Source organism: Chitinimonas lacunae, assembly GCF_042650885.1.
GTDB classification, from domain to species: domain Bacteria; phylum Pseudomonadota; class Gammaproteobacteria; order Burkholderiales; family Chitinimonadaceae; genus Chitinimonas_A; species Chitinimonas_A lacunae.
In genome coordinates this window covers 230,685-288,355 of record NZ_JBHSBU010000002.1, presented here as the reverse complement: position 1 = coordinate 288,355, position 57,671 = coordinate 230,685, and the positions used below count along the sequence as shown (strand labels likewise).

29 protein-coding genes and 1 pseudogene (2 of these 30 cut by a window edge) are annotated in these 57,671 nt (G+C 59.4%); 9 read left to right on the top strand and 21 right to left on the bottom strand.

Annotated elements, in window-relative coordinates:
• Positions 1-286, top strand: the end of a protein-coding gene (locus tag ACFOW7_RS21390; RefSeq protein ID WP_378168533.1) for a GlxA family transcriptional regulator. 716 nt of this gene lie to the left of the window's left edge; 286 of the gene's 1,002 nt are visible here — the last part of the coding sequence; the start codon falls outside the window, past its left edge; it ends in the stop codon at positions 284-286.
• 34 nt (positions 287-320) lie between these two features.
• On the opposite strand, the gene ACFOW7_RS21385 is transcribed toward ACFOW7_RS21390, so the two are convergent.
• The 5 genes from ACFOW7_RS21385 to ACFOW7_RS21365 all read right to left on the bottom strand — a co-directional run bounded on the left by ACFOW7_RS21385 (position 321) and on the right by ACFOW7_RS21365 (position 5,120).
• A complete protein-coding gene (locus ACFOW7_RS21385) occupies positions 321-1,430 on the bottom strand; it encodes an aKG-HExxH-type peptide beta-hydroxylase (RefSeq protein WP_378168531.1) in 1,110 nt (369 codons plus the stop codon).
• On the bottom strand, positions 1,427-1,930 hold the full coding sequence (locus ACFOW7_RS21380) for a GNAT family N-acetyltransferase (RefSeq protein WP_378168529.1): 504 nt from the start codon (positions 1,928-1,930) through the stop codon (positions 1,427-1,429). The genes ACFOW7_RS21385 and ACFOW7_RS21380 overlap by 4 nt, the downstream gene beginning before the upstream one ends.
• Before the next feature lie 311 nt (positions 1,931-2,241).
• Positions 2,242-3,144 (bottom strand): cupin domain-containing protein, encoded by a 903-nt coding sequence (locus ACFOW7_RS21375; protein ID WP_378168527.1) that lies wholly within the window; start codon positions 3,142-3,144, stop codon positions 2,242-2,244.
• Positions 3,145-3,146: 2 nt separating this feature from the next.
• Positions 3,147-4,490 carry a radical SAM protein gene (locus ACFOW7_RS21370; protein WP_378168525.1) on the bottom strand — a complete coding sequence of 448 codons (1,344 nt, stop codon included), beginning with the start codon at positions 4,488-4,490 and terminating at the stop codon, positions 3,147-3,149.
• 366 nt (positions 4,491-4,856) lie between these two features.
• Positions 4,857-5,120, bottom strand: coding sequence for a hypothetical protein (locus ACFOW7_RS21365; protein WP_378168522.1), 264 nt, complete (start codon positions 5,118-5,120; stop codon positions 4,857-4,859).
• Positions 5,121-5,438: 318 nt separating this feature from the next.
• Here ACFOW7_RS21365 and ACFOW7_RS21360 point away from each other — a divergent pair, with 318 nt between their 5' ends.
• Positions 5,439-5,636, top strand: coding sequence for a hypothetical protein (locus tag ACFOW7_RS21360; protein ID WP_378168520.1), 198 nt, complete (start codon positions 5,439-5,441; stop codon positions 5,634-5,636).
• Positions 5,637-5,911: 275 nt separating this feature from the next.
• Here ACFOW7_RS21360 and ACFOW7_RS21355 read toward each other — a convergent pair whose 3' ends face one another.
• A complete protein-coding gene (locus ACFOW7_RS21355) occupies positions 5,912-6,730 on the bottom strand; it encodes an AraC family transcriptional regulator (protein WP_378168518.1) in 819 nt (272 codons plus the stop codon).
• 135 nt (positions 6,731-6,865) lie between these two features.
• On the opposite strand from ACFOW7_RS21355, the gene ACFOW7_RS21350 reads away from it, so the two are divergent.
• Entirely contained in the window at positions 6,866-7,138 is a 273-nt protein-coding gene (locus ACFOW7_RS21350; RefSeq protein WP_378168516.1) for a hypothetical protein, read from the top strand.
• Here ACFOW7_RS21350 and ACFOW7_RS21345 read toward each other — a convergent pair.
• Positions 7,135-8,181: a hypothetical protein gene (locus tag ACFOW7_RS21345; RefSeq protein WP_378168514.1), complete on the bottom strand. Its 1,047-nt coding sequence runs from the start codon at positions 8,179-8,181 to the stop codon at positions 7,135-7,137. The genes ACFOW7_RS21350 and ACFOW7_RS21345 overlap by 4 nt on opposite strands.
• Positions 8,182-8,807: 626 nt before the next feature.
• On the opposite strand from ACFOW7_RS21345, the gene ACFOW7_RS21340 reads away from it, so the two are divergent.
• The gene (locus ACFOW7_RS21340; RefSeq protein WP_378168512.1) at positions 8,808-9,743 is read left to right on the top strand and encodes a DNA-binding protein; all 936 of its coding nucleotides are present in this window, start codon (positions 8,808-8,810) and stop codon (positions 9,741-9,743) included.
• Here ACFOW7_RS21340 and ACFOW7_RS21335 read toward each other — a convergent pair.
• Positions 9,740-11,329, bottom strand: a complete 1,590-nt coding sequence (locus tag ACFOW7_RS21335; RefSeq protein WP_378168510.1) for an RCC1 domain-containing protein — start codon at positions 11,327-11,329, stop codon at positions 9,740-9,742. The two genes, ACFOW7_RS21340 and ACFOW7_RS21335, sit on opposite strands and share 4 nt — an antisense overlap.
• Positions 11,330-11,485: 156 nt before the next feature.
• On the opposite strand from ACFOW7_RS21335, the gene ACFOW7_RS21330 reads away from it, so the two are divergent.
• On the top strand, positions 11,486-12,097 hold the full coding sequence (locus tag ACFOW7_RS21330; protein ID WP_378168508.1) for a hypothetical protein: 612 nt from the start codon (positions 11,486-11,488) through the stop codon (positions 12,095-12,097).
• Between the two features lie 141 nt (positions 12,098-12,238).
• On the opposite strand, the gene ACFOW7_RS21325 is transcribed toward ACFOW7_RS21330, so the two are convergent.
• Entirely contained in the window at positions 12,239-13,345 is a 1,107-nt protein-coding gene (locus tag ACFOW7_RS21325; protein WP_378168506.1) for a tyrosine-type recombinase/integrase, read from the bottom strand.
• A 272-nt stretch (positions 13,346-13,617) separates the two neighbouring features.
• On the opposite strand from ACFOW7_RS21325, the gene ACFOW7_RS21320 reads away from it, so the two are divergent.
• Positions 13,618-14,673, top strand: a complete 1,056-nt coding sequence (locus tag ACFOW7_RS21320; RefSeq protein ID WP_378168504.1) for an ankyrin repeat domain-containing protein — start codon at positions 13,618-13,620, stop codon at positions 14,671-14,673.
• Positions 14,674-14,884: 211 nt separating this feature from the next.
• On the top strand, positions 14,885-17,317 hold the full coding sequence (locus ACFOW7_RS21315) for a heavy metal translocating P-type ATPase (RefSeq protein WP_449252246.1): 2,433 nt from the start codon (positions 14,885-14,887) through the stop codon (positions 17,315-17,317).
• 328 nt (positions 17,318-17,645) lie between these two features.
• Here the strand turns inward: ACFOW7_RS21315 and ACFOW7_RS21310 are convergent, their stop codons facing one another.
• The 6 genes from ACFOW7_RS21310 to ACFOW7_RS21285 form a co-directional block, all read right to left on the bottom strand.
• Complete coding sequence (locus ACFOW7_RS21310; protein ID WP_378168555.1) at positions 17,646-18,896, bottom strand: IS256 family transposase; 1,251 nt, start codon at positions 18,894-18,896, stop codon at positions 17,646-17,648.
• Between the two features lie 11 nt (positions 18,897-18,907).
• Positions 18,908-19,915, bottom strand: a complete 1,008-nt coding sequence (locus tag ACFOW7_RS21305; RefSeq protein ID WP_378168501.1) for an IS30 family transposase — start codon at positions 19,913-19,915, stop codon at positions 18,908-18,910.
• 209 nt (positions 19,916-20,124) lie between these two features.
• Complete coding sequence (locus tag ACFOW7_RS21300) at positions 20,125-20,613, bottom strand: hypothetical protein (protein WP_378168499.1); 489 nt, start codon at positions 20,611-20,613, stop codon at positions 20,125-20,127.
• 3 nt (positions 20,614-20,616) lie between these two features.
• Positions 20,617-22,809: a hypothetical protein gene (locus ACFOW7_RS21295; RefSeq protein ID WP_449252245.1), complete on the bottom strand. Its 2,193-nt coding sequence runs from the start codon at positions 22,807-22,809 to the stop codon at positions 20,617-20,619.
• Complete coding sequence (locus ACFOW7_RS21290) at positions 22,776-25,349, bottom strand: LysM peptidoglycan-binding domain-containing protein (protein ID WP_378168495.1); 2,574 nt, start codon at positions 25,347-25,349, stop codon at positions 22,776-22,778. Before ACFOW7_RS21290 ends, ACFOW7_RS21295 begins: the two co-directional genes overlap by 34 nt.
• The gene (locus tag ACFOW7_RS21285; protein ID WP_449252244.1) at positions 25,247-26,074 is read right to left on the bottom strand and encodes a hypothetical protein; all 828 of its coding nucleotides are present in this window, start codon (positions 26,072-26,074) and stop codon (positions 25,247-25,249) included. Before ACFOW7_RS21285 ends, ACFOW7_RS21290 begins: the two co-directional genes overlap by 103 nt.
• A gap of 89 nt (positions 26,075-26,163) precedes the next feature.
• Between ACFOW7_RS21285 and ACFOW7_RS21280 the strand changes: the two are divergent.
• Positions 26,164-27,270: pseudogene (locus ACFOW7_RS21280) on the top strand (IS256 family transposase).
• A 296-nt stretch (positions 27,271-27,566) separates the two neighbouring features.
• On the opposite strand, the gene ACFOW7_RS21275 reads toward ACFOW7_RS21280, so the two are convergent.
• Genes ACFOW7_RS21275 through ACFOW7_RS21265 form a run of 3 tightly spaced genes read right to left on the bottom strand, consistent with a single transcriptional unit; the run spans position 27,567 to position 54,998 of the window.
• Complete coding sequence (locus ACFOW7_RS21275) at positions 27,567-27,848, bottom strand: hypothetical protein (protein WP_378168492.1); 282 nt, start codon at positions 27,846-27,848, stop codon at positions 27,567-27,569.
• 13 nt (positions 27,849-27,861) lie between these two features.
• Positions 27,862-29,829 carry a hypothetical protein gene (locus ACFOW7_RS21270; RefSeq protein WP_378168490.1) on the bottom strand — a complete coding sequence of 656 codons (1,968 nt, stop codon included), beginning with the start codon at positions 29,827-29,829 and terminating at the stop codon, positions 27,862-27,864.
• A complete protein-coding gene (locus ACFOW7_RS21265; protein WP_378168488.1) occupies positions 29,829-54,998 on the bottom strand; it encodes a hypothetical protein in 25,170 nt (8,389 codons plus the stop codon). The genes ACFOW7_RS21270 and ACFOW7_RS21265 overlap by 1 nt, the downstream gene beginning before the upstream one ends.
• Before the next feature lie 324 nt (positions 54,999-55,322).
• Here ACFOW7_RS21265 and ACFOW7_RS21260 point away from each other — a divergent pair, with 324 nt between their 5' ends.
• On the top strand, positions 55,323-55,679 hold the full coding sequence (locus ACFOW7_RS21260; protein ID WP_378168486.1) for a hypothetical protein: 357 nt from the start codon (positions 55,323-55,325) through the stop codon (positions 55,677-55,679).
• Between the two features lie 103 nt (positions 55,680-55,782).
• Here the strand turns inward: ACFOW7_RS21260 and ACFOW7_RS21255 are convergent, their stop codons facing one another.
• The 3 genes from ACFOW7_RS21255 to ACFOW7_RS21245 form a co-directional block, all read right to left on the bottom strand.
• A complete protein-coding gene (locus ACFOW7_RS21255) occupies positions 55,783-56,535 on the bottom strand; it encodes a sigma-70 family RNA polymerase sigma factor (RefSeq protein ID WP_378168484.1) in 753 nt (250 codons plus the stop codon).
• Between the two features lie 58 nt (positions 56,536-56,593).
• A complete protein-coding gene (locus ACFOW7_RS21250) occupies positions 56,594-57,142 on the bottom strand; it encodes a tetratricopeptide repeat protein (RefSeq protein ID WP_378168482.1) in 549 nt (182 codons plus the stop codon).
• A 215-nt stretch (positions 57,143-57,357) separates the two neighbouring features.
• Positions 57,358-57,671, bottom strand: partial view of a tetratricopeptide repeat protein gene (locus tag ACFOW7_RS21245; RefSeq protein ID WP_378168480.1) — the 3' end only. The gene runs 832 nt beyond the window's last position; only the last 314 of its 1,146 coding nucleotides appear in the window; its start codon lies off the right edge, out of view — the gene reads right to left on this strand; its stop codon occupies positions 57,358-57,360.

The following is a 57,671-nucleotide window of genomic DNA, read 5'->3' as shown; positions in this document are numbered from 1 at the left end:
GCTCGACCGGATGGCCGAGCGGCTGGCGATGAGCCCGCGCAATTTCAGTCGCCGCTTTGCTGCGGCGATGAAGACGACACCGGCGCGCTATGTCCAGCAGCTGCGGGTGGATGCGGCACGGCGGCTGTTGACCGATAGCGATCTGCCTGTCGCCCGCGTGGCGGCCCGCTGTGGCTTTGCATCGGCCGAAGCGATGCGACTGGCTTTTCAGCGCCATCTGCGCATCGCCCCGCAGGACTTCCGGGCGCGTTTTCAAAGTGCTGGGCGGACCGGGGCTGACGACTAGAAACCGCCCGGCCTCGCTGGCCGACTCCAGTGGCTTAGACCGTCGCCTTCTCTTCCAGCAATCCTTCGCGGGTCCGCGCCATGATGGCTGGTGCCGTCCGGCTCAGAAAGCGGCCGGCGTGGTCGGCGCTGACCATAAAGGCCGATGCGGCAAAGCCGCGCTCGATAAAGCGTTGCCGTTCGCGCGAACCGGGACTTTCCACAAAGCGGGCGTGGTACTCGCGCCAATAGCGGTGCAGCACCGCCCATACCACACAGGCATGGATAAAGGCGTGCGGAGTGAGCGGATTGCCGGTCCAGGGCGAGGGGCGGGTGTCGTTGACGGCCGGATCGGCAAAGCGCTCCCAATCGAGCAGCGGATGGACCAACTCGGCACAGTCGAGCGCGCAATGGACCGCCTCATGCAGCAGTGCTTCGGCCAGCATGGCCGGGCTGGTTGCCGCGCTGGTATTGACCATCACCACCCGTCCGATCACCACCCCGGAAGTCGCCCCCCAGCATTCGTGCGGCCGGCTCGCTTCCTGGCGCAGAACCAGATTGCCGACCAGGCCGTGATAGAGGTCGAAACCGAGCGGAACGGTCTGACACAACAGATTGAGCGCCTCGTCGATGGCAGCCCGGTCGGCATCGAGGCGGCGCCGGTCGGGCAGGGACGCTTGACGCAGTCCGGCCGAGGGATGGACCAGCCGTGGCGGCAGTGACAGATCGATCGGCACCCCGCACGCCAGACGCGGTCCAGCCCAGCGGCGGCCGATCCGGGTGAGGCCGGGCGTATCGGCCGGTGGCGCTTCGCCAAGCCACAGATGGCCGAGCGGCGACCAGTCGTCGAGATGCTCATCGCCGGCGGCGATATGGGCGGCTTCGATCAGTGTCGCCAGCTGCTGACCGTCGTCTCCGCCCTGCCGCAGTGCCTGACAGAGCCGCGGCGCCCGCAGCAGCTCGCTGGCCGCTTGTTCGGGCAGCTCATCGAGCAGGGCATAACAGTGCTCGCGCCGCGTGGCATCGCTCAGTTTGGCCAGCCGATAGTGCAGCAAGCGGGCCAGCCGCTCGTCGCGGACCTGCCGCAGCGTGACCACGCAGTTGTGCGGCTCGATGGGGCGCTCCAGCAGGATAGCGATAAGGGCGGGAAGCAGATCGGCGGTCATGGGGCGCTCCGGGTCGAAGGGTCAGGGAAGGTAGCCTCGGTCAGCGGTTTGGCCATATGAATGTCGGTGACGCGATAACCGAGGTGCTGATACAGCGCCACCGCCGCGTCGTTATGGCCGAACACATGCAAAGCCAGGGTGGATGCGCCCAGTTGCCGGGCGGTGGTTTCGAGCAGCTGCATGGCGGCACGGCCGAAACCGCGGCGCCGCCAGGTAGGGGCGATAAACAGGTCGTAGACGAAGGCGACCGTGGTGCCAGGCCGCATGGCCAGCCAGATGGCGCCGACCGGACCATCGCCGGCATGGTCGATGGTGTAGAGATGGTGGCCTGGCGTAGCGAGCCCTTGATCGAGCAGCCGGCCGAATTCCATTTCGGCCCGTTGCTCGGCGTCAGCCGCTGGCCAATCGCCCACCGCTACCTTGTCGGCGGCGTAGTCGGGGACGACGCGGGCGACCAGTTGCTGGAATTCCGCATCATTCATAGGGCGCAGACTGAGCATGGCCGTTCTCCGCGAAAAGAGGCACGGATCGCCTTACGCCACTTAAGCGACCCGGCCGAAATGCCGGACTGCCAATACGCGACCCCGGCCGCGTGGCACCCGCCATTCGGCAATGACGGGTGCCAGAATTGCATGACGGCATCAAAAAAAAGAAAATTTTAGGCAAATGTGCTGCAAGATATAGTGCGGATAAATAAATATAAATAAAAAATCATATTTTTTATTGTGGCGCTCCAGGGGGCGCTTTCCTCGGTTGGCGCTCGCCGCTGAGCGGCTGTTTGCGCCGGTTTCTCCTCGTGTCGTACCGGGTCTTATTGGCGGGCGGCAAAATCGGCCAGCCGGCCCGACAGGTCAGTGGCATGGGTGGAAGCCAGGCTCTGATGCAGCAGATCGAGTGCCTGTGCCATCAGCGCCGGAGTAATCGGTTGCAGCAGTTCTGCGGGCATGGCGTCGAGTTCAGTGCCCGGCGTCAGCGGAATCGAGCGGCGCAGCGGACTGCCTTCCTGTTCGGCGAGCAGTCGCAGCGCCAGCTGGCAGACGTCGTACCAGCGCAGCGGATGGATGCCGATCGATAGATGGATCGAATAGGTATCGGCCACCGGCTCATGGATTACCCCGCGCGGCAGATACAGCGTATCGCCCGCTTCAAGCACCACTTCCTCGTAATCGGGGCTGACATAATCGACGCCGATACGAAAGCGCTCCTCGCCCAGCGGCAGGCTGCGCCGGCCCTCGAATAGCCGCCAGCGTTTACGGCCGGCGATCTGTAGCACCACCAGATCGTGGGTATCCCAGTGCGGCGGTGTGCTTTTCTCCGAAGGTGGGGTGAGATAGGCGTTGATCTGCGATTCAAAGCCGAAGAACTGTTCGGCCATGATGCGCAGCCGGTTGAGCGGCGGCGACCATTGCTCGATCGAGCGCAGGATGATGGTGGCGCCGTCCTCGTGCTGCGCCAGCATCCTGGCCTTGTCGACAAAGCCGCCGCCACTGCAATAGAGCGACTGCGGCAGCGGGTCGTTATCGCGCGCCAGATTGAAATTGGTGGCCGGAATCCGTACTGCCGTCACCAGCCGGTCGATTTCGCCCATGCCGATCAGTTGATCGAAGAAATGCGGATCGTGGCGTTTGATCAAGAGCCGGTTGCGGTCGAGGTATTCATTGAGGAAAGTGCTGGCGCTGATCGGGGCAAGAAAGAAGGGGAAGGGGCGATCCATGGTTATGCCTCCACCGCCAGAGCGGCTGCAAACAGCAGATTGAGCCGGTCTGGCATATTGCGCTTGGCCGACGGACAGGGCGCGTGGCCCTCGTGCCACGATTTCGGGCAGTGGCCACCGCACACGGGCAACATGCGGCAGGCAGCGCACTGCTGATGTTCGCCGGCCAGCAACTGCTGGTTGAAATCGCGCAGCTTGAGCGCCGGGGCTTCGCTGGGGCGACGCTGGAAATGGATGGTGTGGACCGGTACCGCCATCTGGTACTGGTTGGGCGTGCCATAAGCGGGCACATAGGGGACTTCGGTGCAATTGAAGGTGCTGCCGTAGGCGTCGGTGACTTCTCCCTGACGTTGCACCGACAGGCAGACGATGGGTCGGCGCGGCGGCACCAGACCCACTTCAAAGCCAAGCCGGAGCTGGAGTGCCAGCCATTCAAGCTCGAGCTGGGCGAATTCTTCGGGGCCAAGCGCCGTCTGGTCGGCATCATTGCCCCAGGCGTAGACCGGCGAAGTATAGAAGCGCACCCGGCCAGCGAGGCCGGCGCCGGCGATCGCTTCGATCAGCGCTTCGACCTGGGCGGCGTTATGGCGGTCGACATTGCAGCGCACCACGATGCCCAGCTCGGTGGCGGCACAGACCGCCTGTAGGTTGGCAAAGATCTTGGCAAAGCTGCCCTGGCCGGTCTTGGTAAAGCGCAGCCGGTCGTGCTGATCGGCAAGCCCGTCGAGGGTGACTTCCGCTTCGCGCACCTGATGCCGCTCGCTCAGCTCACGCGCGACCTCGGGCGTCAGTGCCATGCCATTGGTGACGATGCGGGCGCTGTAATCGCAGCCGAACTCACGGGCCAGCAACTGGGCACGTTCGCCCAGGCTGCGCATCACCGATAGTCCGGCCAGCGGCTCGGCGCCGAACCAGCCGATCTTGAGTTGGCGGTAGCGGCCGCTCGCGAGCCGTTCGCGTATCCGGTCGAGCAGGTCGCGCTGATGGGTTTCGCTGAGCTTCTTGCGGCTGTGTTCCTGGCCGCAGTAACTGCAATCGAGCTGGCACCAGGCGCTTGGTTGCACCACTTGATAGAGCACATCGTGGCCGGCCACGGCCGCTATGTTTTCCTGCACCACGCTGCTGAATTCGTCTTCGTCCTCGGCCACCAGCACCCGGGCATCCTGTAGGCGCTGGCACAGCGTCGGGTCGAGCGCCTGCCACTGGCCGGCTTGCAGCATCTGCCAGACGGTCTCGGGCATGGTGGTCAGCCTGCCTGTGCGGGTCGGGAAGATCACCCGGCCTTCAAAGCCGGTTCGGGCCACCGACAATAGATCGCTTGCTACCAGATATCGAGATAATTTCAAATTATTCGGCATGATTTACCCCGTCGCCGCGGGCGAGAGACCGGATATAAAACCTCCGATTTGCAGGGCGGCGCTATGTCGATTTAAATCGACCGGTTTCCATGCGGATAAAGAAAGCCCTGCTCGGCCCGGACGGACTGATTCAGGCGAAAACGGTCGATATATGGAATATAAAAAAACGGCTGGAGCGATTAATCGCTTATTGGAAAGTTCCTCCTCCTACAGCCTGTCCAATTTATTGGGTTTGTTGATCGTCGATCCGACCAGGTGGTCGGATCGACGCTGCTTAGGGCAGGCGGGTCACGACAGTGACCCGGGTGCAGCCGATCGAATCAGGCTGCGAAGGTCGTGCATAAAGCGTGGGAACTAGTTGCGACGGGACTTGAGAACGTTGTTGAGCGCGGCTTCCAGGCCACCGGCACCACAAGAACCGTTCTTGTCGAAGAAGGCCTTGAGGTCACCGACACCGGGTGCACCACAGGAACCGTTCTTGTCGAAGAACGCGACCGGCGCCATGTCGATCACTTCCTGAAGTTCGCTTTCGCTCATCCGATCCACCCGCTTGAGCGCGTTATTGATTTCCACGCCAGCACGGGCAAGTAGGGCTTTGGCTTCATTGCGATCTGCCATGATTTGTCTCCTTTGAATGTTAATCCGTATCAGACGGAATATCTGAAGTCATTTTTAAGCACGCTTTTGTTTTCAGCGCATCGCTAGGCTATTACAAGCCGGGATTTGAAACAAGGCGCCATTTACTTCAAAACGACGAACGGCAATTCAAAAAGATTGCTGCCGAATCAATATTAAAATTCAATTATTTTTCCACACACAAAGTCTCCGTTTATCTCTGCTGACGGCAATTTGGCTGGAATGCCTCAGACATGGTGTCGTCAAACCTCTTATCTAGATCAGTGAGAATGAACGGGATATTCATGGATAAACGACAAAGTGAAACTCAGCCGTTTGTTTTTTGATACGGCATGGGGTGGAATTTTTACCGAATTGCAGAGTAATCGACCTGGAAATGCCCAGGTTTTTAGATGGCAGGAAGATAGAGGGAAAACGAAGGTGGAATTAAGGAAAATTGCCGGCGCACTTGATGGGTATGGTCTTCAATGGAAATTAAAATGCCTTTTCTGTGCCTGAGCTGATTTTGTGTTTCTCGGAAAATAAACAATTATTGTCTTGTAAGTTTTTCAGTGGAAAATCAAGAGAAAATTTTTCGAATTCAATCGTGCAAATGCAGGGTAACGGCGCTCAATGCTTGTCCGACTCGGCTCCAGCTATCCGTGCAGGTTGGATATAACAATGTTTTTTATTTCCCTAAATTTTTCTGTCCGATGCCTCGAGACAGATCAGCAGGCAACTCTCCGACAGCAAAAATATTGACGGGAATCCATCGGCAAGCGCAAAGCCGGGTCTTAGCGACCGGCCTGATTTCCTTGTTCGTCATGCCAGCCGGTCGGTTTATCACTAGCGAATGCGGTGCCCGCTCCACCTGGTCCCGTGATGCGCTGCCAATGCCCAGGCGTGATGCCCAGATGGCGGCGGAAGGTATCGATAAAGGCGCTTACGCTGCGATAGCCCAAGCTCAGCGCCACCGTGGTGACAGGAGTGCCGGCGCCCAAATGCTCCAGCGCCAGAAAGAGCCGCATCTGTTGACGCCATTGACCTAGGCTGCAACCGGTCTGCTCAAGGAAACGGCGCGTGAGGGTGCGCCGGCTTAGACCAGCCCGCCTGGCCCAGCCATCGAGGTCGCTATCGTCGTCGGGGTGATGCAGCAAGTGCGTGGTGAGTTCGAGCAGGCGCGGATGGCTAGGCATCGGCAGATGACACGGCTGAGCCGGCTGGCGTACCAGGGCGTCGGCAAAGGTGGCGAGATAGGGAGCAAGGCGGCCAGCGGACCAGTCCGCTGCACGGCTTAGCTCGTCGAGCAGCGCTGTCAGCAAGGGAGTGGGACGGACGACCTTGAGCGTGGCGGGTAGATGCCGCTGACTCCAGGATGGATCGAAATACAGCGCGACACCGCACATCTGGCCGTGGATCGCCGCGCCGTGCGGCAGACGCGGCGGTAGCCAGCCCAGACAGCCAGGCGGCATCAGCCAACGGCCGTTGCCGGTCGTGATGCTGACCACACCGCTTTGTAAGGCCAGTAGCTGCCCTTGCTGATGGCTATGCGGCTCGGGTTCGGAGCGGGGAGGATGGGTGAAGCGGCGGACTTCCAGTAAATCCATCACCATGGCCCGTTGGCGTTATCGATTGACCCGATGACGTTAGCAGGCCAGGCCAAGACCCGCCAGACTGAGGACTTTTCTCAGACAAGGAGCCGGGCATGGAAATCCGTGGAAAGGGTCAACAAGCGCGAGGGCAGTCTTATGAAGCCGCATGAGCTGCTGCCCGACCAGCACGATACCGTTGTGGTGAACGGCAGCACGGTGCGCAAAGGCAGCGTCGGGGCTTTTCTGGTGAGTTGGCGGCTGGCATCCGACCCGGCGCAAGCGGCATCGACCCGCGAGGAGGCCAAGGTCGACCTGCTGGCGCTCGTGCCGGCCTTGGCTGCGCTGGGCTTATTTGAGGTGCTGACGCCACGCGATCCGCAATTGGCGCAGTGGGTGCAGACGGCCTTGGCTGACCGTGCCGTGAGCTAGCAGGTGGAAGCAGACAGCGCGTCAGGGCAAGGGCTCTCGCTGTCTTGCTGAGATTGCAGAATCTCGCGCCGCACCAAGGTAAAACCGGTCGAGTTGAGAATCACCTCGACGCCGGCCGGAACATGCAGGCTATGCAAGGGATCGGCATTAAAGCGCAGCACGATGGGCGGATGCTCCGAGCGCAGCAGCAGCTCGACCGTGGCCTGGCCAAAGAAAGTCAGCAGGCAATCGCGGTGGTCGTTGTGCCAGCGTGTCAGAACCGGGGTGGCCTGTTGGGCCGGCGCAATAAAATCGACTTCCTCGACCAGCGGGCTCAACGCCAGGTGGTAACTGTCAGGGCCAGCGGCGGCAAACAACGATGGGGTCCAGAAAACGCCGCTGGCTCGGCTTGGGATCGTGCAAGGCCGCGGATGGCCCGGGGGCATCGACCAGGCAAGCGGCTCCAGCACCGCATGCTGACTGGTTTCGGTCGAAGGCTGTCTGGCGTAGGCCGGCCGGACCCCGCGCGGCGCAGACGCCGAGGCAGTCGGGTCCGAGGATTGTTTAGAGGGAGGGGCGGCGCGGGGGATGGCCAGGACGGGCAACTCAGCATCCAAGGCCGCCAGGGGAAAAGTCATGGCCGTGCGGGTAGCGCGCTGACGACCTTCCGGCCTGATCGGCTCATTGCGGACGACGATATTCCCCATATTGCTGAACAGATAAGCAATCCCGCGCTCGATCACCAGTTTGCGTTGGGTCGAGGGCTCAAATACGAGCGATATTCTTTGATGTCGGGTCGGTGAATCGCGCCGACAATCGATAAAATCGCCACGAATCAATTGTCCAGCCGGACCGAAAAAAGTCAGCCGCTCGATTTGCCCGGCATGCAGCGAATAACCTTGGCAGGTGAAATGGCGCTGATGGGTCGCAATATCACAGACAGGTGGCCGTTCGCTTGATGAAACCAGAACTGTCGAGTCGAAAGTGTCGGCCTGATTGGCTTCCCAATGCAGGCCATCAATAGCCGTACCTTCAGAGGTGTCGGCTGGATGATATGCAGTCATATCGCCCCCCAATGGATGAGACTTATATAAAAATAAATTGGTAAATAATGCCAAAATTTTTTATGCGTATCAGTGAGCTTATTAATCGCAAGAAAGCGGTTTTCTGTAAACCGTACAAATGAACCAGTCGGCGAGCTGCCGACGAACGGTAAATGGCTCATCAATATCGCGGGAATTTGACTGAACAATAAAAGCATCGAGGGCGGGAATATTCATCAGTAGAAAAAGAAAACCCGTTGCGCCTCGGAAGAGATGTCTGTTAATTACGACAAGCTTTGTTGCATAAAAGCTGGGCAAAGGCCGCGCCGCGGGCTTGGCGCCTCCAGCGGAACGGTTCGCCGCGCCAGAGACAGCGCAGGAGTGTCCGAGGAGGCCCTAACCGGGGTGGCAGGCATGTCGAAGCGGCTTACAGGCAGCTCGTGAAACATCAGCAGCTGAAAGATGGCAGGGCTGGGAGCAGCTTGAAGGCTGGGTTTGGGGCTTATTTCACCTTATGTTTCACGAATTATCCTGCTTGCTCTGACAGAAAAAACGCCATAATGCCGATTATGAGGAATGGGACGTTATTACTTACTAAATATTCAAGTTCAAAGTAGTATATCGAAACTAATAATCAGGAGATGTCGATGCCCCGTCCAGCCACCATTGCCACCCGAGAAGCGGTGTTCGCTGCCTGTGAAGCCCTGCTGGCCGATGGTCGTGATGTCAATCTGCATGCGGTGCGCGAGCGTCTCGGGGGAGGGGGGCCCAATACCATCCAGCAGCACCTGGTAGCTTGGCGTCAGCAGTTGGGGGAGAAGGCCCGGCGCATTATCGAAGCGCCGACCTTATCGCCTGAACTGGTGAAGATGCTTGAGGAGGTGGTATGGCATATCCGCGCCGAGCTGGGCCTGGAACTGGAGACAGAAAAACAGGCCGTGGCCGAAGCCGCCCGTGCCGCCCAGGATGCCGTTGCCCGCGCCGATGCCGAACTCACTGCCGCCCGGCTCGAGAACCAAGGGCTGCGCGGTGAACTCGACACCCTCAATATCCGTCTCCAGGCCGAACAGACCCAGCAGCAATGGCTACAGGAACAATTGGCGGAACTGCGCCGCCAGCACGAAGCCGCCGTGCAGGAGCGCGCTGCCCTGCGCGAAGAGGCGACCCGACAGATCGAGGCCACGATTGCCGAGTGGCGCGACCGTTATGCCGGCCTGGAAGCCAATCTGGCCGATGAACGCCGCTTTTTTGCCGAAGAGACCGACCGGCAGCGCCAGGCCGCCCGGCAACAGGTCGAGGAGGCACGCAGCCGGCTGGCCACGGCCGAAGCCACGCTGGAGCAGGAACGCACTCGAATGCAGACCCAGTTGTCGCGCCAGACCGAGCAGCTGCGAACACTGGAACGGGAACGTGGCGAATTGGGCGGCACGCTGGCTGCGCTCAGCAGCGAACTCGAGCGGCTGGGGAAGGCCCATGCCCAGCTTCAGACCGAACAAAGCCGCCAGCTGCGCGAACTGGAGCGCTGGAAGCGCCGCGCCCGCGCCGCCGAGAAACTGCCGGCAGCACGCGACGGGCAGGGTTAGTTGTCGCAGAACAATTTGGGCAGGCGGCGACCTTCAGGGATATTGCCGTTCTCGTCGGTAACGACATAGATCACCCGCAGCCGGCAGCTCTGCAGCATCTCGGCGTCGCTGCTGCCGTAGCCGATGTAGATCAGGGCGCCGAGAAACTTCTCCAGATCGAGATCGGACAGCACGTCGACAGTAAGCCGGGCTTGGGCGTCGTCTTGCAGGATATTTTCCAGCATCGGCTTCAGGGCGCCGCCCGTATACGGCACCCAGCCATGGGAGCCGCTGCGCTGATAGATCTGCTCGCGCAGTTCGGGCGACAGCAGCTGGATATTGTCGCCATTGGGCAGCCGGGCACCGACATAGAGGTGATAACCGCCCGGGTTCGGTCGCGACGGCAGCTTGAGTTCCACGCTCAGCGAACGCTGCTGGCGCCGGCCGCTAGCGTGGACATTGAGCAGAAAAGGCGGCCGCTGTTCAGGTGCCAGCGCATGATTGGCCAGCGTCGGGTCAAGGTCGAGAAAACCTTGCAGCGAAGATTGGGCAACCAGGGTCGGACGATGACGCGTCACCTGGGTGCCATCACCGAGCTGCCCGGTCAGATTGCTGCCCAGGGTCTGCACCAGGCCGTCGCTGCGCAACAGCATCGTATGCTGCTCGCCGGCCGCGACCATGGTGGTGAAGTCGGCTTCGGGCAGCCATACGGGATAGGGCGCCAACAGTGGCGCTTCGGCACCGAGCTGGCCATGCTCATTGCGGCCCCAGCCCCAAACCGTCCCGTCGCGCCGCAGCGCCAGGGTATGCTGGTTGCCTGCGGCGATGGCAATGATCGCTTCGAGCTCCGGCAGCGCGACCGGTTGATGACGTGGTTCCAGATCACCCAGGCCAAGCTGGCCATAGCGATTGTCGCCCCAGACATAGACCCGGCCATCACGCCCCAGCGCCACGCTATGACGCTCACCACCGGCCAGGGCAACGACAGGGCCAAGTCCCGGCAGCGGCTGCGGTGTAGCGCCGGTGTTGGGGTCGGCCAGGCCAAGCTGGCCATCACGACTGTTGCCCCAGCTGAACACCACGCCGTCGCTGCGCAGCGCGAGCCAGTGTTCCTGGCCGGCGGCAAGGGCGACGATATCGGTGAGGCCCGCCACCGGCAGTGGACGCGGTGCCAATCCTGTGCCGGTATGACCCCAGTGCCAGACGCTACCGTCGCGCCGCAGGGCCAGACTGGTGCGGGCACTGGCGGCTACGGCGCTGACCTGGTCGAGGCCCTCGACCCGAAGCGGATTTGCCCGATCGATCAGGCTGCCGTCGCCGAGCTGACCATGGGCATTGCCGCCCCAGGTCCAGACCTGACCACCCTGGTCGAGCGCCACTGCGTGAAGCGGCCCAGCCGCCAAGGCGGCGATTCCGCGCAGGCCCAGCGGCTGTGGCACGGTAGCCGAGGCGATGCCGCCCAACTGACCGTTGCTGCCGTCGCCCCAGGCAAAGACCTGACCGTCGCGATCGAGCGCCAGACTGTAGCGGCCGCCGGCAGAAACGGCCGGTGGTACGGCAGCTAGTGACAATAAAGGCAGACAAAGCAGCGTCAGGTAGCGGAGCATAGGGAGGTTTGTTGTATATAGAAGCAAACCCGGCACTGTAGTCGAAGCGGTAGCGTCTGAGCGTGGTGCTATTGCCAGAATGCGGCTTTGCGACAAGTCGTGTGCTAAAACAGGGCGGTTGCTGGCAGTACCGCCCAGTGATGGAGAATCAGGCTTATGAGCAGAACCACCGTACTGTCCACCTTACTGATTGCCCTGTTGGTACTGCCGGCTCAGGCGGCCTACAGCATGAAGGTGGTGGCCTCGATGCCCAAGGGTAGCGCCGGCGAAAAGCTGACGGCCAAATACCCCACCAATACCAAGATGTCGCCCTGCGACGGAGCCGCCTTCGACGCCGTCGGCTTTACCGTCACCTACGAAGCCACCAATGCGACCAGCAAGAAGGTCGACCGCGATATCTACTTCATCATGTCCAACCCCGAAGGCCGCATGGCGCCGCGTTTTCTGGTGCTCAAGAAACAAGGCATCGGTTCGAGCCTGATCAGCGCCTTCCGCGCCGATGTATCGCAGTTGTCGGCCGTCGAAGATGTCTATATCCCGCGCGCGGAAAACCTGAGCAGCAGCGGCCCCTTTACCGATGTGATCATCAGCAATGCCATCTCGCTCCAGGGCGCCGGTGCCGGCATCTGGACCCTGACCGGCATCGTGGCCGATGGCACCTCGCCCAATTTCAGCTTCGACGACCCGTCGAGCTGGGATGCCTGGGACACCGCCACCATCATGCTGCGCAAACCTTGGGCTGGAAATCAGAAGCAGATTTGCGAGTGAGCCGCTGCATCGGTGAAGTTTTAACCATATCTGCTCACCGATGCCCGGACTGTCCTGGCGGGGCTGGTTCAACCATTGGAAACTAATCTGCAAAAGCTCTGCAAGACAGAGCGCGCCAAAGTGAGAATATTTAAAATATTTTCACTCTTTGATTTTATCCTGCCCCTGGCTGGGCAAGCTGAAACCCGCAAGCGTTGCCGCATGTCTGGCCCGGTCTTCCACATGACGGTAGAGGCCGGTGGTCGCGATGCTGGCGTGGCCCAGATTGTCCTGCAAGACCTTGAGATCGACCGTTTCCGCCAGGTGGGACGCCCCGGTATGGCGCAACCAGTGGGTGGACGCCTGGCGCAGCCGCTGGGCGCTTTCAAGTTCGCCACGCTGCTGGGCGTGGGCGGCGGCGCCCAGGCACAGCGTACGGACGATCAGATAGACATGCTTGGCCGCCACCGGCGCCATCGAGGCGATCCGCATCAGGAGCGGCGTCTCGTCACCGCCGCGAGGCCAGGGCGACAGACCCTTATGGCGCCGGTAATCGGCCAGCGCTTCCAATAACGGCGGCGGCAGCGGCACATCGCGTGGCTTGCCGCCTTTGCCGATCACGCTGAGCCAATGGGCGTCATCCTGACGCCGCAACTGGCCGGCATGGCCGATGGTCTCGCTGCGGCGGATCATCGTGCCGTAGAGCAGCAGCAACAACCAGCGCGCCCGCAGATAGTGCTCGGTCTGACGCGGTGTATCGCGCGGCAGGTTGTCGAGATAGTCGAGCAGAATCGCCATATCGGCCCGGCTCAGATAGCGCACCACCCGGCGCGGCGTGCTGCTGCGGCCGGTACGCAGCCGTGCCCGGGCAGCCAGCGGATTGCGGGTCAGATGACCTTCGGCTTCGAGATAGACAAACAGACTCTTCAGCGAACGCAGCGCGAGTTCGATACTGCGCGGCGCCAGCGGACCACTGAACGGCCGCCACTGCGGGTGGCCAAGCGGCCGGGCCGGGCCGCACCAGTCGGCGGGAGGCGTGGCCAGAAAGGCTTCGTATTCCTGTAGATGCTGGCGCCGCAACTGCGCCAGCGCCAGGCCCTGATGATGCAGCCATAACAGCAGCCGGCGCGCCTCTTTCTGATACACCGCATGGGTATTGGGCGAGTTGCGGTATTCATTGAGCCATTCGCCGATCCAGCGCTGGTCGCGATCGACAATATTGGCCGGCAGAACGGCCACGGCGGTCGGAGGAACAGAGGTCGGATGCATGCGGGCAAAGGAAAAATATCGGCAGAAGGCGCAGCCTGGTGCGGTATTGCCGATCGACAAAGGTTGGAAAATTACCGTGCCACCGAGGCAGCCCGCTAATGATAGCGCCTTGCTGGCCGAATCTGGCCGCATGAGCTGATGACTCAACTGTATCGTTCCTGTCGGACTGATATATAAATTGCATGGCAACAGCTAGACTGATGCTTTAAACGCGCAATTGCCGCCCGCTATCCGGGTCGGCGCACCGATCAGTCGGGTAATAGGGGATAGGGATGAGCAAGGAAACGGCCAAGAAGATCTATCAAGCCATCGAAGAAGGCGACGCCGCCACGGTGGGCGAAACCCTGCGGCGGCAGCCGCAGTTGCTGACCACCCATATCAACGGCGAGAGCTGGTTACATATCGCTGCCCGCAAGAACCAGGTATCGATTATCGAGTGGCTGGTCACGGCTGGCCTGCCGATCGATATCGAAAACCAAAGCTCAGGCGAGACCCCGCTCGACAGCGCCGCCGGCCACGGCAGCCTCGAAGCGGCCCGCTGGCTGATCAGCCGCGGCGCCGACGTCAACCGGGGCGCTGGTGTGCGCGCCACCCCGCTGATCAATGCCATCTACGGCGGCTCGCTCGATATCGTGCAGCTGCTGGTCAGCAAAGGCGCCCGGCTCGATGTCGGTTTCGGCTCCCCTTCACGTTCCCCCGCTTCCTTTGCCCGCGATCAGGGCCAGGATGAAATCGCCGATTGGCTGCTCGCCAACGGCAGCGCCGCCGGCGATTACGCCAAGACCCTGCATCAGCATCTCAAGGCAGCCTATCCCGACATCCATCGGCTCGAACAAAGCCGACTGCCGCTGTGGCTGGCGACCGTGGGCGACCGCCGCGCCATCATGAGTGTAGGGCTGGCCGGCCGCGTGGCCGCCAACCGCGACGAGATGGCCCATCTGGTCGAATTGCTGATGTATCTGCCGGGCCACTGGCTGCCCGATCCGACCGGCGCCTGGGCACTGGCGCTGTTTGACTGGCTGGCGGCTGTCCTGCCGCTTGGCCCGTTGCAACCCGATGAAGGCTGTCTGGTCCTGTCCAGCGAAGACCCCAAGCTGCCCCGTCTGCCCGATACGCCATTCCAGGGCGTCCTGCTCGTTCGCGACAATTCCGATGCCGGCTGGTGCGATATCAGCGACGAGATCAGCGCTGCCTACTATCTGATCTTCCCGCTGTTTGCCGAAGAAGTGCGGATGGCCAAGGATCGGGGTGTCGACGAACTGCTCGATGCGCTCAACGCCCGGGGCATCGAACCCGTGGCAAGGCTTGATCGGGCTTCTGCTGTCTGAAAGCAGAAAACCATATAAATCTACTAAAAGGCTCGTCATGCATTGCGAGCCTTTGTCTTTTAATTTTCTATTTCTTTCTCCCTCTTCTTCCGACATGCAACAACCACCGTTCAAGTCGGCCTGAACCCTAAATTTTCTTCCCTGTGCGCTTGACCCTGTATTGACTACAGGGTGTGAAATCTGTCCAGACTTTCGACACGAGGATGGCGCCATGCGCGACTGCTGCGATCACGATCACTGCACCGAAACACCCATTGCAGCGCGTTACCGTCCCTTGTCCGGTGTGAAGCCAACGCTGGCGCCAAGCCGTCCCGTTCCGCCCGCTGCGCCCAGCCGGATCGCCCGATTCCAGATTGCGGCAATGGACTGTCCCACCGAAGAAGCGCTGATCCGCAAGCGCCTGGCCGATCTCGACGGCGTGATCAGCCTCGACTTCGACCTGATGCAGCGCCGTCTTGCCGTTCACCACAATTTGCCTTCCACTGACCCCATCGTCGCGGCCATCGCCGAACTCGGCATGAGCGCCGAACCGGTACGCCACCCAGGGCGCAGTGTCATCCGCGTGATGCAGATGGATTGCCCGGTGGAAGAGCGTCTGATCCACGACCAGCTAAGCCGGCTCGACGGAGTCGGGGCAGTGGAATTCAACCTGATATCGCGTACGCTGACAGTCGAGCATGGTGCGGCAGCGCTGGAGCCGATTCTGGCTGCAATCCGTGAATTGGGTTTTTCGCCGGAACTGCTGGACGAGCAGCGCGGCAACACGAGCGAGCTGCCGGCCGACCCGCCCAAGCCCTGGTGGCCGCTGGCGCTCGCCGGCGTAGCGGCGCTGGGTTCGGAAATCGCTCATTGGGCCGGGCTGGCCGAGCCGTGGTTGCCGTCATTGCTGGCGCTGGCGGCGGTGCTGGGAAGTGGATTGACCACTTACAAGAAAGGCTGGATTTCCCTCAAGCACCGCAATCTCAATATCAATGCCCTGATGACGATTGCCGTCACCGGCGCTTTCCTGATCGGTCAGTGGCCGGAAGCCGCGATGGTGATGGTGCTTTTCGCGCTGGCCGAGCGGATTGAAGCCGCGTCGCTCGACCGCGCCCGCAATGCGATCCGCAGCTTGATGGCCTTGGCGCCTGAGCAGGCACTGGTGCGGCAGGCCGATGGGGCGTGGAAGCTGGTCGATGCCAAGGAAGTCGCCATCGGTGCGCGGGTCCGCCTCAAGCCGGGCGAGCGGGTGGCACTCGACGGAAGAGTGGTACGTGGCAATTCCAGCGTGAACCAGGCGCCAGTAACAGGCGAGAGCGTGCCGGTGGACAAGGCCGTGGGCGACAGCCTGTTCGCCGGCACCATCAACCAGGATGGCGAACTCGATTACGAGGTGATGGCGCGAGCGGATGATTCGACGCTGTCCCGCATCATCCACGCCGTCGAGGCGGCCCAGGGCAGCCGAGCGCCGACTCAGCGCTTTGTCGATCGCTTCGCTGAAATCTATACGCCGACAGTGTTCGTACTGGCGCTGCTCGTGGCGCTGATTCCGCCGCTGTGGCTGGGCGGCGGCTGGCTCGACTGGATTTACAAGGCACTGGTCCTGCTGGTCATTGCCTGCCCATGCGCGCTGGTGATTTCAACGCCCGTCACCTTGGTCAGCGGTCTTGCCAACGCGGCACGGCAAGGGCTGCTGGTGAAAGGCGGAGTCTACCTTGAGCAAGGCAAACGACTGCGCTGGCTCGCCCTCGACAAGACCGGAACCTTGACGCACGGCAAGCCGGTCCTGACAGAAACCGTGGCGCTCGCTGGGCTTGATCAGGAGGCCGTGCTGAAGCTGGCCGTGGCGCTGGCAGCACGGTCCGACCATCCGATCTCCAAAGCCATCGCGGCAAACGTGCAGGAAGCACAAGCGGTCGAGGCATTTACCGCATTGCCGGGGCGAGGCGTGAGCGGACGGGTCGAGGGAAAGCGCCACCATCTGGGCAACGTGCGCTTGATGCGGGAGCTGGGCCACGACGTGGAAACCATCGCCTCTCGTCTCGAAACGCTGGAGCGCCAAGGCAAGACGGTGGTGTTGCTCGCGGATGAGTCACGCATCCTGGCCATGTTTGGGGTTGCCGATACGATCAAGGACAACAGCCGGCAAGCGATTGCTGAGCTGCACAGACTTGGTGTGAAGACGCTGATGCTGTCGGGCGACAACCGACATACGGCTGCGGCGATCGCGGATCAACTGGGCATCGATGAAGTGCGGGCGGAACTGCTGCCGGAGGATAAGGACAAGGCCATCGCGGAGTTGGTCGGCCAAGGTGGCAGCGTCGGCATGGTCGGCGACGGCATCAACGACGCCCCGGCCCTGGCGCGTGCCGATATCGGCTTCGCGATGGGTGCAGCCGGGACCGATACCGCCATCGAAGCCGCTGATGTGGCATTGATGGATGATGATTTGCGCAAGATTCCGGCGTTTATTCGGCTGTCGAGGAAGACATCAGCGGTGCTGATGCAGAATATCGCGCTGGCGTTGGGAATTAAGCTGGTTTTTCTGGCGCTGACCGTCGCGGGGATGGGGACGATGTGGATGGCAGTGTTTGCGGATGTGGGGGCGAGTTTGTTGGTGGTGGGGAATGGGTTGAAGCTCCTAAGTCATAAAAATGGCTATTAAAATGATCTAGAGTCTATGGAAGATTTCGGGAGTGTCAGTAATTTCGTGTTTAAGGCATATCCTTCTTTCCAGGAGACCCGGTGAATTCAATTTCGAAGTGCAATTCCAATTAAATGATGGACTTGCGTCATTCCCGTCAGTTTTTCGAATTGTTGCAGGGGCGCCACATAGCCAAACCGCTTTTGTGGGCGAGTATTTAAGCGCTGCATAGCAAAGTGAACATCGGCCTCTCGCAATTTATCCAAGGGTGATCCTTTGGGGAAATATTGGCGCAATAGGCCATTGGCGGGGTCTGTCAGCAATTCCGTGTTGAAGGCGGGACAGAGATTCAGAGAGCAGGTCGACTGAATCGATCGGCATAGAGGATAGCGAACTGATTCATGGCCGTCTTCCAATCGTGAGCGGCACGCCCCCAGTCTGCCGTGATATTGCGTAGTGCGAGCCAGATCAGTTTGGTCGCGGCCTCGTCTGTCGGGAAGTGGCCTCGAGTCTTGATGATCTTGCGTAGCTGCGCGTTGATATTTTCGATGGCGTTGGTGGTATAGATCACTTTGCGTATACCGGGTGGGAAGGCAAAGAACGGAATCACGCGCTCCCACGCATGACGCCAAGCGGTGCTGCCTGGCGGAAACTTCTGGTCCCACGGTCCTTGGGCGAATGCCTCCAGTTCGGCTTGGGCGGTTTCTGCGTTCGGGGCGGTATAGATCGGGCGAATCGCGGCCGCCAGTGACTGGCGATCTTTCCAGCTCGCATAGTCGAGGCTGTTTCGAATCAGGTGAACAATGCAGGTTTGCAGGGTCGTCGCAGGAAACACGGCGGCCAGTGCTTCGGGCATGCCCTTGAGTCCGTCCGTCACGGCGATCAGCATGTCGGCCACACCGCGGGTCTTCAGATCGTTGAACACTTTCATCCAGAACTTGGCGCCTTCGGTGCTTTCGATCCACAGGCCCAGGATGTCACGCGTGCCGTCAGGCAGAATGCCTAGTGCCAGATAGACGGCCTTGTTGCGCACCACAGCGTCTTCGCGAATCTTCACGCGTAGCGCGTCGAAGAACACGACCGGATACATCGGTTCGAGGGGCCGGGCTTGCCAGGCGGTGACTTCGGCCATCACCTCGTCGGTCACGGAACTGATGAAGTCGGGGGAGACCTCGGTGCCGTACTGCTCCAGCAGGAAGCCTTGAATCTCACGCACGGTCATGCCTCGGGCGTACATCGCGATGAGCTTGTCGTCGAAGCCCGTGAAGCGTCGTGCATGTTTGGGGACCAGAACCGGTTCGAAGCTGCCTTCGCGATCACGCGGCACTTCGATACGGATCGGCCCGTCTTCGGTCAGAACGGTCTTGGCACCCCGGCCATTGCGCTGCTTCGTCACGCTGGCAGGCTTAGCGCTGCCCGGGGCGTAGCCGAGATGGTGATTCATCTCCCCGCCCAGCGCTCGCTCAATGAGCGCTTTTTTGAACGCGAGCGTGGCGGCATGAATAGCTTCGGCCGTCATCGGGCCGCTGCCAAATTGGTCCAGCAGTTCAGCCGGAATAGCGGATAGATCTATCGGTTGGGACTTCGGTTTGCAGGGTATAGGGGGCGAATTCAAGTTTGAAGTGCAACACCGGCCTTCAAGCGATTGATATGTTCCTGAAATACTTCTTCAGGGGTACGAAAACCCAGACATTTGCGAGGCCTGGTGTTGAGGCTTCGCGCAATGTCGTTGAGGTAGGTTTGAGAGAAAACAGATAGGTCGATACCTTTGGGCAGGTACTCGCGGATGAAGCCATTCATGTTTTCGTTGCTCGGTCGCTGCCAAGGGCTATGAGGGTCAGCGAAATACACCTGAATCTTGAGCCGTCGAGCCAGTTCGGCATGATGAGCCATCTCTTTGCCCTGATCGTAGGTCAGCGTCTTACGGACGCTGACGGGAACATGGCGAAGTCGTCGTGTAAAGGCTTCCAGCGCCGCGTCAGCGGTCGCGTCGGTCATCTTCGCCAACAGGACATACCGGCTGGTTCGCTCAACCAGGGTGCCGACAGCGCTCCGATTGTAGGCGCCCTTGATGAGATCACCTTCCCAGTGACCCGGGATGGCGCGCGACAGCACCTCTTCTGGCCGATCGTGAATGGAGATCATGTCGATCAAGCTGCGCCGGTCGGTGCCTCGCGTACGGGGGAGCCGCGATTTATGTGACTTCCGCAGTAATAAAATCAATTCCTTGCGTAGCTCGCCGCGAGGAATCGCATACAGCGTCCGGTAAATGGTTTCGTGGCACACACGCATCGTCAAATCAGTCGGGTACATCGAAGGTAGCCTGCCCGCAATTTGCTCCGGCGACCAGCCCTGACGCAATTTGTCGATCACCTTGTTCATCAGCGAGGACGCCTGTTTCAGCTTTACCGCACCACGGCGCCGACGCCGATGAGCTAACTGTCCAGCACGCACCGCGTCGTACTCAGCAGCCGGCGCATTACGCTTCAATTCTCGGGACAGCGTCGAGACTGAGCGATTCATCCGACGGGCGATCGTACGCAAACTCTCCCCCGTCAATAATGATTTCTGGAGCTGATTACGCTCTGCCGCTACCAAGTGACTGTAATGATTTGTCATGCCGACACTCTGCCATGTCATCCGGCTGAGTGTTGCACTTCATTTTAGAGCGCGCCCTCTGAAGCACTGTGCTACTGAAACCGATTGTGAGGTCGCCTCTCGCTTGCAGGCTTCGGTTGTATTCGGACCAATTCGTCGTGCGGGAGCGGGGTTTGGGCGGCTTCATTATTAGCCCAAAAAATCTCAGGCTGCGGGTCTGAAATTCTCAATCAATCCCTAAAGTCTCGCCCACCAACTCTATTTCCCTCCTTGTCAAACTCTATAGCCTCGACCAACTCATCACCGTCATATACATATCCATACTCAACAACGACCTCGAAATTATCATCCATTTCCACTTCCTTTATAATTCTCTCTTTGGCGTCGAGAATGCAATCGCGCAGCAATATTTGCTCACCGCACTCATTAAATACATGGCTCCTGTATTCATATCCAGCTTCACAATAAGGTTTTCGTTCTTCCCAAACCTCCAAAGTGACACCAGGATAATTCTTAAAATGCTCAGCCTTCAATCCATCAAAAGGCTTTTCTCGCTCAGGGTAAACCACTTTATAGAGACACCCGTTATGGAACATTTTTATTCGATCCGGTTTTTCATTTTTGAATATGTACATCGAATATGTCCCATCCTCCAAGGCTTCCTTCTGACTAACAACCCTGCAGCCAATCATAAATTTTTCGGATTGAATATCTTTCATTTTCTACACCCCAAGATAAGGTTTTACGTCAAAATTTTTTCCGTACAGGATTAGAGAGAGGTCTGTCCCTCCACTATTGATCATGTGCTTATCAAGCTCTCTCATTTTTTGGTTAAATGTCGGGTCGTTTTTTAGTTTTCTATCAAAGTAGTAGGAGTTAATCCGACCATCAGCAGCCTGACGCTCAAGATCACGTACAATTTTCTCAGCTGCGACAGGCCCAGCTCGATCCCTAATGCCTTGGATCATTCTCTTGGCGAGGATATCGAATTGCTGCTCAGTGGTAAACACTGCAATATCTATATCCTTTGCATGAGGTGTTCTCAAAGACGAACCTTGTATTCTAACGTCGGTGGTGGGAATTTCCCCTTCCCTCAAAATGTTCTTCAAGCCCGCAGAGAAACTCTCAAAAGCCTGTCTGTCATCGAATTTATAGGGATAGCCTCTTTTCTTTACCACGTTGACGTAATTATCCATCTGCGTAACTAATTCTTGAGCTGTGATTGGCTTTTTCACCCTGGAGCCTACAAACATCAAATCTTCAATAGTTCTTTGCTCTAAGCCAAGCTCAACGCCGGACTGAAAAATTCCTTTGATTTCGCTGCTTGTATAATGCAGAGAGAACTCATCATTCGCCAGCCCATATATTCTTCGATGTAGATTACTTTCTACATCAAAGGCTGAAAACCTGCCTTTACCACCCGAAGTCTCTGCAAAACTATCTATAGCATACAGAACCCCCCCAGCAGCTCCTCGGTTAAAGTAATCATTATTCTTAACTCTGACAATATCCCGAGCCAAGGCAAACTTCTGCCGGACCGGCAGATTCTCTCTAAAGGTCGCAGACTTACCTTTAATTTCTATTTCCGCAGCGCTAAGCCTTCTGCCGAGGAGAGGGAGATCAGCGCCATGATGACCTTCCTCTACCAGATGCGCGAACTTCATCTTCAGAGGGTTGAAGTGGAAGCTATCGATCGTCCCCGCAGCGTCTGCCGCAAACATGGCGATCGTCCGCTCCATCTTCGTATTCTCAACGATACGGATCCCTCTGCTAGTCAGATCGGAATGAAACTCTGCCTGCATCTGGCGCATTGGGTGATCGATTGGCAGGTCTTTGAGCAAATAGGTTGCATCACGTCGAGATTCAACAATAGCCCGATTACCGACCAGCTCTCCCATATCGTCTATCAGGCCGCTCATAGAGCTCAGCTTGATGTACTGATCCAAGCTAGCGGCAGCTCCTCGAACTTTGCTGATAGCCGGCGGCAGTGTGGTGCCCACGACCGCTTGCGTTCCTGCCCGAACCAGGGTCTGCGTTAGTTTCTCAGTCAGGAAATCCTTTAAGTCTGGATGAACTGGCTCAGCCAGACCAAACAAGGTGCCCTCTACACTATTTGTAGCCAGCCTGACTCGCCAGCTGGCCCCCCCGGTCCAGCGAGCGCCAATCAGACTCAACCCAAAGTCGGTTGCAGCTTCCCCGCTGAAAGCTGCTCCCACATGGTGGGTTCGCAAAGCATCTTTCGCGAGGAAATGCTCTCTTAGCTCATCATCAAGCTCCGAATTGGGACCTGTAATCAAAGAGGCCAGTTGCCTGCCACCAAGGTAGTAATCCTTGGCTCTGCCGCCTGCACTTGCCACAAAGGCCCTGACCCCCCCCATTTCTTCCGCAACTTTTTCGTAATTCGTGCGGGTATCCTGCTGGAGTTCAATAATCTTGGCCTGATCTAGCAGTGAGAGATGCTTGATGCTGTTTAGATCAAACTTATCGTGGACATTACCGCTGTTGGCTGCAATGTAACGCTTAAGGTATTTTTCCTTCTCCGCTTTGCCGCCCGCCTGTTCAATTAACTGGGCTTGTTCAGTCAGATTTTCTGCTGCATTGGCTTGCAATTTATAGACTGCGAATGTCGCTTTGACATCATCCAAGGTTCCCCAACCCCGCACGGAGCCAGAAGTCGGGTTTACCATCTCCTCGCGGATTTTGCGCAGCTCCCGCGCTTCCTGGCGCATCTGGGCTGCTGCGGCTTCTGCGCGCATCTTTCGGTCCGCTGCATCGGCAGCAAAGAAATGCCTGGAAACCTCTTCGGCTGCTTCGCGATCGTAGCTACCGTCCTGAGGAATGGCGATCTCGTCCCCCACCCTCAATAGATTTGGGTTACGCCTCAATCCTGGATTGGCTGCCAACAGGGCCGCCATCTGATTGGCGTCCCCCAGCATTCTCTTGGCAATGCCCGAGACCGTATCGCCCTTTCTGACCTTGTAGAGGGTAGGCCCTGCTCTTTCCTCTGCCGCGACAACGCCCGGCTGGTCATAGGGCCATAGAGACCCGTTACATATGACCTTTCCTGGGTCGCCATGAGATGCTGGATCAGGCGAGCATCCTCATCGGATCCTGCGACGAATGCACTCTTGCGGAGCGTGTCAGCCATGGCCTCGCCGACCTGGGCTGTATATGAGGTAATGGCGTCCCACGCTCCAGCGGCCTGCTCCGCCGCTGCCATGTTCTGTCTTTGTGCCGCCTGACGAATCGCAATCTCATACGGTTCATTCGACTTCAGATAATCGACCAGACCATCGCCGATCTCACTGCCCACCGCATTGATCAACGAGCTGCGTAGATTGAAACTGCCTTGATAGGACGAGCTAACCGCTTTGTTTAAACCATGCTGCACAGCACTACCGGCAATCCGCGAGGTTACACCAGCCAGCATCCCGCCAATTCCTTGCAAGCTGCTGGGTAGTTGATTGACTAGGCGGTCCAATCCGAACCCAATGCCTTGGCTGATCGGAGCAGCCAGGCCAGCGGCAGCGACCTGCCCCCATTCGACTCGCTTCTGGAGATTGGTCCAGACCGACACCTGCTGGGTCACGGCATCGCGCATGGCGGCAAAAGCCGCTGTCTTGGCGAAGTTCACCGCATGTTGCGAGAGCTGGGCGCCTTCTTTCAGGCCATTACTGAACGCTGAGCTCCAACCACTGATATTGAAAGCCGAGGCAATCCCAGCGGTTAAACCACCCGCCAGGCCGTCTGTAGCCGCCTTCCGCAAGCTGAAGTGCTCGGTATAGCCCAGCTCCTTGGACACCAATTGGCTGGCCACCGACCCAGCAAAGGCACCAACCCCGGCAGCGATGGCGCCCAATCCGCCCATCGAGCCGCCGATGGCCGCCATCCCCGCCGAGAACGTACTCATGCTCGCAGCAGTCACGGTAGCCGTGGTGGCCGCAGCCGTCCCCGCTGCGGCAGTCCCCGCGGCTGCGGTACTCGCGGCTGCCGTGCCTGCGGCAGCGGAACCCGCTGCGGCCGAGCCGGCTGCCGTGGTGGAGGCACCGATTGCCGAGGCGGCTGCCCCAGCGGTATAGATCGTGACAATGATGGCCACGATGATGATCAGGATCTGCCCCGCCACCCCGCACTTGGGCTTAGGCACCGGCATATTGACGTTGGGCAGCTGCCCGCCGGTGATTTCCCCTTCACGATAAGGCGCAAAGGTGTTGGCATTGGCTTCGTTGGCCCGCACCGTATTGGGCACCACCAGCTTGCGCCCGGCCGGCAGAACACTGTCAGCGCTCAGGCCATTGGCGTCAGCCAGCAGATACCACAGGTTAGGATTGCCATAGAGCATGGCCGCCACGTGCTGCAGACTCTCACCGCCCTGAGCGGTGTAGTCTGCCGTGCTGCCTGTGGGGAAACTGCCATCGATCTTGCGCGTGGTGGCATAGCGACCCTCATCGAGAATGACGCTGAAGACCCCCTGCGGATTCTGAAAGGTTTCTCCTACCGCCTGGCCATTGGCGTACATATAGCGACTGATGGTTGGCTTCTCGCCATCCCGGCCACTGTCGTGATACTTGCTGAGGATATGGCCTTCGTTGTCGTACTCGAAATGGCTGATTTCCGGCCGCTTCATGCCATTGCCCTTGCCCAGCCACTGATAGCGCAGGCGGCGGTTGGCGTCGTAGCCGAAGCTGCTGGCGCCGCTGGCGTTCTTGTCACCGTTGACGGTGACCGACTTCACCCGGCCATCAGCAAAGTAGTCATAGCGATAGTGCAGATCGGTCTGCTTTGATTCGCCCGCCCCCAGCCAGGCCATGTTGTGCTGCCACTCGATCCGGTTCGGCGTCTGCGAATAGTCGAACAGGCGCGTGTCGATCCGCGTGACGCGGCCGCTGCGGTCGTAGGTTTGATAGCTGCCTTGGGTCAGCGCCAGATAGAAGTACTTGGGAACCCCCGTCGGCGACTTACTGTCGCGCGCATTCCAGGCAATCTCTACCGCCCCGAACGGGGTATAGGACCAGCGCAGATCGCGCTTGGGCCGCTGGGGTTCCACCAGGCCAAAGGTGTCGCTATGGTACTGGCGGTTGTTCTCGTAATACTCGCTCACCGTCTTCTGCGAGATACGGTAGCCGTAGCCAGCCGTCTGCTCGGTCACATTGCCGTTGTCGTCGTATTTCCAGGTACGACGCCACATATGCGGCAATTTGATCGTTTGACCAGAAGGCAGCAGTGCATCTGGATTCGTGTTGGCAGAATTGTATCTATTTACCTCGGCAATCCAGCGCCAGCCTTCGCCGCTGCCATAGGTCAGCCCAGCGAGCGCGCGCAGGGTCTTCGGAATCCGAACGGTGCGGTTGTTCAGATAGAGATCGCCATTACCCACCGGCTCGCCATCAACCTGGATGACGTTCCAAAGATCGGCATTGCCCAGGTAATCACGTGCCAGCTGCTTGAGCGACATGCTGGGGTAACCCAGCGGCGTGCCAACCTTGATTTCCCACGGGTCTGAGGAAATCGAGGTCGAATCGTTTTGCGGTGCATCGAAGGCCGTATTGACCGCATCCCCTTGCCATAGCCCACTTCGTAGGCGCCTTTGTCAGGACGAACCTGCCATTCCGAGTGGGTGACTCGGTTGTTGCTGTCATACCAGTAGCGATACGTCACACCCTTGTCGATATCGACGACCCGATTGCCATTGCGGTCGTAATCGTAGGCGTGCAGCAGCTCGCCGCCTTGATGGATGGTTTTGACGCGGTTAGCCCCATCGAAACTGTAATGATGGTCAAACACGCCCTGACCGTTGGTCTCATAGACGCGCTGGCGGTTGCCTACTTCATCGTATTGATAACGCGTGCCGAGATGAGTCCGCAGATCGAACCAGCCGACCAGACGGCCGACTTCGTCATAGCGATAGGAAGTATCGCGGCCTTCCTGTCGCTCGATCGGATGATCGGGGGCGCTATAGCTCCAGCCGTCGAAGATCTCGCGGATCTTGCGACCGAGCGCGTCGTAGAGATAGGTCGTCGTGTTTTCGTAGCCCGGCTGAGCCTGATCGATGATCTTGGTCAGATGGCCGGCTGCATCATATTGCTTGACGATGTCCTTGCCTTGGGCACTCTTCTCGGAGATCTGATTCCCTAGGGCGTCATAGTCATAACTGAATCGGACGCCACCTTCGTCGATCATCGCCTTCAGACGACCAAACTCGAGACTGTAAATTGAACTGTGTAACTGCCGTTTGAGATGATGCGGCCTTCGTCGTGAGGAGCCGCTACATGGCGCTTACGCCAGAGATGTTGGACGAGCTGACGCGAGGCTGCAGGATGCCCGAAGATATCAGCCAGCTGTACGCGCAGATGCTGCAGCACATGATCAACCGTAGTCTGGCCGCGGAGATGGACGCCCACCTGGGCTACGACCCCGAGCCCGGCGCCAAGCGAGGCAACACCTGCAACGAGTCAAGAAACGCCAGGTGCGGCTCGCCGGGATGGAGGACAAGATTCTGGCGCTGTACGCCAAGGGCATGACCACCCGCGACATCGCGGACGCCCTGGTCGAGCTGTACGGCGTCCAGCTCTCGCACACGCTCATCGCCCAGGTCACCGACGCCGTGCTGGACGAAGCCCGCGCCTGGCAGAACCGGCCGCTGGAGGCCATCTACCCCATCGTCTGGCTGGACGGCATCGTGGTCAAGGTCCAGCACAACAAGCAGGTCGTCAACAAGTCGGCGCACGTGGTACTGGGTGTGAACCTGCGCGGCGAGAAGGAGGTGCTGGGGCTGTGGCTGGCCGAGAACGAGGGCGCCAAGTTCTGGCTGTCGGGGCTCACCGAATTGCGCCACCGCGGCGTGCAGGACATCTACATTGCTAGCATGGATGGCCTCAAGGGCTTGCCGGAGGCGGTCAACGCCGTGTTCCCGAAGACGCTGACCCAGCTCTGCATCGTGCACCTGGTACGGGCCAGCCTGCGCTACGTGGCCGCCCGCGACAGCAAGGCCGTGGTAGCGGCGCTCAAGCGCATTTACCAATCGGCCACGGCCGACGAAGCGGCGGCAGAACTGGACGCCTTCGAGGCGGACTGGGGCCAGCAATACCGGGCCGTGGTGCGGTTGTTGGGACAACATCATTCCCTTCTTCCAGTTCCTGCCGGAAATCCGCAAGGTCATCTACACCACCAACGCCATCGAGTCGTTGAACATGAGCCTGCGCAAGCTGACGCGAAACCGGTGCATCTTCCCAAACGACGACTCGGCCTTGAAATCGCTGTTCCTGGCGATCCGGGAAGCGTCCCGGAACTGGAAGAGTATCCATCACTGGACGCCGGCGCTGCAGAGCTTCCAGCTGATGTTTGGGGAGGAGCGCGTGCCGTTGGCCGCGCTCTGAAATCGGGGAATTACACAGTTCGATTTACAGACCACCGGCCGCTCGCGATAGAACACCCGCACGCTTACAAGAAAAGGGGCCGTGGTCGAATATTCTTTAAAACAATTCGACCACGGCCCCTTTAATTCCCTCGCGGCCGCTGCTGTCGTAGACGCGGAGAGGTATTGGTAGTCCTTGTAGCCGATGCGCGGGATCAGCGACTGCAGGTTCCAGCGGTATTGGTTGGCATTACTGGCGCCGCCGGGGATCGTGATTTCGCCTTAAAAAAAGTCGAGCCAGGCCCATTTTCAATTGTTTTAAGCCTCCAAAACACCAATCAATTGCCGCACAAATTCAGCTTTATCCACTTTTCCAACATTGGAATAGGAAAACAGAAATCCATCTTCCTTGTAAGCATTTATCATCCCTACTATCAGAGAGGATATATGCGCCGGAATTTTTTCAAGTAATTTCGCATCATTATATTTTATGATGCATTCCGCGACACAAAATGCCACCGTATCCACAGGAAACAACCCTTGCTCGGAGCTAGTAATTAGCTCCTGAATTTCCATGAGTTCATTCTCTGGAGTGCTCATAACTTCCTCTCTCCTACTGACCCAGAAGTTGACGCAACTTAAGGAGCATGAAATCCCCTTCCTTTACGGCATCAAAGTGAAGGTTATTCGGGATATTAGGGGCAATTTTTTCATAGTAAGCCCCAGTAGATACTGGGTGATATAAGTCATATCTCAGATTCTCAATTTCGTGAATTTCGTGAGAAAGAACCTGTGCGATAGCTTCATCACTCTCAAAGACTTGAGGTCTTACCCAGACAGGGACTCGAGACTCACCACTGGCCATGCGACTGGAAATGTTATCGGCAAAGGATACCGATCTCGAACCAGGTGGGACTGTTCCATATGCAGCGTCAAAGTGCATGCCCCCACGATCACGGACCATCCTTTCATACTGTGACTGAGTTAGTTTGACGAAATTGTATCCATCCAGCGTTTCAGCATCGTGCCCAATCTTCAGCAGGATCTCTTTTGCTTCCGACGGTGTACGGCTGATGGCCTCTCCATAAATTTCCAAGTTTGTCCGAGGCACTATGTCGTGCAGGAATTTCCCTTCCGTAAACGCAGCGCCGGAGAAACTGTTTGGCACGCTGAACAAGCGGCCTCTAGCCTGAGCACTCTCAAAGTATTCTCCTTTACGCAGGGCAACAATATTGTTCAGCAAGCCCTTCTTTACCTCCCAAGACATATTATGGCTTAGGAGCAAATCCCGCTTAGCTTGCAACTCCATCCGGGTTGCAGACATGCCATGATTGTACTTGCCAATATTGGCATAGTGATGGCGTTCTTCCAGGACATCCACCTTACGGATGGTCTGCGAGTTGTACCGGAACGAGGAAATCATGCCATCGCCGTCGAACGCGGCCACAGCCCGCCCCATGTGGTTGTCAACGCTGACTTTGAGTCCACCGCGCTCCATGCTGGACAGGGTCTCGTTCAAAGTCGCGCGAATAGCCGAATTCATCGGTGTATCCGCCACGCGTGCACCATAGCTCAGGCGTTCCTGGCTCTCTCCCCACACCGCAGCACCGATGTCTCGTCCAGCACCTCGAACCGTCGTATTTGCTGCATATTCATAGGCGAAGATGAGCTTCTCTGCACCCGGCAGGCGCGCGGCCGTCGTTCCCAAATATTCAAGGGCAGAGTTGGCCTTTTTGATCACCCAGTCCCCGGCTTTCACAAGGGGGAGCGTCAGAGGAGTAACCTTGTCAATGGTCTTTGCGACTGGCGTCAGTTCAGTAACGAAACCTAATGTCTTGCCAAGACCCCTGCCAAGCAGTTCTTGCCCCTTTGCCATGGCGGGCGCCGGGAGAAGCATACTGCCTATCCCAACAAAGCCATCTTCAAGCTTTTTATGGAAAGATTGGGCATTCCATTTTTCGAAGGCAGCAGGGATTACCTTGTCGTAGTTCTGTGCCAAGTGGGTAATGCCTTTGATTGCTTCCCCTCGAAGTTTCGAATCTCCAATTACCCCGATCATTCCCGCGGAATTCCTTAATACATCAGTACCAAGTCTCATGACGGGCTTAAGGAAAGAAATTGCCGCAGTAGTCGTTCCATCACCATCAACGGCGATCTCATCTATTTTTCTGTCGTTTTTATCCAACCAGTCGAGACTGTACTTAACAGTACGGCCAATAAGATTTAATCCATCATATTCCTTCAGGCGAGCCTCAATCGCTGCCGAATTGGCCTCAGCATTCGCCCACGGCTGATGGGGAGCATCAAGCTCTAGAAGTTGCTGATGCAAACGTTGTTGGCGTATTCCCAGTTCCTCATTGGCGCGCTTGGTGGCTTCCCGATCAGAAGGGATCAATACTGTAGCGCGCACATTCGCATCTTTTATCGCATATCTCTCTCTATTGTGCGCGGTAATACGGTCAGCCTCATCTTGGTCAGCAATTCGACGAAGCTTGGCAAACTTAGCCGCATCCAGATCTCCTCCAACTTCATCCGTGAAGGATCCTTCTGCTGTACGATAAATTGCCTTGCCGTTAATCATTATTTTTGTGGCCGGAACAATTCTTTTCTTCTTGCAGGAGACGCGGCCAGCTCCATGATCGGGTCAGCTTCGGGGACAAATTGAACCGGGCCACTCCATTCCAAGGGCGCCATATATTCATAAGATTCGCCATTATCGCCATGAAGAGTTGGGCCAAAGAATCCATGGCTGTTGAAATATGGCGAGGGCTGGTTCAGCAATTGTAAGGGGTCGTCCCCTCCATAATTTTGATAAGCCAGACTATTAGGCGAGCTCGAACGGCTTCGATAGAAGTCTCCGATCAGACGTGAAGCTTGGGCTTTATCCAACAATTCCTGTCGTCTTCTGATCTCTTCCGGATCAACGGACTTCAAGTAACCGACAATTCCATCCCCGACTTCCCCGCCAAAAGCGTTGATGGCGGTCTTTCTCAAATTGAAAGAGCCTTGATAAGACGAGCTGATTGCCTTGTTGAGACCATGAGTAATGGCGCTGCCGGCTATTCTCGTTGCCACGCCAGCCATGAACTGCCCCGCACTTTGCAGCATTTGCGGAAGCTCTCCAGCCACCTTGTCCAAGCCCCAACCAACGGTTTGGGTCAACGGAGCAGCCAGGCCCGCGGCAGCGACCTGCCCCCATTCGACTCGCTTCTGGAGATTGGTCCAGACCGACACCTGCTGGGTGACGGCATCGCGCATGGCGGCAAAAGCCGCTGTCTTGGCGAAGTTCACCGCATGTTGCGAGAGCTGGGCGCCTTCTTTCAGGCCATTACTGAACGCTGAGCTCCAACCACTGATATTGAAAGCCGAGGCAATCCCAGCGGTTAAACCACCCGCCAGGCCGTCTGTAGCCGCCTTCCGCAAGCTGAAGTGCTCGGTATAGCCCAGCTCCTTGGACACCAACTGACTGGCCACCGACCCAGCAAAGGCACCGACCCCGGCAGCGATGGCGCCCAATCCGCCCATCGAGCCGCCGATGGCCGCCATCCCCGCCGAGAACGTACTCATGCTCGCAGCAGTCACGGTAGCCGTGGTGGCCGCAGCCGTCCCTGCTGCGGCAGTCCCCGCGGCTGCGGTACTCGCGGCCGCCGTGCCTGCGGCAGCGGAACCCGCTGCGGCCGAGCCGGCTGCCGTGGTGGAGGCACCGATTGCCGAGGCGGCTGCCCCAGCGGTATAGATCGTGACAATGATGGCCACGATGATGATCAGGATCTGCCCCGCCACCCCGCACTTGGGCTTAGGCACCGGCATATTGACGTTGGGCAGCTGCCCGCCGGTGATTTCCCCTTCACGATAAGGCGCAAAGGTGTTGGCATTGGCTTCGTTGGCCCGCACCGTATTGGGCACCACCAGCTTGCGCCCGGCCGGCAGAACACTGTCAGCGCTCAGGCCATTGGCGTCAGCCAGCAGATACCACAGGTTAGGATTGCCATAGAGCATGGCCGCCACATGCTGCAGACTCTCGCCGCCCTGAGCGGTGTAGTCTGCCGTGCTGCCTGTGGGGAAACTGCCATCGATCTTGCGCGTGGTGGCATAGCGACCCTCATCGAGCATGACGCTGAAGACCCCCTGCGGATTCTGGAAGGTTTCTCCTACCGCCTGGCCATTGGCGTACATATAGCGACTGATGGTTGGCTTCTCGCCATCCCGGCCACTGTCGTGATACTTGCTGAGGATATGGCCTTCGTTGTCGTACTCGAAATGGCTGATTTCCGGCCGCTTCATGCCATTGCCCTTGCCCAGCCACTGATAGCGCAGGCGGCGGTTGGCGTCGTAGCCGAAGCTGCTGGCGCCGCTGGCGTTCTTGTCACCGTTGACGGTGACCGACTTCACCCGGCCATCAGCAAAGTAGTCATAGCGATAGTGCAGATCGGTCTGCTTTGATTCGCCAGCCCCCAGCCAGGCCATGTTGTGCTGCCACTCGATCCGGTTCGGCGTCTGCGAATAGTCGAACAGGCGCGTGTCGATCCGCGTGACGCGGCCGCTGCGGTCGTAGGTTTGATAGCTGCCTTGGGTCAGCGCCAGATAGAAGTACTTGGGAACCCCCGTCGGCGACTTACTGTCGCGCGCATTCCAGGCAATCTCTACCGCCCCGAACGGGGTATAGGACCAGCGCAGATCGCGCTTGGGCCGCTGGGGTTCCACCAGGCCAAAGGTGTCGCTATGGTACTGGCGGTTGTTCTCGTAATACTCGCTCACCGTCTTCTGCGAGATACGGTAGCCGTAGCCAGCCGTCTGCTCGGTCACATTGCCGTTGTCGTCGTATTTCCAGGTACGACGCCACATATGCGGCAATTTGATCGTTTGACCAGAAGGCAGCAGTGCATCTGGATTCGTGTTGGCAGAATTGTATCCATTTGCCTCGGCAATCCAGCGCCAGCCTTCGCCGCTGCCATAGGTCAGCCCAGCGAGCGCGCGCAGGGTCTTCGGAATCCGAACGGTGCGGTTGCTCAGATAGAGATCGCCATCACTGACCGGCTCGCCATCGACCTGGATGACATTCCAAAGCTCGGCATTGCCCAGGTAATCACGTGCCAGCTGCTTGAGCGACATGCTGGGGTAACCCAGCGGCGTGCCAACCTTGATTTCCCACGGGTCTGAGGAAATCGAGGTCGAATCGTTCTGCGGTACATCGAAGGCCGTATTGACCGCATCCCCCTTGCCATAGCCCACCTCGTAGGCGCCTTTATCAGGACGAACCTGCCATTCCGAGTGGGTGACTCGGTTATTGCTGTCATACCAGTAGCGATACGTCACACCCTTGTCGATATCGACGACCCGATTGCCATTGCGGTCGTAATCGTAGGCATGCAGCAGCTCGCCGCCTTGATGGATGGTTTTGACGCGGTTAGCCCCATCGAAACTGTAATGATGGTCGAACACGCCCTGACCGTTGGTCTCATAGACGCGCTGGCGGTTGCCTACTTCATCGTATTGATAACGGGTACCGAGATTGGTCCGCAGATCGAACCAGCCGACCAGACGGCCGACCTCGTCATAGCGATAGGAAGTATCGCGGCCTTCCTGCCTCTCGATCGGGTGGTCGGGGGCGCTATAGCTCCAGCCGTCGAAGATCTCGCGGATCTTGCGACCGAGCGCGTCATAGAGATAGGTCGTCGTGTTTTCGTGACCCGGCTGAGCCTGATCGATGATCTTGGTCAGATGGCCGGCGGCATCATATTGCTTGACGATGTCCTTGCCTTGGGCACTCTTCTCGGAGATCTGATTCCCCAGGGCGTCATAGTCATAACTGAATCGGACGCCACCTTCGTCGATCATCGCCTTCAGACGACCAAACTCACCATATTCGTAAGTCTTGACCCGATTCTCACCGTCGATTTCGCTGCTGACATTGCCAAAGACGTCGTAAGTACGACGCTCGATGATTTCCTGTCTGTTTTGCCAAGTGTGGGTGGCCACGATGCGGTTGAGGGCATCGTAGTCCTGCACGATGCGCTGTCTGGCCACCAGCGTTTCAGTCCGGTTGCCGTTGGCATCGTATTGGTAGAAGTTCTTCTCGCCTTCTTGCAGCAGACGGTTGAACTGGTCATATACCAGCTTGGTCTTGTTGCCGTTTCCGTCGGTCTTCTCGATCCGGCGGCCGAAGGTATCGTTGACATAGGTCTCGGTATCGCCGGCGCCATTGGTGACCGACACCAGATCGCCCCAACGGTCGTAACGCGACGTGGTGCTATGGCCGCGGGCATCCACGACCACCGTGCGGCGGCCTTGCAGATCGTAGAAGTACCGGGTGACGTTGCCCTTTCCATCGATGCTCTCGACCAGCTGGCCCAGCGCGTCGTAACGGCTCAGCTGGCGGGTATGCTTGACCGGATCGAGCTGGAAATCGACATCGAGCAGTTTCCTGTCCGCGCCCATCCCCTGACCGATCACGCGATCAGCCCAGTCGTAGCGATAGCGGGTGATGGTCCGGTCGAACTGTTTGGCGCCGAAAGCCTCCAGCGTTGCGGTATCGCCGGCCGCCTGCTTTCCGGCTTCGAACGCGGTGCTGTACTGGGCCGTCACGCGGCCGCGACCGTCGTAGGCGGTATAGCTGGTCGACAATAGGGCGGAGTCGGGCGTCTCGTCTCCGTACGCCCGGGTCGAAATCGCATTGCCGGCGAGGTCATAGCTGAACTCGCGCCAAACACCATCGGCGTCACGACCAGCGATGCGCCGGCCCATGGCATCAAAACGACTTTCTTGGACCTGGCCACGCTTTTTGCTGTCGCTCTGGACAGACTGACCGTCGCTGAGCGAGGTCATCACGCTCAGTTCATAACTGCCGACACCACCGCTCTTCACACCGTAGAAGATGCCGCCTTCGGAACTGGTAATCGTCTGGCCATTGCTGCTGAGCTTGGCATTGCGCTCTTCGCCGATCACCACCGTGCTCTGGCGTACCTCAGTCTTGCCACGTTGCAGGTCCAGACGTTGCCACTCGACGATGACCTGACGGCCATCCTTGTCGAGATAGCTGACCTTCATCTCGTAATCGCCCTTGAGCACATTGACCGATAGCGCAAAGCGACCGTTGGCGTCGGCCTTCAGTGCATAGTTCTTGAGATCGGTACCGGTGGGCCGCGAACGCAGTTGCAGCGCCAGGCTGCCGTCGCCAGCAATCGACGCACGCTCCTTGGCGCTCAGATCGAACGCCATCTCGAGCTTGTAGGTGTCGGGAATCGGCACCGTGATCGTGCCACCAGTTGTGGTCTGCTCGGTGCAGGTAACGGTGAAGCTCGCGCCATCGACATTGATCTGGGTCGAGGGCTTGTTCAGATCGGCCAGGAAGCCGTTATGCAGGATCACCGGCTTGTTGTTGGCATCGAGGCCGTACAGGATCACGCGATAGGTATCGCGATTCTCAAGCGGCGTGCTCCAGCCGAATTGGCCGTTGCCCAGATTCGGCATCTGGAAGCGGTTGTAGTCTTTCGACAGCGGATCAGGGTTGCTGGTAAACGCAGCGCCTGCATAGGCGATATAGAGACCGTTCTTCAGTTGTTCCTGGCGCGCTGGCGTCAGCGTCGCGGCCAGACTCAGCATCGGTCCCTTGTAATTGGTGACCGAGTCTTCCTTGGTGGCCGGGCCTGTCTTGATCGTGGTGGTATGACTATCCGCAACATCGCGGGTATAGAGCATGTCGAGCACATGGATGCCGGAGCTCAGACCCGTGCCTTCGACCACGATGATGTCGTCGCGGCGGGTCGAGGGTTGCAACCAGCCATCGACCAAGGCCCACTGCCCGGTGTATTCGGGATTGGGCACCTTGAAGCTGGTATTGCCGATCGTGACCTGTGCCGACGGATCGTTGATGACGGTCGCGTTCGGATCGGTCGGGGCCGGTTTGGCCTTGAGCGGATCGAGGCGATAGACAAAGCGGCTGACTTCGTAACGCTCGCCACTGTTCGGGTGGACTGCAAACAGACGGATTTCGTAGTCGCCCGCCACCAGCGGGGTGAGGGGACTGCCGAGCTGGAAGCGATAGCTGCCTTGATCGTTACCTTGGAGGCTGGTCTCGCGCGCGTCGTCACTGCTGCCTTCGCGGCGCCATTGTGCAATCACCGTAGTCGGTTTCTGCAACGACGACAGATTGGCTGCCAAGCTGATCTGGTAGCCATACTTATCGCCTTCGACCACATCGCTGCCGGCGATCATGTGCTGTATCTGCACCTGGACCGTATCGCGGCGGCTGGTGGTCTGTAGCGACTGCACGCCGGAACTCTGCGTCTTACCGGTGCTGTCCTGCCAACTGGTGTAGAAGCTGAGCAGTCTCAGATCGCTGATGCCACTCAGCTCGACCTCGTAGCGATTGTTGCCAAGCGGCTTGAGCGCCGCGAGCTGATCGCGCTTGTTGTCGAGTCCCCAGTTGAGCATCGGCCGCGTGACGGCGGCGTCGAATTCGAACTGCAGTTTGAGGCGATTGCTGCCCAGATCTTCGACGCTGGCCTTGCGGAACTGCGCTTCGACCGTAAAGACCTTCTCGTCGCTCCAGCGCAGATTGCCAGCATCATCCTCCGTCACGACCCGGAAGAAGATTCGACTTCCTGCCGTCGGCTGCGGCTGAATCTGTAGCTGGGCCCAATGGATCCCGGCCGTCGACGGCTGTACACCGTCGCGATGGGCGTATTTGGCAATATCGGTCTGCGATTCGGTGCCGTACACCACCCAGGTCCTGCCGGCCGGGCGGTCTTCCTTGAGCTGCCAATCGATACGCAGCCCGGCGCCTTGCCGCACCACGAAATTACTGGCTTCGGCAGAACGGTTCTTGACCTCGCCGGTATAGACCAGCGTCCGGTTGCCGGCCGCGTCGTACTGGATCACGGTGCCGGAACCCAGAGCGTCTACGGTGCCAACCAATCGACCCTTGGCATCGAAAGCGCTCAGCGTTTCATTGCCACGTGCATCCTTGATGACGCTGCGGTTGCCGTTGCTGTCATAGGCATAGGTCTTGGTCAGCAAGGTGTACTGACCGAACTGCGTCAGTGCGCCATCGCTGCCATAGGTCAGCTTGCCGCCGACCTGCTCTTCCTTGGTCAAGCGGCCCAGGCTGTCATAGTCGTAACGAGTGACCTGATCGTGCTCGTTGGCCCCGACCAAGCCGTAGAGCTCGGCCCAGCCGCCCTTGAAATTCGCCAGGTCGACCGAATCCGCCACGCGGTTGGCAAAGCGCTGTTCGATCAGTGACTTGCCGTGGATATTGGTCTTGAGTAGCGTCAGGGTGCGACGGCCATCGACACGCGCGATCGGACGGTTGTTGGCGTCGTAGAAGTAGTACTCGATCTGCGCGCCCGGCAGTCCCACGCCGATTTCCTTGCGCAGCACATTGCCGGCCTTATCGTAGAAGAGTGCCGTCACCGGCCGCACATCGCGGCTGAAGCTGCCGTCGGAATGACTAATATCCCGGGCGGCATCCTCTCGCCGGGTAAGGCGATTGGCCAGATCGTAGGTGTTGTCGATCACCAGCACTTCGCCGGCAGGCACGGGCTTGGCTGCCGGGCGTTCGGCCGTCAGCGTCAACGGCTCCTTGTAGGTCTTTTCGGTCAGAATATTGCCCGCGCCATCATAGACGCACTCGACCATATAGCCGGCATTGTCGATCTTGGCGATCACCCGCCCCATCAGATCGAAATACTGCAAGGTACGACGGCCCTGCCGATCGATGCTGTCGATCAGATTGCCGTAACCGTCGTATAGGCGGGTTTCCTCATGGGCAACCTCGGTTTGCCTCACTGCCGGATGGTTTGCCACAAGCGTGTCAAGCGTACCGACCATGACCTTTGGATGACGGATCGTCTTGACCCGACCGCCGAGATCGTAGCGGGTCTCGGTCACCACCGAGTCGCCGGCTGGATCCTTCGGCATCACCTTGGGATCGTGCGCGCCGCCGTCAAGGCGGGTCATGTACAGGGTTTCCTTCTCGACCTCGCCGAAGGCGTTGTAGACATAACGGTGGAACACGTTATCGACGTCGATCTGCGCCACCATACGGCCATTGCCGTCGTAGTAGCGGGTATCGCGCGAACCGTCCTGACGCAGGGTCTGGACCAGGTTGCCGGCCGCGTCGTAGCGGTAGCGGGTTTCAATCGATGTTCCGCTGTCGCCCGACAGCGTGCGCCAGCCTTCCATCTGCGTGGCGCTGAGCTTGCGGTCCGTGTTGTCGTAAGTGAACTTGGTGACGCCTCCCTTTTCGGAGCGCACTTGTTCCACCCGGCCAATCGCATCGTAGGTGTATCGGCTGTTGCCTTCACCGACCACGTAGAGAGCGGTCGGACGGTTGTACTGGTCGTATTCCGAGACCTTGCGATTACCGTTGCCGTCGATCTGGGCGACGATGTTGCCGACCAGATCGTATTCGATGGCGTTACGGATATTCAGCGTATCGGGCTCGATGACCTCGGCGGTCTGGCGACCGTCCCGGTCGTACTCGTAGGCGAGCGTCCGTAGCCGGACAGGTGAGTTTTCCCGGATCTGGGTCTGCTTCAACAAGCCCAGCAGATCGTATTGATAACTGTGCAGCGTACCGTCCGGGTTCCACTGCGTGAGCACATTGTCCACCGCGTCGTAGCTGTACTGCGTGCGGCGTGGCGCGGCCAGATTGGCAAACTGTGTCTCGAACAGCACATTGCCGCGACTGTCGCGCACATAGGTCGTGACGCTGCCATCGGCCGTCGTGACCTGCTTGAGTCGGCCATTGCGGTCGTAGAGGCGGTGTTCGATCCGATCGTCGGCAATGCTTGCCACAGCGGGCAGGTCGAGTCCGCCCTTGACAGCCGTGCGCGTCGCATACTTTGCGATCACGCTTTGCTGACCGCTCAGCTCGTGCTGATAGCTCACAACCCCACCTTCGGCATCGACTGTGCCGATCAATCGGTTGTCGCGATCGTAGTAGAAGTAGCTGCTCTGACCCAGCGGATTACGTTTCTCGATCAGATTGTTACGGCTGTCGTAGACGTATTCGGTACGGGCGCCTTCGCCATCGACTTCCGCGATCTTGCGGTTCAGCGCATCGTATTCGACGTGCAGCGTGGTATAGCTGACCTTGTCGTTCTTGAGGTCGGTACGGTTGCCAAAAACGTCATAGCCATGAGTCAACGCCTGGCCTGCCGTGGTCAACTCCTTGGTCGCGCGACCGTTGGCATCGTAGCTGAAGGTCTGGATCAGCCAGACTTCCTTCGGTTTGCCGTCTTTGTCCTTGCCGATGCTCTGCAAGGTTTCCTGACGCGCCACCTTGTCACCGAACAGCGGGTCATAGACGGTTTTGACGCGAGCGCCACCGGGGGTCGTCACTTCGGCCAGCCGGCCGGCCGCATCGTATTGATAAGTCGTGGTGCTTGCCTGTGCAGTACCGTAGGCCCGGGTCTCAGTGAGCTTGTTGCCCAGACCGTCGTAGGTGTAGGCGGTGACGACGCCACGGCCGTCAGTCGTCCGGGTCAGCTGCCCCAGCTTGTCATATTCGTAACTCGTGGTACTCGGCGCGGCATGTTGGGCCTTCTCCGCATCGTAGCCGGGCTCACCCGGTTGAATCTCGTAGAGGCCGACAGTCTCGGTCTTCTTCTCGTTGAATTCGGTGTAGGTCCAGCGGGTAGCGAAGCCTTCCGGATCGGTGGTCTTGGTACGGCGACCCAGCACATCGTATTCGTGACGGGTCACGCGCGCGTCGCTGCCATCTGCGGCCGACAGGGTGACCGTTTCCAGATTGCCGGCAGCGTCATAGGTATGGGTGGTCAACACCCCCTCGGCGCTTAGCGACGTGTGCAAACGACCCATCGCATCATAGGTGAGCGTGGTCACGGCAGGGCGTGCCACGGCAGCCAGATCGGCCCGATAGCCTGGATCGCTCGGCTTCAGCAGATACTGACCGCCGGTCATTTTTGTTGCGTTGCCACGCGCATCCCGCTCGTAGCTGGTCGTATAGCCCAGGGCATTGGTCTCGGCGATCAAGCGACCGTCTAGATCGAACACCTGACTGGAGGTCCGGGTCTTGCCAGCCTGATTGGCTGCCTGCTGCGTCTCGATACGGTTGCCCAGGCCGTCGTATTCGAACTTGGCTTCCACGCCCATGCCGTCTTTCGAACGCTTCAGCAAACCACGGCTGTCGTAGACGAAGGTATTGGTCGGGCCCTTGTCATCGAGGCCCAGTCGCACCAGGATCTTGTTGCCGAAGGCGTCGTAATCGAAACGCTGGATGCCATCGCTGGCGCGCAGCCACTGCAACGCATCACGGGCGTCGTAGTCATAGCGCGTCTCACGCTGCTCCCTGGTGCCAACGGCTTCGCGCTTGAGTTTCAGATTACGGTTGCCGTCGTACTCGTGATAGGTCACATAGCCCAGCGCGTCGGTTTCACGCTTCAGATTGCCGACTTGGTCGAACTCGTAGCTTGTGGTGCGCGCCGTGGTCAGACCGAAACCGTCGGTACGACTCGTCACCCGGCTCGCACGGTCGTAAGCGGTTCGGACTTCCACGCCCAGAGCATTGATTTCACTGACCTTGCGATCCGCCTTGTCATAGCCAAAGCGGGTAATACGTGCCTTGTCGCTGCTGAAGAACTCGGTTTTGGCCCGCAACTGGCCAATCGGGTCGTACTCGTGACGAGTGATCTGGCCATCGGCGTTGGTCTGGGTCAGCAGCAGGCGACGCTTGTCGTAGGTAAAGCTGGTCGTCCAACCGGCATCGCCCGCCTGCGGACGCGGCAGCGCACCGCTTTGATCGGCACGCTTGGCGTACAGCGTGCTGGACAACAGGTTGCCCAGTGCGTCGTGGTCGCGCGTCTCCAGATAGCCTTCTGCGCTGAGACGGTAAATTTCCTGATTTCCGGCGTTGTAGCCGGTCTTGCGAATGCTCCACTTTCGGCCGGCCTGATCGATCGCCTGACGTACTTCATTACGGTTGCCATAGATGTCATAGCCATACTCGGTACGGAAGCCTTCGCCATCGACCTGGCTCGCCATCCGGTTGAGCAGATCGTATTCATAGCGCGTGGTGAAGCCGCCACGGCGATATTCGCTGCGATTGCCGAAGGCGTCGTAGGCGTAGTCGGTGACGAACAGACGCCGGTCGATTTCCTGCTGGACACGATTGGCCTGGTCATAGACCACCTTACTGACATTGCCGAGCGCATCGGTGGTATTGACGCGATTGCCAGCCAGGTCGTAGTCATGCTTGACCACGAAGCCCAGTGCATCCTGGGTTTCCTTCAGCTGGCGACGCAGGTCGTAGCGATAGATCGTGGTCTGGCCTTCGCCATCGGTCTTCTCGATGCGATTGCCTACGGCGTCATAGACATAGCGAACGGTGTCGCCTTCACCGTTGATTTCCTTGAACGTCCGGTTGTTGGCGTCGTATTCCGTCTTTCTGATATGGCCATTGGCGTCGATCGTCTCGATACGGTTGCCCGAATGGTCGTAGTGGTAAGTGGTCTTGTAGCCTTCACCGTCAGTCGACCACAGCAGTCGTCCTACGCGGTCATAGTCCGCTTCCAGCACGGTCGGCCGTGCCCGCTCGGCCAGTCGCGCGTCGTAACCGGCTTCACCCGGCTTCACCAGATACTGGGCCAGGGTCGTCTTCAAGCGGCGGCCCAGCTTGTCGTATTGATACTCGGTGGCGTAACCCAATGCGTCGGTTTCCCAGGTCTTGCGATCCAGGACATCGTAGCCAAAGCGGAATACCCGGCCGGCGGCATCGGTGATGCTGTCGCGCTGGCCAAAGGCGGTATAGCCGTAGATGGTCTTGCCGCCATCGGCGGCCGTCGCAGTCGTCAAGCGACCGAGCTGGTCGTAGACCCAGCTTTCCCTCTGGTCCTTGGCGTTGGCCTTCCATTCGGGGGCACTGCTGAGATAGCGTTCGGCGACCCGCTCAGCGTGACGCAGAACCGCGACTTTCTCGTCGAAGACGCTGTAGGTGAACTCGGTCGCTTCACGCTCGGCATTGACCGACTGCACCAGACGGTCAGCGCGGTCGTAGTAGTGGTAAACCGCGTTGCCGCGACCGTCGATTGCCTGGGTCAGATTGCCACGGCGGTCGTAGACGCGCTGCTCGCGCAAGCCCAGCGCATCGCTCGACTTGAGCAGGCGATCGCCACGGTCGTAGTCGTTACGCACCACATTGCCCAGCCGGTCAGTCGTGCTGACCCGACGGCCAAAGCTGTCGTAACCGTAGATCTCTTCCTTGCCATAACCGTCGGCTTCGGCCAACTGTTGGCCGGCACCGTCATAGCGCTTGCTGACGCTACGACCTTCGGCATCGGTCGCCTTGTTCATCAGACCGCGCGCTTCGTACTCGAAACGACTTTCTTCGCCTTCAGCGTTGGTCTGGCTGCGCATCAGATCACGGTTGTCGTAATCGCGAAGCGAGACATTGCCCATCACATCGATATGACTGGTCTCACGACCCGTCGCGCCGTAAGTCCAGCTTTCTTTGTAACCGGCAACATTGGTGCGCTCGACCAGACGGCCGTTGGCGTCGTAGTCGTAATATTCGTGACGGTCGCCGGTCTGTGGCTTGAGCTGTTGCAGCACTGCGAACTCACTGCTCGCCGTGTGCGGGTCGATGGGCTTCTCGTAGACGATCTTCTCGCGCACCTGGTCAAGTGCGTCGTAGATCATCTCGGTCACCTGACCTTCGGCATTGACGCGGAAGCGTTCGCGGCCGCCATGGTCATGGACCACATATTCAAAGCGGTCCTGCTTGCCAATCGTGGCATAGCGTTCATTGAGCCCAGCCAGCCTCACTTCGCCGTCGACCGGCGTGGCATAACGCACGCTGGTCAGCAAGCGACCAACTGCGTCGTAGCGGTACCCGGTCACCCGGCCGATGGCGTCGATGGTGTAGACCTTCCGACCAGCCTGATCGTAGAAATGGCGGATACGGTCGTCGCCCGATTCAAGGGCGCCGAACCGGGCGCGAATCGCGGCAGCGGTATCGAGTTCGGTGATCTGGCTCACCTTGAATTCACCGCGATCGATCTCTTCCACCACTCGGCCGAGATAGTCGTAACGCATCTCGGTAATGCGATCTTCGTTATCGATCACGAAGACGGCTCGGCCGAGCCGGTCATAGACGGTGTTTTCGATCCGGTCGGCCAGACCAGCTTTCTCGAACGGTACCAGGCCCTTGGCCGGGTCGAACAGTGCGGCAAAACGGATGGTCTGGACGATACGGCCTTCACCGTCGTAAACCTTGCGGGTCACACGTGAAGCACCGTCGATGGTCAGTGCCAGACGACCGGCACCGTCGTAGTGATAGGTTTCGATTGCATCGAGGAGACGATCAGGCTCAGCCGGCAGACGTTGCAGATCGATCAGGGTTGGTGCACCGCTATAGGTGATGGCTCGGCCATACACTACGCGTCGGCTCAATTGACCTGCCTTGTCGTAGGACGACTCGGTAACGTAGCCACCGCCATCGACCTGATAGCGCAAACGGCCAGCCTCGTCGTAGAAACGGTAGCTGACGACATCATCGGCATGCGAAACCGCAGTAATCCGACCTTCCTTGTCCCACAAGGCGAGGTTGGTAGCCTGCCTATAGGTACGGGTCTGCAACACATGACCTGCACCGTCATAGCTCAGCATCGTGACGTGGCCCAGACCGTCGATGCGATGAGTGACACGACCGACAGAGTCATAACCCAGACGTGTGGTCTGGTCATGACGGGCATCCGACTTAAGACCTGCCTCGACATCGGCGAGCGTCAAGCCATCTTTTAGCAAGGTCGACGCAGCCAGCGGTGTCGCATAACGAATCTCGCGCACGACCCGGCCCTTCGGGTCATAGACCTGTTCGGTCACAGCACGATCGGCCTCGATGCGATAGCGTTCACGGCCTGCCTGGTCATAGACGAAATAGGTACTGAGGTCTTCGGGTTTACTCGGCAGTTTCGCCAGCACATTAGCCAGGGTCGGATCGATCAGTCCCGGCAGCTTGGTTGCGTAAATGGTCTGACGCAGCACACGGCCGGACAGATCATAGACGCGCTCGCTTACTGTGCCGAATGGGTCAATGGTCAGGACTTCGCGACCCGCTGCGTCGAACAGATGATGAGTAAGTGCACGGTCGTGGCCAATCGCATCAGCTTGTGTCCGTGTGTTCAGGAACGCAGCATCGTCCAGGAGGGGATCGAGCGGCGGCTGTACCGTAGGAGATTCAATGATGAGTTCAGGGCGTTCAGTATCTCGGTTAGCCGTGGCGATCAGTTGTTTGGTAGTCGGATCGATACCGAAACGCAACGAGTCGATCGAGTTAGTCGCCGTATTGACCGCAAAAGCGGTATTGGTATCGTCGCCGGTCGTACTGCCGCGCAGCGCAAACGCTTGGCTACCGAAGGCCCAGGTTGCCACCGTGCGATGCTGATCTTCGACCCAGGTCGCGATGAGTTCCGCCTGCTTGTCACCATCTTGATCGAGTAAACGATAGCTGACGCCATCGTGCCAAGCGCCCAGTTCACGTTCGATTGGCGGCTGGTAGCCCCCCGTACCGTTATTGAGCCAAACCGTCGCCATCGCTCGACCATCGTCGCGACGCCAAATCTGAACCAGGTCGGCCTTACCGTCGCCATTGAGGTCGGCAGCAAAATATTTGGCCTGGGCGCGTAAAGTCCCTAACGAGATTTCCGTACCAGCGCCGAAATAGCCGTTGGTCTGTCCATACCAGACCTTGGCGTGCTCGGTACCATCCCCGGCTTTGAAGAACTCCACCCAATCGGCGATTTTGTCGCCGTTGACGTCGATTTGTGAGGTCAGCGCATCGTAGGGACGCCAGGAATCGATCCAACCCCAGCCTTCCCCCACGCCCTTACCGATCTTACCGTTGGCTTCCACCAAGGCCCAGGCGAAGTGACGTGGCCCGGTCGGGCGCAGGCCGACCAGTTCGATCTTGCCGTCGTTGTTGGTGTCCGTCAGGAAGAAGCGCTGATCGGGGAACCAACTGCCCCAATCCATCGAACTATTGAAGGCGAAGGCACCGTTCTGGCCGCCCCAATAGGAAATCCGGGTCTGCGAGTTGTTGACGTTGCTGGCAATGAACAGGTCGGCATGACCATCACCGTTGCCGTCCCCCAGCAGATAGGTTGTGCCCGCTGGCCATTTGCCAAGTTCAGTCTGTGGGCCAGCGGCCAGCCCATTTCCTTCGGGAATCCAAGTGTTCACAACCGTAACGCCGTCGCTGCGAACTTGAATAGCGACAAGGCCGGCACGGCCGGTGCCGTTCAGCACACCGACCTGATATTGAATGTCTCGACTCCATACCCCTAGTACGGTCTTACTGCCTTCGCGATAATTGTTGCCTTCGGCGAGCCATTGAACAGCTACGGCATTACCGTCGGCGGTATGGCGGATCTCCAACAGGTCTTTGCGACCGTCGCCATTAAAATCGGCGTCGAATATTACAGAATCTTTATCGCGGTTGCCGCGCTGGAGGAATTGTTCGCCATCGGAGACCCAAACGGTAATAACTTGGCGATCGTTACTATCAACCCAAGTAGAAACGATGGTTCGGATGCCGCTGCCATCTTGATCGATCAGATGATAGGTAGCATCTTCACGCCATTCTCCCAGAAGAGTGTCTTTGCCTTGCTGATAACTGGTACCAGTTGATTTCCAGACAGTCGCTACAGCTTGGCCCAATTCATTGCGCCAGATCTGAATCAGATCGCTGCGCTTGTCACCCGACACATCACCGGTCAGATAACGTGAGCCTGGGCGATTCACCAGCGTCGTGAAATTGCCACTGGTGAAAGCTGTACTGTCCAGACCAAACCAGCTCTTGGCGGAAGTCTGACCATTGCTCTGACGGATCTCGACCCAATCAGCGCTGGCATTGCCATCGGTGTCGCCCCACAGATACTCATGGAAACCCCCATCGTCGGCATAGTTGGCCACGACGGTCAGCTTATTGTCGGGCTGACGTTGGATCGTCCAGTAGGTGTTCTGGGTCGGGGTGGAGTTGGGCGAACGGTTGAAGTAGACCAGCTCTTGCCGACCGTCCCGGTTGACGTCAACGCTGTAGAGGTTCCGCTCCAGCTGGAAGTGATCAACGATCAGGCTGGAGAGTTTGACGAAACCGGTACCGTTGCCGCTCCACAGGGTGATTTCCGTCTGATTGGGGTTGCTCGGCTGGGACGTGGTCCACAGATCAGCCATCCCATCACCATTGCTGTCACCCACCACATAGCGGGTACTGGACTTCCAGATCCCCAGCTCGGTTTGATGACCGTAGGTCAGACCATTGCTGCCTTGCACCCAGGCCGTTGCCACGGCCATGCCATCGGCACGACGCTCAATGGCCACCAGACCTGATTTCTTATCGCCCTTAATGTCGCCAATAAAGTACTGGGTATCGCTGCGCCAGATGCCCAGTGAAGTACGGGCGCCTTCGCTGTAGCCATTGACATTAGCCAGCCATTGGATGGCTACGGCATGACCGTCGGCCTCATGGCGGATCTCCAGCAGATCTCGTCGGCCGTCGCCATTGAAGTCGGCATCAAGAAAGCGGGTGTCCTGGCGCCAATCGCCACGCTGCAAGAATTGCTGCCCATCCGCGCGCCAGGTGGTGATGACCTGACGACCATCTTCTTCCGCCCAGGTAGCCACGATATCGCTACGGCCATCGCCATTCTGATCGATCAGGCGATAGGTCGCATTGTCGCGCCACTCGCCCAGCACGCTGTCTTTGCCTTGCTCGTAGCTGGTGCCATTCGATCGCCAGACAGTCGCTACAGCTTGGCCCAGTTCATTGCGCCAGATCTGAATCAGATCGCTGCGCTTGTCACCCGACACATCACCGGTCAGATAACGTGAGCCTGGGCGATTCACCAGCGTCGTGAAATTGCCACTGGTGAAAGCTGTACTGTCCAGACCAAACCAGCTCTTGGCGGAAGTCTGACCATTGCTCTGACGGATCTCGACCCAATCAGCGCTGGCATTGCCATCGGTGTCGCCCCACAGATACTCATGGAAACCCCCATCGTCGGCATAGTTGGCCACGACGGTCAGCTTATTGTCGGGCTGACGTTGGATCGTCCAGTAGGTGTTCTGGGTCGGGGTGGAGTTGGGCGAACGGTTGAAGTAGACCAGCTCTTGCCGACCGTCCCGGTTGACGTCAACGCTGTAGAGGTTCCGCTCCAGCTGGAAGTGATCAACGATCAGGCTGGAGAGTTTGACGAAACCGGTACCGTTGCCGCTCCACAGGGTGATTTCCGTCTGATTGGGGTTGCTCGGCTGGGACGTGGTCCACAGATCAGCCATCCCATCACCATTGCTGTCACCCACCACATAGCGGGTACTGGACTTCCAGATCCCCAGCTCGGTTTGATGACCGTAGGTCAGACCATTGCTGCCTTGCACCCAGGCCGTCGCCACGGCCATACCATCGGCACGGCGCTCAATGGCCACCAGACCTGATTTCTTATCGCCCTTAATGTCGCCAATAAAGTACTGGGTATCGCTGCGCCAGATGCCCAGTGAAGTACGGGCGCCTTCGCTGTAGCCATTGACATTAGCCAGCCATTGGATGGCTACGGCATGACCGTCGGCCTCATGGCGGATCTCCAGCAGATCTCGTCGGCCGTCGCCATTGAAGTCGGCATCAAGAAAGCGGGTGTCCTGGCGCCAATCACCACGCTGCAAGAATTGCTGCCCATCCGCGCGCCAGGTGGTGATGACCTGACGACCATCTTCTTCCGCCCAGGTAGCCACGATATCGCTACGGCCATCGCCATTCTGATCGATCAGGCGATAGGTCGCATTGTCGCGCCACTCGCCCAGCACGCTGTCTTTGCCTTGCTCGTAGCTGGTGCCATTCGATCGCCAGACAGTCGCTACAGCTTGGCCCAGTTCATTGCGCCAGATCTGAATCAGATCGCTGCGCTTGTCACCCGACACATCACCGGTCAGATAACGTGAGCCTGGGCGATTCACCAGCGTCGTGAAATTGCCACTGGTGAAAGCTGTACTGTCCAGACCAAACCAGCTCTTGGCGGAAGTCTGACCATTGCTCTGACGGATCTCGACCCAATCAGCGCTGGCATTGCCATCGGTGTCGCCCCACAGATACTCATGGAAACCCCCATCGTCGGCATAGTTGGCCACGACGGTCAGCTTATTGTCGGGCTGACGTTGGATCGTCCAGTAGGTGTTCTGGGTCGGGGTGGAGTTGGGCGAACGGTTGAAGTAGACCAGCTCTTGCCGACCGTCCCGGTTGACGTCAACGCTGTAGAGGTTCCGCTCCAGCTGGAAGTGATCAACGATCAGGCTGGAGAGTTTGACGAAACCGGTACCGTTGCCGCTCCACAGGGTGATTTCCGTCTGATTGGGGTTGCTCGGCTGGGACGTGGTCCACAGATCAGCCATCCCATCACCATTGCTGTCACCCACCACATAGCGGGTACTGGACTTCCAGATCCCCAGCTCGGTTTGATGACCGTAGGTCAGACCATTGCTGCCTTGCACCCAGGCCGTCGCCACGGCCATACCATCGGCACGGCGCTCAATGGCCACCAGACCTGATTTCTTATCGCCCTTAATGTCGCCAATAAAGTACTGGGTATCGCTGCGCCAGATGCCCAGTGAAGTACGGGCGCCTTCGCTGTAGCCATTGACATTAGCCAGCCATTGGATGGCTACGGCATGACCGTCGGCCTCATGGCGGATCTCCAGCAGATCTCGTCGGCCGTCGCCATTGAAGTCGGCATCAAGAAAACGGGTATCCTGGCGCCAATCGCCGCGCTGCAAGAATTGCTGCCCGTCCGCGCGCCAGGTGGTGATGACCTGACGACCATCTTCTTCCGCCCAGGTGGCCACAATATCGCTGCGCCCATCACCGTTCTGATCGATCAAACGGTAGGTTGCATTGTCGCGCCACTCCCCCAGCACACTGTCCTTACCTTGCTCATAACTGGTGCCGGTCGATCGCCAGACAGTCGCCACGGCTTGGCCCAGCTCATTGCGCCAGATCTGAACTAGATCACTGCGCTTGTCACCCGAGACATCACCGGTCAGATAACGCGAACCCGGGCGATTCACCAGCGGCGTGAAGTTACCCAGCGAGAAATCCATATTGTCCAGACCGAACCAGTTCCTGGCCCCGATCTGACCGTTGCTCTGCTGGATTTCAACCCAGTCAGCGCTGGCATTGCCATCAGCATCCCCCCACAGATACTCATGGAAACCGCCATTGTCAGCAAACTTGGCCACGACGGTCAGCCTGTCATCTGGCTGACGCTGGATCGCCCAGTAGGTGTTCTGGGTCGGGCTGGAGTTGGGCGAACGGTTGAAGTAGACCAGCTCTTGCCGACCATCACGATTGAGGTCGACGCTGTAGAGATTCCGTTCAAGCTGGAAGTGGTCGACGATCAGGCTGGAGAGTTTGACGAAACCCGTACCGTTGCCACTCCACAGGGTGATTTCCGTTTGATTGGCATTGCCTGGCTGGGACGTGGTCCACAGATCTGCCATCCCATCGCCGTTGCTGTCGCCCACCACATAGCGGGTACTGGCCTTCCAGACCCCCAGCTCGGTTTGATGACCGTAGGTCAGACCATTGCTGCCTTGCACCCACGCCGTCGCCACGGCCATGCCATCGGCACGGCGCTCGATTGCCACCAGACCCGACTTCTTGTCGCCCTTAATGTCGCCAATCAAGTACTGAGTATCGCTGCGCCAGACGCCCACTGAAGTCCGGGCACCTTCGCTATAGCCATTGACATTGGCCAGCCATTGGATGGCCACGGCATTACCGTCAGCCTCATGGCGAATCTCCAGCAGATCTCGTCGACCGTCGCCGTTGAAGTCGGCATCAAGAAAACGGGTATCCTGGCGCCAATCGCCGCGCTGCAAGAATTGCTGCCCGTCCGCGCGCCAGGTGGTGATGACCTGACGACCATCTTCTTCCGCCCAGGTGGCCACAATATCGCTGCGCCCATCACCGTTCTGATCGATCAAACGGTAGGTTGCATTGTCGCGCCACTCCCCCAGCACACTGTCCTTACCTTGCTCATAACTGGTGCCGGTCGATCGCCAGACAGTCGCCACGGCTTGGCCCAGCTCATTGCGCCAGATCTGAACTAGATCACTGCGCTTGTCACCCGAGACATCCCCGGTCAGATAACGCGAACCCGGGCGATTCACCAGCGGCGTGAAGTTACCCAGCGAGAAATCCATATTGTCCAGACCGAACCAGTTCCTGGCCCCGATCTGACCGTTGCTCTGCTGGATTTCAACCCAGTCAGCGCTGGCATTGCCATCAGCATCCCCCCACAGATACTCATGGAAACCGCCATTGTCAGCAAACTTGGCCACGACGGTCAGCCTGTCATCTGGCTGACGCTGGATCGCCCAGTAGGTGTTCTGGGTCGGGCTGGAGTTGGGTGAACGGTTGAAGTAGACCAGCTCTTGCCGACCGTCCCGGTTGACGTCAACGCTGTAGAGGTTCCGCTCCAACTGGAAGTGATCAACGATCAGGCTGGAGAGTTTGACGAAACCCGTACCGTTGCCACTCCACAGGGTGATTTCCGTCTGGTTGGGGTTGCTCGGCTGGGACGTGGTCCACAGATCTGCCATCCCATCGCCGTTGCTGTCGCCCACCACATAGCGGGTACTGGCCTTCCAGACCCCCAGCTCGGTTTGATGACCGTAGGTCAGACCATTGCTGCCTTGCACCCACGCCGTCGCCACGGCCATGCCATCGGCACGGCGCTCGATCGTCACTAGATCCGTGCGTTTGTCACCATCAATATCGCCCGTCAAATAAACGGTATCCGCCTGCCAGGCCCCCAGCGTCGTTGCTGCACCCTGACTGTACCCGGCCGCACCAGCAGTCCACTGCACAGCCAGCGCCTTGCCATCCACGGTATGCCGGATCTCCAGCAGATCCGCCTTCCCATCACCATTGAAATCGGCATTAAGGAATTTCGTGCCCTTCGCCAGATCAGGCCGGTTTTTCAGCGCATCGATAACGGTCGGCAATAAGGTGAAGCCCGGCAGGCGGAACTTGTCCTCGATATCGTGCACCACCGTCGCCACGATGCGGCCCAGTGCGTCGTAGCGACGTTCCTCGATCGCGCCGTTGGGGTTGATGGTGTAGACCAGCCGGTCGGCCGCGTCGTAGACATAGCGGATCTGCGCGCCGGTCGCGTCGATCTTGCCGATCAGATTGTCGGCGGCGTCGTATTGATAACGCGTCAGCAGCTTCAAACCGTTCGGGTCGACCAGTTCGGCGATCAGGCGGCCTGCCGCATCGTGGGAATATTGGGTGGTCTTGCTGGGTGCGGCCGGATCACCTTCGATCACCAGGGTTTTGCGGCCACGACCGTCGTAGTGGTAGCTGACCTGCTGGCGGGTGCCATCGGGGTCGCGCAGTACGCTGACCGTCTGACCCTTGGCGTCAAAGGTCGTGACGATCTTGCGCCCATCCGGGTCGGTTTCCAGCACCTTCTGGCCGAAGGCATCGTACTCGTAGCTGGTGATCAGCCTGAGTCCCTGCGGATCGACCGTCTTGGTCAGCACGCGGCCGGCGGGGTCGTAGAGGTAATGCGTTTCGACGCCATCTGCATCGATCTGCACCTTCTGCTGACCCAGCACATCGTAGTCACGCCGCTCAACGCGACCGGCTATGTCGGTCGCGCGCGTCAGCCTGCCGTTTCGGTCGTATAGATAGCTGATCTCGCGACCGGCGGGGTCCTTGACCGTCAGCGTCTGACCATGACGGCTCTTTCGAGTCAGCGTCACCAGACCACCTGGCAGGGTCTGTTCGATCTCGCGCCGGGCGGCATCGTAACGGTAGTGGGTTTCCCGCCCCATGGCGTCGATCTCGGTCACGCTGCGATTGAGCGCGTCGTAGATCGTCTTGGTTGTGCCGCCCAGGGCATCGACCGTGGCGATCTTGCGGCCCAGACGGTCGTACTGGTAACGGGTGATATGGCCATTGGCGTCGGTAATCTGCTCCAGGCGACCAAACGCATCGAACTGCGACGCCGTGACGGCGCGCAGCCCGTCCGGGTCAGTAATGGTCTGCACACGCTGGCCGACGCTGTCGTAGCCGTAGCGTTCCACCTCGCGGCGGCCTGCCGCCACGTCGCGGCTGATTTCCAGGACCGCACCAAAGGCGTCATAGCGCTGGCGAGTGGCGAAACCCAAGGCATCGACGGTAGCCAGCAACTGGCCACCGACGTCGTACTGATAGCTGACCACCCGATCGAACTTCGGATCCTGGATCGCCGTGATCCGGTCGAGCAGGGCAGCGTCGACCAGTCCCCCAACGAGACCGGCAAGCGAGATACGGCCGGCGTAGTTCACGCTCTTCAACAACTGGCCGTGGATATCGTATTGGTTGGCGCTGACTTCGCCGCGCGGGTTGACGGTATAGGCAAGGCGGCCGGCACGGTCGTAGTAGAGATAGCTGACCTGGCCCAGGGCGTCCTTGATGCTGCGGCGACGGCCAGCCAGGTCGTACTCGTAGTGCAGACCATGCTGCTGCCAGACCGCTTCGACTTCGGCGGCGGTCTTGGCCGTTTTGAGTTTTTCACTGCCGATGGCATCGAGTTCACTGGCAAGCCGGCCCGCTGCGTCGTAGCGGCGGGTAACGCTGCGCGCCTCGTCGCTGTCGGCCGCAACCGTGGTCTCGACCAGACGACCGGCTTCGTCGTAGCGCTTGCGGGTGATCACGCCATTGCCGTCGTTTTGTTCGAACAGACGGTTCAAGGCGTCGTAACGGCTGTCGATCCGCTGCAAAACGTCGCCCGCTTCCGCGCGCAGCACCGACAGCGCACGCTGACCCGGGGCACCGACACGCTTCTCGTAGCGGATTTCGGCGGTGCGGTTGCTGGCAGCGTCGTAAGCGTATTCGCTCAGATAGCCTTCGGCGTCGATATGGCCAACCTGACGGCCCACAGCATCGTAGAAGAAGTACTCGTGCAGATCGCGCACGTCCGTCGGGGCAATCAGTGTGGCGAGGTCGCGGCTGCCGTCCCAGTATTTGTCTTCGAACAGCCGTCTGGTATCGATGGCCTGGGCCTGACGGGTGCGCTCGAGCAGACGACCGGCGCCATCGTAGCGGTACAGCGTGGCAAAACCGGCGCTGTCGAACTCGGCCAGCAGGCGGCCGGCCAGGTCGTAGACATAACGTTTGACCCGGTCGGTGCTCTGTTCCACCGTGGTCAGTTCAGCCAGCGTCAGTTCGTCGTCCTGCGCTGCGCGCAGCGCCACCGGATCGAGCAAGGTGGCATCGCGCTGCTCACTGATCTTGCGGCCGGCGCCGTCGTATTGATAGCGGGTGACGCGACCGCCGGCGTCCACGGTACGGACAAGCTGGCCGGCCCGGTCGTAGATGCGCCAGCTCACCTGATCCTTGGCGTCATTGGCCGGGGCAATCTGCTCCAATCGGGCGAACTTGCTGAAATCGGGCTTGCCATCGCTACCGATCCAGCTCGAAGTATCGACCGCGATGGCATGACCGATCTCACGCTGCAAGCGCCCGGCACGGTCGTAATGGAAAGCGGTCAGCCGGCCGGCACCGTCGATCTGGGCCCGTTTGCGGCCGGCTTCGTCGTAGACATACCAGGTGCGCACCCCGCTCGCGTCTTCGCTGACGCGCAGGCGGCCCATTTCGTCGTAGGACAGGCGCTCGCTGCCGAGCGAATTCCCCTGGCTGTCTTCCTTGCGGCTCTCCACCAGTTCGCCGGCCTTGTTCCAGCGTGTCACCGTCACTTGGCCGTCAGCGCTGATCGTGCTGACCTGATGCGCTGCGTCGTCGTAGCGGGTCTCGACACGGTGGCCTTCGGCATCGATTCCGACCGTCAGCCGGCCCAGGCCGTCATAGACGAGCTGACTGCGCCAGCCGCTGTCACGCGGGTCGATCTTTTGCAGCAGGCGACCCGAGGCATCGTAGACATATTCACTGCGCCGGCGGCCGCCCATCAGGCCCGTGCCATCGCGGTCGAGTTCAAGGTAGCGGGTTTCGCTCTGGCGCTGGCCGCGGAAGTCGTATTCGTAATCGATGCGCTCGGCAGCGGCGCGATTGACCGTGGTGAGCCAGTTTTCGAGCTGGCCCAGGCTCAGATCGTCCTGAGCCGCGACCCCGGTGAGCGGGTAGCGGTCGGCGCGATAGGCGATCTCGCTGGTGCGCTGACCGATGGCGTTGTAGCGGTATTCGATGACTTCGCCGTTGGCGGCGATATCAAAACGTAGACGATTGTGGGCGTCGTAGACATGACGGCTGGTCACTGCAACGCCGGCATCGCTGGCAGCGAGACCGTCGATGGCATGGCCAAGAAAGCGGGTCTCGGCAATCAGCTGGTTGTCGGCGTCATAGCGCAGCAACGTGCGGGCGCCGTCGCTGCCGATGCGTTCGACCACATTGCCATGTTTGTCGTAGCGCAGCCGGGTGATATGGCCCTGGTTGTCGATCTGCTCGACCAGATTGCCGCGTTCGTCGTAGCGATAATGGGTGAATTCGCGGCGCAGGCCGCCGATGACGCTGACTTCGCGGCTGACTTCGGTGATACGGCCAGCGCCGTCGTAGCGGTAGCTTGCCTTGACACCCGAGGCATCGACCACCGTGGTCTGGCCGCCCGTGCCGGCGACGGCCAGATAGAGCAGGCTGGGCGGCAACTGCAAGTTCAGACCCGCTTGCAGCACCGGATTGCCGACCGCGCGACGCAGCGCTGCGCCTGCACGGGCTTCGCCGTACAAGGCCAGCGCGATCGAATCCCAGCTGTCGCCGTTCTGCGTCAGATAGGGCTTGGCCTGGCTGCCGTTGGGCTGCTTCAGAGTGACCGTGGCGTACTGATCACGGACTGCATCGACCTGCTGCGCGTATTGGGTGACGCGACCTTCGCCATCGGTGACGCTGGCCACCGCCCAGACACCTGCCTGCAATTCGCGGTAGCCGATCTTCAGATCGGTGCCATCGCTCTGGCTCAGCCGTGCCAGACGACGGCTGTCGCCTTCGTATTCATAGCGGGTGATATAGACCCGGCCATCGCTAACAGAACTGTCTTCAGGCGACAGATCGACGGTCAGCGTCGCCAGCCGGCCCTGGGCATCGTAGTCATAACGGGTCAGGATCTCGCTGCTGCCGTCTTGCAATACGCGGCGCAGCGATTGGAGCAGGACACCCTGGTAGTCGAATTCGATCGACTCGCCGGAAGCGCTGGTGATGCGCTCGATCAGGCCATCGCTGCGGTAATGGTAGTGATTGCGCTGGCCGTCGGTCGCGACCCAGGCGATACGGCCCGATGCCTCATAGCGCTCCTGCGCAGTATCGGTGGCATTGCGCCAGGTCCAGCCGTCGTCGGCCCAGCTCAGGCTGCCGCTGTCGATGCCCTGGTCGTCGGCACGGTAGCGCTGGCTGGCAGTGTCGAAGTGGTAGCGGACTTCACTGCCATCCTCGCGCACCCGGATCGCGGTACTGCCGGGCTGGCCGGCTATGCCGCTGGCAAGCCGTACCTGACGGTAGACGCCCATGCGCCAGTTGTCGTCGTTATCGCCGTCGAAACCAGCAGTGCTGTTATAGGTGCGCAGCACTCCAAGCGACTGCCCCTTGCCCATCAGGATCTGGTCGCGACCCTGCACGACCAGATTGCCGGTCGCCGCATTGACGTAGAGTCGGGTACCCGACTGTCCATGGGCAGCGCTGCCACTCGCGGCGCCGATCACGCCTGCCCACATACCCAATTCATTACCGCCAATGATTGCGACCATGTCTTTTCCTGATCTCGTTCAATTTATTCAATGAAGAACGCCGGTTCCGTCCACGGCGTATCTGCCTTACGTTTTCCTACCCGGGCCATGCGCCGGGACAACCGGTTGCCTAGACAAATCCAGAAACATTCCAAATGAATAGATCTGCCTCGTCAGCCCGTCGGTTTAGGGGGCCGCTAAAGTTTTTTTTGATGCACCCAGGCGAACCGTGGCATCAATCTGCCGTCAATCAGCGCCGACGCGGCTTGACGGCCGATCTGTTATGCTGCGGGCGCAGCCGCATTCCGCGGTTTGTTTCTGATTGTTCTTCAGGTTTTTTGTAGAATGCCGGTCATTTCCAACATCGACGTTATTGTTTCCGCCATCCGTTCCAGTCTGACTGCCGCCCGACGCACCGAGGGAAAGACCCGTCGTCCCGCCACGTCGGCCAAGAAAACCTCGCTGGAACAGCGTATCGCCGCCCGGGTGGCCAGCATCCCGCCCAGTGATCCGGAGCGCGAGGCCAAGGCTTTGCGGGCGTTTGTCGAAGCGGTGTTGTTGCAGGAATTGGGCGAGCAGCTGACCAACGACATCGGCTTTCGCCAGCTGGTCGACAAGGTTGCGGAACAGATCGAGAACAGCGAGACACTGCAAAAGGCTCTGCAACTGGCCATGCACCATCTATTCGATGGAAAGCGCTGATATAAAATAATCTGCAAAATATTTGCCAGATAATGTCTTGAAAATACCATAAATATAAAAAATATTGCTTTTCTGCTGCAACCAATCCGTCCAACGGGACCACTCAATATTCCAAGGTCTGCAAAGACTCCTGATTCAGCAGATGACGCAAACGCTCCAGTGCCTGCTTGTGCAGTTGCGATACCCGGCCCTTGCTGATTTCGAACAGCTCTGCCACCTCATCGAAACGCAGACCATGGAAGTAGTGGTACTTCACCAGCCGCGCCTCGCGCTCGGGCAGCCGATCGACATGGACATGGATGCGCCGCCGCAGCTGTTCGAGCTCGATCGGGTGATAGGCCGGGGCGATAAAGTGCATTGACTCGTCGGGCTCCACCATCCCGCTGTCTTCGAGCAGCATGCCAAGCGCCAGTCCCACCGCCACCGTTGCCAGCTGGGCAAAGGCCTGCCGTACCGAAGGCTCCGCCTCGTCCTCGGCCAGCGAATCGATCCGCTGGGCCAACCGGCGCTGCGCCTGCAACTGACGTTGCTTGTCGGAATAAGACGCCACCCCGTCGCTGATACCGCCACGGATGCGCCAGGCGGCGAAAGCGGTAAACGGCACTTCACGGCCGGGGTCGAAGGTCTCCATCGCCTCGATCAGCGCGACGGCGGCGAAATGCAGATAGTCGTCGAACTCCGCCTCATCGCCGTAGCGCTGCCGGTAGGCGATCGCCGCCAACATCCGGGCGAAGGGCAGGTAGCGGTCGAGCAAAAGGTCGCGGCAGTTCAGGTCACCCGAGCTGCGATAGGCGTGCCATAACGCCGCCTCCTGCTGAGGCGGGACGAACTCAGGGACGGGTTCCTGGATCATCATGGCGCAGCGCTACCCACCGGCCCGTACTCGGACGGGCCGGTTATCGGGATAGAGGCAGTCAGTGCTGGGTGCGGTACTGGTCCGGCACTTCCATCTGCTGCAAATCGGCCGGTGCCGCTTCGGGCTCGTGCGCCAGCGAAGCCAGCAGCTCCTTGGCGCGGCCGCTGTACAGATTGTCGGGCTCGGCGGTATTAAGCAGGGTCTGGAGTAGGGCACGCGCCTCGTGGTCGCGGCCGGCGCGACCGATGGCCAGGGCGCTGTAGAACAGTGCCGGCGGATGATGCGGGAAGCTCTCGCGCACCTGACCCCACAGCTCGAGCGCGTGTTCGCTGTTGCCGCCGTCGAAATGGACCATGCCAAGCTGGAAGCGCTCGTTGACCGCTTCGGGGTGGTAAGCCAGGTATTGCTCGAAATGCAGACGGGCCTTATCGAGCAGACCGATCTGGGCATAGAGCCGGCCAGCCAGCGCCAGGGCGGCCACCGGCGGGGCTTCGCGGTTGAGGAGGGTCTTCAGCTTGGCCAGCGCTGCATCAAGCCGCTCGGCGCCGATGTCGAGCTGGGCCAGTGCCAGCAGTTCGTCGTTATCGAAAAGGTTCAGGTCGGTCATCAATTTATCCATGGCAGTGCGGTATCAAAAAATTTGGAAATACTGTTCGGCATGGTCAGCCCGTTGCTGCTTGAATCCGTTTCCCGGCAAGCCATGTCGGATTCAAGGGAAATGCCTGAGCCGATTGCCTGCCAGGCCGGCCTGACACTCCTGGGCGTCCGCTGTCCAAGCCGATCAGAAGACACCCTTGGCGGTGCGGCGGCGGACAGCAGGAATCAGCGCGCCATCCTGGCCATCAGTTGCTGCACCAGATCGGCGGCCGATTTACCGCTGGGCAGCCGCAGGCTGGCGAGCGCTTCGCTCAGGATGCGCTGGGCACCGGCGTGGTCACCTTGCTGCTGGGCACGCAGCAGCTCGACATAGCGGGCCGAGAAGCCCGCCGGCATCAGCCGCTTGGCGCGGGCAAGCGCAGCGTCGGCCCGCTCGTCCTGGCCTTGCAGCGCGGCCACGATGGCCATACCGCCGTGGGTCTCGCCGAAATTGCGGTCGCGGTCCATCGCCGCCTGGAAACTGGCCTCGGCGCCGGCAA

Bases quoted from the DNA above. Each gene is read 5' to 3' on its own strand.
- ACFOW7_RS21385 (WP_378168531.1), bottom strand. From the start codon at position 1,430: ATGACCGCCGATCTGCTTCCCGCCCTTATCGCTATCCTGCTGGAGCGC.
- ACFOW7_RS21380 (WP_378168529.1), bottom strand. From the start codon at position 1,930: ATGCTCAGTCTGCGCCCTATGAATGATGCGGAATTCCAGCAACTGGTC.
- ACFOW7_RS21375 (WP_378168527.1), bottom strand. From the start codon at position 3,144: ATGGATCGCCCCTTCCCCTTCTTTCTTGCCCCGATCAGCGCCAGCACT.
- ACFOW7_RS21365 (WP_378168522.1), bottom strand. From the start codon at position 5,120: ATGGCAGATCGCAATGAAGCCAAAGCCCTACTTGCCCGTGCTGGCGTG.
- ACFOW7_RS21355 (WP_378168518.1), bottom strand. From the start codon at position 6,730: ATGGTGATGGATTTACTGGAAGTCCGCCGCTTCACCCATCCTCCCCGC.
- ACFOW7_RS21350 (WP_378168516.1), top strand. From the start codon at position 6,866: ATGAAGCCGCATGAGCTGCTGCCCGACCAGCACGATACCGTTGTGGTG.
- ACFOW7_RS21345 (WP_378168514.1), bottom strand. From the start codon at position 8,181: ATGACTGCATATCATCCAGCCGACACCTCTGAAGGTACGGCTATTGAT.
- ACFOW7_RS21340 (WP_378168512.1), top strand. From the start codon at position 8,808: ATGCCCCGTCCAGCCACCATTGCCACCCGAGAAGCGGTGTTCGCTGCC.
- ACFOW7_RS21335 (WP_378168510.1), bottom strand. From the start codon at position 11,329: ATGCTCCGCTACCTGACGCTGCTTTGTCTGCCTTTATTGTCACTAGCT.
- ACFOW7_RS21330 (WP_378168508.1), top strand. From the start codon at position 11,486: ATGAGCAGAACCACCGTACTGTCCACCTTACTGATTGCCCTGTTGGTA.
- ACFOW7_RS21325 (WP_378168506.1), bottom strand. From the start codon at position 13,345: ATGCATCCGACCTCTGTTCCTCCGACCGCCGTGGCCGTTCTGCCGGCC.
- ACFOW7_RS21320 (WP_378168504.1), top strand. From the start codon at position 13,618: ATGAGCAAGGAAACGGCCAAGAAGATCTATCAAGCCATCGAAGAAGGC.
- ACFOW7_RS21315 (WP_449252246.1), top strand. From the start codon at position 14,885: ATGCGCGACTGCTGCGATCACGATCACTGCACCGAAACACCCATTGCA.
- ACFOW7_RS21305 (WP_378168501.1), bottom strand. From the start codon at position 19,915: ATGACAAATCATTACAGTCACTTGGTAGCGGCAGAGCGTAATCAGCTC.
- ACFOW7_RS21300 (WP_378168499.1), bottom strand. From the start codon at position 20,613: ATGAAAGATATTCAATCCGAAAAATTTATGATTGGCTGCAGGGTTGTT.
- ACFOW7_RS21295 (WP_449252245.1), bottom strand. From the start codon at position 22,809: ATGGCGGCCCTGTTGGCAGCCAATCCAGGATTGAGGCGTAACCCAAAT.
- ACFOW7_RS21290 (WP_378168495.1), bottom strand. From the start codon at position 25,349: ATGTCGCTCAAGCAGCTGGCACGTGATTACCTGGGCAATGCCGATCTT.
- ACFOW7_RS21285 (WP_449252244.1), bottom strand. From the start codon at position 26,074: ATGATCGACGAAGGTGGCGTCCGATTCAGTTATGACTATGACGCCCTA.
- ACFOW7_RS21275 (WP_378168492.1), bottom strand. From the start codon at position 27,848: ATGAGCACTCCAGAGAATGAACTCATGGAAATTCAGGAGCTAATTACT.
- ACFOW7_RS21270 (WP_378168490.1), bottom strand. From the start codon at position 29,829: ATGATTAACGGCAAGGCAATTTATCGTACAGCAGAAGGATCCTTCACG.
- ACFOW7_RS21265 (WP_378168488.1), bottom strand. From the start codon at position 54,998: ATGGTCGCAATCATTGGCGGTAATGAATTGGGTATGTGGGCAGGCGTG.
- ACFOW7_RS21260 (WP_378168486.1), top strand. From the start codon at position 55,323: ATGCCGGTCATTTCCAACATCGACGTTATTGTTTCCGCCATCCGTTCC.
- ACFOW7_RS21255 (WP_378168484.1), bottom strand. From the start codon at position 56,535: ATGATGATCCAGGAACCCGTCCCTGAGTTCGTCCCGCCTCAGCAGGAG.
- ACFOW7_RS21250 (WP_378168482.1), bottom strand. From the start codon at position 57,142: ATGACCGACCTGAACCTTTTCGATAACGACGAACTGCTGGCACTGGCC.